This is a genomic window from Variovorax defluvii (assembly GCF_039541515.1).
In the GTDB taxonomy this organism is placed as follows: domain Bacteria; phylum Pseudomonadota; class Gammaproteobacteria; order Burkholderiales; family Burkholderiaceae_C; genus Variovorax; species Variovorax defluvii.
On the sequence record NZ_BAABGJ010000007.1, the window covers coordinates 1 to 55138 of the forward strand.

At 68.0% G+C, this 55138-nt stretch carries 54 protein-coding genes and 1 pseudogene (1 of these 55 cut by a window edge); 28 read left to right on the top strand and 27 right to left on the bottom strand.

Features of this window, described 5'->3' with window-relative positions:
- The 7 genes from ABEA07_RS03545 to ABEA07_RS03575 form a co-directional block, all read right to left on the bottom strand.
- Positions 1-181 (bottom strand): tripartite tricarboxylate transporter permease (locus tag ABEA07_RS03545; protein WP_345535921.1); only part of this gene is annotated, 181 nt, incomplete at its 3' end.
- A gap of 13 nt (positions 182-194) precedes the next feature.
- Positions 195-683 (bottom strand): tripartite tricarboxylate transporter TctB family protein, encoded by a 489-nt coding sequence (locus ABEA07_RS03550; protein ID WP_345535923.1) that lies wholly within the window; start codon positions 681-683, stop codon positions 195-197.
- A gap of 196 nt (positions 684-879) precedes the next feature.
- On the bottom strand, positions 880-2670 hold the full coding sequence (gene tfpB, locus ABEA07_RS03555; protein WP_345535925.1) for a type IV pilus assembly ATPase TfpB: 1791 nt from the start codon (positions 2668-2670) through the stop codon (positions 880-882).
- Positions 2667-3422 carry a class I SAM-dependent methyltransferase gene (locus ABEA07_RS03560; RefSeq protein ID WP_345535926.1) on the bottom strand — a complete coding sequence of 252 codons (756 nt, stop codon included), beginning with the start codon at positions 3420-3422 and terminating at the stop codon, positions 2667-2669. Before ABEA07_RS03560 ends, tfpB begins: the two co-directional genes overlap by 4 nt.
- Positions 3419-3979, bottom strand: a complete 561-nt coding sequence (locus ABEA07_RS03565) for a DNA-deoxyinosine glycosylase (protein WP_345535928.1) — start codon at positions 3977-3979, stop codon at positions 3419-3421. The genes ABEA07_RS03560 and ABEA07_RS03565 overlap by 4 nt, the downstream gene beginning before the upstream one ends.
- A gap of 85 nt (positions 3980-4064) precedes the next feature.
- Positions 4065-4448 carry a hypothetical protein gene (locus ABEA07_RS03570; protein WP_345535929.1) on the bottom strand — a complete coding sequence of 128 codons (384 nt, stop codon included), beginning with the start codon at positions 4446-4448 and terminating at the stop codon, positions 4065-4067.
- Positions 4449-4594: 146 nt separating this feature from the next.
- Positions 4595-5431: a TatD family hydrolase gene (locus ABEA07_RS03575; protein WP_345535930.1), complete on the bottom strand. Its 837-nt coding sequence runs from the start codon at positions 5429-5431 to the stop codon at positions 4595-4597.
- Positions 5432-5520: 89 nt separating this feature from the next.
- Here ABEA07_RS03575 and ABEA07_RS03580 point away from each other — a divergent pair, with 89 nt between their 5' ends.
- Genes ABEA07_RS03580 through ABEA07_RS03595 form a run of 4 tightly spaced genes read left to right on the top strand, consistent with a single transcriptional unit; the run spans position 5521 to position 9620 of the window.
- A complete protein-coding gene (locus ABEA07_RS03580; protein ID WP_345535932.1) occupies positions 5521-6522 on the top strand; it encodes a S1C family serine protease in 1002 nt (333 codons plus the stop codon).
- Between the two features lie 50 nt (positions 6523-6572).
- Positions 6573-7595 carry an AAA family ATPase gene (locus ABEA07_RS03585; protein ID WP_345535934.1) on the top strand — a complete coding sequence of 341 codons (1023 nt, stop codon included), beginning with the start codon at positions 6573-6575 and terminating at the stop codon, positions 7593-7595.
- Positions 7576-8574, top strand: a complete 999-nt coding sequence (locus tag ABEA07_RS03590) for a DUF58 domain-containing protein (RefSeq protein ID WP_345535935.1) — start codon at positions 7576-7578, stop codon at positions 8572-8574. The genes ABEA07_RS03585 and ABEA07_RS03590 overlap by 20 nt, the downstream gene beginning before the upstream one ends.
- Positions 8571-9620, top strand: coding sequence for a VWA domain-containing protein (locus ABEA07_RS03595; protein WP_345535936.1), 1050 nt, complete (start codon positions 8571-8573; stop codon positions 9618-9620). Before ABEA07_RS03590 ends, ABEA07_RS03595 begins: the two co-directional genes overlap by 4 nt.
- Before the next feature lie 423 nt (positions 9621-10043).
- Here ABEA07_RS03595 and ABEA07_RS03600 read toward each other — a convergent pair whose 3' ends face one another.
- Both ABEA07_RS03600 and ABEA07_RS03605 read right to left on the bottom strand, forming a co-directional pair.
- Positions 10044-11480 carry a sensor histidine kinase gene (locus tag ABEA07_RS03600; RefSeq protein ID WP_345535937.1) on the bottom strand — a complete coding sequence of 479 codons (1437 nt, stop codon included), beginning with the start codon at positions 11478-11480 and terminating at the stop codon, positions 10044-10046.
- 23 nt (positions 11481-11503) lie between these two features.
- Positions 11504-12124 (bottom strand): LuxR C-terminal-related transcriptional regulator, encoded by a 621-nt coding sequence (locus tag ABEA07_RS03605; protein ID WP_345535939.1) that lies wholly within the window; start codon positions 12122-12124, stop codon positions 11504-11506.
- 166 nt (positions 12125-12290) lie between these two features.
- Here ABEA07_RS03605 and ABEA07_RS03610 point away from each other — a divergent pair, with 166 nt between their 5' ends.
- Positions 12291-12728, top strand: coding sequence for a DUF6573 family protein (locus tag ABEA07_RS03610; RefSeq protein ID WP_345535940.1), 438 nt, complete (start codon positions 12291-12293; stop codon positions 12726-12728).
- Between the two features lie 60 nt (positions 12729-12788).
- Here ABEA07_RS03610 and ABEA07_RS03615 read toward each other — a convergent pair whose 3' ends face one another.
- From ABEA07_RS03615 to ABEA07_RS03630, 4 genes and pseudogenes are all read right to left on the bottom strand, one after another.
- Positions 12789-13811 (bottom strand): DUF2272 domain-containing protein, encoded by a 1023-nt coding sequence (locus tag ABEA07_RS03615; RefSeq protein ID WP_345535941.1) that lies wholly within the window; start codon positions 13809-13811, stop codon positions 12789-12791.
- A 73-nt stretch (positions 13812-13884) separates the two neighbouring features.
- Entirely contained in the window at positions 13885-14628 is a 744-nt protein-coding gene (locus tag ABEA07_RS03620) for an autotransporter domain-containing protein (RefSeq protein ID WP_345535995.1), read from the bottom strand.
- Between the two features lie 116 nt (positions 14629-14744).
- A pseudogene (locus ABEA07_RS03625) lies at positions 14745-16436 on the bottom strand (ESPR-type extended signal peptide-containing protein); the annotation flags it as partial.
- A 377-nt stretch (positions 16437-16813) separates the two neighbouring features.
- The gene (locus ABEA07_RS03630; protein WP_345535942.1) at positions 16814-18109 is read right to left on the bottom strand and encodes an amino acid deaminase; all 1296 of its coding nucleotides are present in this window, start codon (positions 18107-18109) and stop codon (positions 16814-16816) included.
- 138 nt (positions 18110-18247) lie between these two features.
- Between ABEA07_RS03630 and ABEA07_RS03635 the strand changes: the two genes are divergently transcribed.
- On the top strand, positions 18248-19141 hold the full coding sequence (locus ABEA07_RS03635) for a peptidoglycan DD-metalloendopeptidase family protein (RefSeq protein ID WP_345535944.1): 894 nt from the start codon (positions 18248-18250) through the stop codon (positions 19139-19141).
- A 27-nt stretch (positions 19142-19168) separates the two neighbouring features.
- Here the strand turns inward: ABEA07_RS03635 and ABEA07_RS03640 are convergent, their stop codons facing one another.
- Entirely contained in the window at positions 19169-20080 is a 912-nt protein-coding gene (locus ABEA07_RS03640; RefSeq protein WP_345535946.1) for a LysR family transcriptional regulator, read from the bottom strand.
- Between the two features lie 120 nt (positions 20081-20200).
- On the opposite strand from ABEA07_RS03640, the gene ABEA07_RS03645 reads away from it, so the two are divergent.
- The 6 genes from ABEA07_RS03645 to ABEA07_RS03670 all read left to right on the top strand — a co-directional run bounded on the left by ABEA07_RS03645 (position 20201) and on the right by ABEA07_RS03670 (position 27381).
- The gene (locus ABEA07_RS03645; protein ID WP_345535947.1) at positions 20201-21394 is read left to right on the top strand and encodes a PQQ-dependent sugar dehydrogenase; all 1194 of its coding nucleotides are present in this window, start codon (positions 20201-20203) and stop codon (positions 21392-21394) included.
- Positions 21394-22077: a c-type cytochrome gene (locus ABEA07_RS03650; protein WP_345535948.1), complete on the top strand. Its 684-nt coding sequence runs from the start codon at positions 21394-21396 to the stop codon at positions 22075-22077. The genes ABEA07_RS03645 and ABEA07_RS03650 overlap by 1 nt, the downstream gene beginning before the upstream one ends.
- A 25-nt stretch (positions 22078-22102) precedes the next feature.
- Positions 22103-24256 carry a thiamine pyrophosphate-dependent enzyme gene (locus ABEA07_RS03655; protein ID WP_345535950.1) on the top strand — a complete coding sequence of 718 codons (2154 nt, stop codon included), beginning with the start codon at positions 22103-22105 and terminating at the stop codon, positions 24254-24256.
- A gap of 14 nt (positions 24257-24270) precedes the next feature.
- Positions 24271-25866 (top strand): indolepyruvate oxidoreductase subunit beta family protein, encoded by a 1596-nt coding sequence (locus tag ABEA07_RS03660; RefSeq protein ID WP_345535952.1) that lies wholly within the window; start codon positions 24271-24273, stop codon positions 25864-25866.
- 22 nt (positions 25867-25888) lie between these two features.
- Positions 25889-26890 (top strand): Bug family tripartite tricarboxylate transporter substrate binding protein, encoded by a 1002-nt coding sequence (locus ABEA07_RS03665; RefSeq protein ID WP_425584071.1) that lies wholly within the window; start codon positions 25889-25891, stop codon positions 26888-26890.
- A gap of 77 nt (positions 26891-26967) precedes the next feature.
- The gene (locus tag ABEA07_RS03670; protein ID WP_345535953.1) at positions 26968-27381 is read left to right on the top strand and encodes an acyl-CoA thioesterase; all 414 of its coding nucleotides are present in this window, start codon (positions 26968-26970) and stop codon (positions 27379-27381) included.
- A gap of 7 nt (positions 27382-27388) precedes the next feature.
- Here ABEA07_RS03670 and wrbA read toward each other — a convergent pair whose 3' ends face one another.
- A complete protein-coding gene (gene wrbA, locus ABEA07_RS03675; protein WP_345535954.1) occupies positions 27389-27988 on the bottom strand; it encodes an NAD(P)H:quinone oxidoreductase in 600 nt (199 codons plus the stop codon).
- A gap of 105 nt (positions 27989-28093) precedes the next feature.
- On the opposite strand from wrbA, the gene ABEA07_RS03680 reads away from it, so the two are divergent.
- Positions 28094-28984, top strand: a complete 891-nt coding sequence (locus ABEA07_RS03680) for a LysR family transcriptional regulator (protein ID WP_345535955.1) — start codon at positions 28094-28096, stop codon at positions 28982-28984.
- Between the two features lie 115 nt (positions 28985-29099).
- On the opposite strand, the gene ABEA07_RS03685 is transcribed toward ABEA07_RS03680, so the two are convergent.
- Both ABEA07_RS03685 and ABEA07_RS03690 read right to left on the bottom strand, forming a co-directional pair.
- Complete coding sequence (locus ABEA07_RS03685; RefSeq protein ID WP_345535956.1) at positions 29100-30071, bottom strand: Bug family tripartite tricarboxylate transporter substrate binding protein; 972 nt, start codon at positions 30069-30071, stop codon at positions 29100-29102.
- 115 nt (positions 30072-30186) lie between these two features.
- Positions 30187-31272: a tartrate dehydrogenase gene (locus tag ABEA07_RS03690; RefSeq protein WP_345535957.1), complete on the bottom strand. Its 1086-nt coding sequence runs from the start codon at positions 31270-31272 to the stop codon at positions 30187-30189.
- Positions 31273-31415: 143 nt separating this feature from the next.
- Here ABEA07_RS03690 and ABEA07_RS03695 point away from each other — a divergent pair, with 143 nt between their 5' ends.
- The gene (locus tag ABEA07_RS03695; protein WP_345535997.1) at positions 31416-32342 is read left to right on the top strand and encodes a LysR family transcriptional regulator; all 927 of its coding nucleotides are present in this window, start codon (positions 31416-31418) and stop codon (positions 32340-32342) included.
- A gap of 15 nt (positions 32343-32357) precedes the next feature.
- Here the strand turns inward: ABEA07_RS03695 and ABEA07_RS03700 are convergent, their stop codons facing one another.
- From ABEA07_RS03700 to ppa, 3 genes are all read right to left on the bottom strand, one after another.
- Entirely contained in the window at positions 32358-32642 is a 285-nt protein-coding gene (locus ABEA07_RS03700) for a hypothetical protein (protein ID WP_345535959.1), read from the bottom strand.
- A gap of 158 nt (positions 32643-32800) precedes the next feature.
- Positions 32801-33220 carry a surface-adhesin E family protein gene (locus ABEA07_RS03705; protein WP_345535960.1) on the bottom strand — a complete coding sequence of 140 codons (420 nt, stop codon included), beginning with the start codon at positions 33218-33220 and terminating at the stop codon, positions 32801-32803.
- A gap of 102 nt (positions 33221-33322) precedes the next feature.
- On the bottom strand, positions 33323-33856 hold the full coding sequence (ppa, locus tag ABEA07_RS03710) for an inorganic diphosphatase (RefSeq protein WP_345535961.1): 534 nt from the start codon (positions 33854-33856) through the stop codon (positions 33323-33325).
- Positions 33857-34084: 228 nt separating this feature from the next.
- Here ppa and ABEA07_RS03715 point away from each other — a divergent pair, with 228 nt between their 5' ends.
- Positions 34085-36589 carry a sodium-translocating pyrophosphatase gene (locus ABEA07_RS03715; protein ID WP_345535963.1) on the top strand — a complete coding sequence of 835 codons (2505 nt, stop codon included), beginning with the start codon at positions 34085-34087 and terminating at the stop codon, positions 36587-36589.
- 38 nt (positions 36590-36627) lie between these two features.
- Here the strand turns inward: ABEA07_RS03715 and ABEA07_RS03720 are convergent, their stop codons facing one another.
- The 4 genes from ABEA07_RS03720 to ABEA07_RS03735 all read right to left on the bottom strand — a co-directional run bounded on the left by ABEA07_RS03720 (position 36628) and on the right by ABEA07_RS03735 (position 39881).
- A complete protein-coding gene (locus ABEA07_RS03720) occupies positions 36628-37197 on the bottom strand; it encodes a hypothetical protein (RefSeq protein ID WP_345535964.1) in 570 nt (189 codons plus the stop codon).
- Between the two features lie 207 nt (positions 37198-37404).
- A complete protein-coding gene (locus ABEA07_RS03725; RefSeq protein WP_345535965.1) occupies positions 37405-37647 on the bottom strand; it encodes a hypothetical protein in 243 nt (80 codons plus the stop codon).
- Entirely contained in the window at positions 37634-37987 is a 354-nt protein-coding gene (locus tag ABEA07_RS03730; RefSeq protein ID WP_345535966.1) for a hypothetical protein, read from the bottom strand. Before ABEA07_RS03730 ends, ABEA07_RS03725 begins: the two co-directional genes overlap by 14 nt.
- A 319-nt stretch (positions 37988-38306) precedes the next feature.
- A complete protein-coding gene (locus ABEA07_RS03735) occupies positions 38307-39881 on the bottom strand; it encodes a phospholipase D family protein (protein ID WP_345535967.1) in 1575 nt (524 codons plus the stop codon).
- 118 nt (positions 39882-39999) lie between these two features.
- Here ABEA07_RS03735 and ABEA07_RS03740 point away from each other — a divergent pair, with 118 nt between their 5' ends.
- Both ABEA07_RS03740 and ABEA07_RS03745 read left to right on the top strand, forming a co-directional pair.
- A complete protein-coding gene (locus tag ABEA07_RS03740) occupies positions 40000-40563 on the top strand; it encodes a peroxiredoxin (RefSeq protein ID WP_345535969.1) in 564 nt (187 codons plus the stop codon).
- 46 nt (positions 40564-40609) lie between these two features.
- Positions 40610-42043, top strand: a complete 1434-nt coding sequence (locus tag ABEA07_RS03745; RefSeq protein ID WP_345535970.1) for an aldehyde dehydrogenase family protein — start codon at positions 40610-40612, stop codon at positions 42041-42043.
- Between the two features lie 13 nt (positions 42044-42056).
- Here the strand turns inward: ABEA07_RS03745 and ABEA07_RS03750 are convergent, their stop codons facing one another.
- Positions 42057-42962 (bottom strand): ZIP family metal transporter, encoded by a 906-nt coding sequence (locus ABEA07_RS03750; protein WP_345535971.1) that lies wholly within the window; start codon positions 42960-42962, stop codon positions 42057-42059.
- A gap of 118 nt (positions 42963-43080) precedes the next feature.
- Here ABEA07_RS03750 and moaA point away from each other — a divergent pair, with 118 nt between their 5' ends.
- The 8 genes from moaA to ABEA07_RS03790 all read left to right on the top strand — a co-directional run bounded on the left by moaA (position 43081) and on the right by ABEA07_RS03790 (position 51216).
- A complete protein-coding gene (moaA, locus tag ABEA07_RS03755) occupies positions 43081-44205 on the top strand; it encodes a GTP 3',8-cyclase MoaA (protein ID WP_345535973.1) in 1125 nt (374 codons plus the stop codon).
- Entirely contained in the window at positions 44202-44864 is a 663-nt protein-coding gene (gene mobA / locus ABEA07_RS03760; protein WP_345535974.1) for a molybdenum cofactor guanylyltransferase MobA, read from the top strand. Before moaA ends, mobA begins: the two co-directional genes overlap by 4 nt.
- A gap of 14 nt (positions 44865-44878) precedes the next feature.
- On the top strand, positions 44879-46192 hold the full coding sequence (gene moeA, locus ABEA07_RS03765; RefSeq protein ID WP_345535975.1) for a molybdopterin molybdotransferase MoeA: 1314 nt from the start codon (positions 44879-44881) through the stop codon (positions 46190-46192).
- A gap of 36 nt (positions 46193-46228) precedes the next feature.
- Complete coding sequence (locus ABEA07_RS03770; RefSeq protein WP_345535976.1) at positions 46229-46732, top strand: Crp/Fnr family transcriptional regulator; 504 nt, start codon at positions 46229-46231, stop codon at positions 46730-46732.
- A gap of 74 nt (positions 46733-46806) precedes the next feature.
- The gene (locus ABEA07_RS03775; RefSeq protein ID WP_345535978.1) at positions 46807-48354 is read left to right on the top strand and encodes an ABC transporter permease/substrate-binding protein; all 1548 of its coding nucleotides are present in this window, start codon (positions 46807-46809) and stop codon (positions 48352-48354) included.
- Positions 48355-48511: 157 nt separating this feature from the next.
- Complete coding sequence (gene tauA / locus ABEA07_RS03780; RefSeq protein ID WP_345535979.1) at positions 48512-49522, top strand: taurine ABC transporter substrate-binding protein; 1011 nt, start codon at positions 48512-48514, stop codon at positions 49520-49522.
- Positions 49523-49544: 22 nt separating this feature from the next.
- Positions 49545-50333, top strand: a complete 789-nt coding sequence (locus ABEA07_RS03785; protein WP_345535980.1) for a taurine ABC transporter ATP-binding protein — start codon at positions 49545-49547, stop codon at positions 50331-50333.
- Complete coding sequence (locus ABEA07_RS03790; RefSeq protein ID WP_345535981.1) at positions 50326-51216, top strand: ABC transporter permease subunit; 891 nt, start codon at positions 50326-50328, stop codon at positions 51214-51216. The genes ABEA07_RS03785 and ABEA07_RS03790 overlap by 8 nt, the downstream gene beginning before the upstream one ends.
- Before the next feature lie 64 nt (positions 51217-51280).
- On the opposite strand, the gene ABEA07_RS03795 is transcribed toward ABEA07_RS03790, so the two are convergent.
- Positions 51281-51556, bottom strand: coding sequence for a hypothetical protein (locus ABEA07_RS03795; RefSeq protein ID WP_345535982.1), 276 nt, complete (start codon positions 51554-51556; stop codon positions 51281-51283).
- A 138-nt stretch (positions 51557-51694) separates the two neighbouring features.
- Between ABEA07_RS03795 and ABEA07_RS03800 the strand changes: the two genes are divergently transcribed.
- The gene (locus ABEA07_RS03800; protein WP_345535984.1) at positions 51695-52006 is read left to right on the top strand and encodes a hypothetical protein; all 312 of its coding nucleotides are present in this window, start codon (positions 51695-51697) and stop codon (positions 52004-52006) included.
- A 124-nt stretch (positions 52007-52130) separates the two neighbouring features.
- Here the strand turns inward: ABEA07_RS03800 and ABEA07_RS03805 are convergent, their stop codons facing one another.
- Positions 52131-52370, bottom strand: coding sequence for a hypothetical protein (locus ABEA07_RS03805; RefSeq protein ID WP_345535986.1), 240 nt, complete (start codon positions 52368-52370; stop codon positions 52131-52133).
- A 112-nt stretch (positions 52371-52482) separates the two neighbouring features.
- Here ABEA07_RS03805 and ABEA07_RS03810 point away from each other — a divergent pair, with 112 nt between their 5' ends.
- A complete protein-coding gene (locus ABEA07_RS03810) occupies positions 52483-53070 on the top strand; it encodes a hypothetical protein (RefSeq protein ID WP_345535988.1) in 588 nt (195 codons plus the stop codon).
- A gap of 3 nt (positions 53071-53073) precedes the next feature.
- Positions 53074-55138 carry the 5' portion of a calcium-binding protein gene (locus tag ABEA07_RS03815; protein ID WP_345535989.1) on the top strand. It continues 50 nt past the right edge of the window, so 2065 of the gene's 2115 nt are visible here — the first part of the coding sequence; its start codon is at positions 53074-53076; its stop codon lies off the right edge, out of view.

Here is a 55138-nt window from a genome sequence, read left to right on the forward strand (position 1 = left end):
GCGCGGCCACGGGGGGCAGCGCGTAGGTGGCGGGCAGCAGCATCGCGATGGTGGCGACCGGGCCGATGCCGGGCAGCACGCCGATCAGCGTGCCCAGCAGACAGCCGACGAAGGCGTAGATGAGGTTCTGCAGCGTGAAAGCCGCCGTGAAACCGATGGAGAGGTTATTGATGAGATCCATGGTGAGCTCGCTCTCAGCCGGTGATGAAGGTGGGCCAGACCTGGAACTGCAGCTTCAGCGCGACCACGAAGGCCAGGTAACTGCCGACGGCCAGGATGGTGGCGAGGATCAGGCTGGCCTTGAAGCTGTAGTGCTCCCCTGCCAGGCCGGCGATCAGCACCAGCGCATAGATGGCGGCGATCAGGCCCATGGCCGGCAGGCCGACGCTCGGCAGGCCCCCGAGCAGGATCCCGAAGATGAGGTTGGCGCCGATGATGAAGGCCAGCGGGCGCCATGCGATGTTTCCGACCGGCTCGCCGTCCACCGTCTCGATGGTCAGCGACGTGAAGATCACGATCGCGCCCAGAACGGCGAGCAGGATGCCCAGCATCAGCGGAAAGTAGCCCGGCCCCATGCGCGCGCCGGTGCCCACGTTGTAGGCCGTCGCTCCCCAGCCGAAGGCGATGCCGACGGCGGTGAACATGAGGCCCGCGAAAAAGTCCTTCTGACTCTTGATCTTCACGAACAGTCCCCTTGGATTTAGAACAGCGGGATTGTGGGGTCAGCTTCTGGTCAGCTTCGATGTGGATACCACCTAGCGAAGAGCTAGGGTTATCCCGGCTGTGCCGGACGACCGCGGCGGCCCACTGGCGCGGTCGGACGCGATGAAAAACGCAGGGAGCGGGGTCTCTATGCCCTGCCCTGCACTGCCCCAGCCCCTATTCGAGCGGCGGCGTTGCGCTCAGAACTTCATCGACCGTGGTCAGCCCTTCGGCCACCCGCAGGGCACCGGCCAGGCGCAGCGGGCGCATGCCATCGGCCACGCCCTGGCGGCGCAGGGCCGCCACGTTGGGCTCCTTGTTGACCAGGGTCTTGAAGGGCTCGCTGATGGTCAGCAGTTCGTACAGGCCCATGCGGCCGCGGTAGCCCGTCATGCGGCAATCGACGCAGCCCACCGGCTTGTAGGCACGCACCGAACCGGTGATCTGCCAGGGCTTGACCAGTTCGCCGAGCTGCTCGCGCGTGACGCGCTCGTCCGGCGCCTTGCAGTGCGGGCAGAGGGTGCGCACCAGGCGCTGGGCCAGCACGCCGAGCATGGTGGCGTTGATCAGGTAGTTGGGCACGCCCAGTTCCATCAGGCGCGTGATGGCGCTGGGCGCATCGTTGGTGTGCAGGGTGCTGAACACCAGGTGGCCGGTGAGCGCGGCCTGCACCGCCATCTCGGCGGTGGCGAGGTCGCGGACCTCGCCCACCATGATGATGTCCGGGTCCTGCCGCATCAGCGCGCGCAAGCCTTCGGTGAAGCCGAAGTCCAGTTGGGGCTGCACCTGCGTCTGGTTGAAGGAGGGCTCGATCATCTCGATCGGGTCTTCCACCGTGCTGACGTTGACTTCTTCCGTCGCCACCCGCTTGAGGGTGGAATAGAGCGTGGTGGTCTTGCCGGAGCCGGTCGGCCCGGTCACGAGGATGATGCCGTGCGGCCGCGTCACCAGCTGCTCCCAGCGCTGCGCGTCGTGCTGCGCGAAGCCCAGCGCATCGAGGTCCTTGACCGCGGTGTCGGGGTCGAAGATGCGCATCACCATCTTCTCGCCGAAGGCGGTGGGCAGGGTCGACAGGCGCATTTCGACCTCGTCGCCTCGGATGTTGCGGGTCTTGATGCGGCCGTCCAGCGGGCGGCGCTTTTCCACCACATCCATGCGGCCCAGCAACTTGATGCGCGAGACCATCGCGTTCATCACGCCCATGGGCATCTGGTAGGCCGGGTGCAGCACACCGTCGATGCGGAAGCGGATCACGCCCTGGTCGCGCCGCGGCTCCAGGTGGATGTCGCTGGCGCGCTGGTCGAAGGCGTACTGCCAGAGCCAGTCGACCACCTGCACCACGCTCTGGTCGTTGGCGTCGAGCTGCTTGTTGCTCTTGCCCAGCTCGACCAGTTGCTCGAAGCTGGCGCCGCCCGCGCTGCCGCCGGCCTTCTGCGCCGCGCGCACCGACTTGGCCAGCGAGAAGAACTCGGCCGTGTAGCGCTGGATGTCCACCGGGTTGGCGACCACGCGCCGCACGGTGCGGCGGGCCTGGCGCTCGACCTCCGCGATCCAGTCGGTGAGGAAGGGCTCGGCCGTGGCCACCACCACTTCGCTCGGCGTGACCTGCACCGGCAGCACCTTGTGACGCTCGGCATAGGCGGCGCTCATGGTGTCGGCCACCTTGCCCACGTCGACGCGCAGCGGGTCGATGCGCAGGTAGGCCAGGCCGGCGCGGCCGGCCAGCCATTCGGTGAGCATTTCCAGGTCCAGCGGCTTGCCGTCGGCCCGGCGCGTCATCGCGACGTTCGCCAGGCGCACCAGCGGCGGCTGGCGGCTCTCGGCCTGGGCGCAGCGCGCCAGGGTGCGCCGGGCCTCCTCGGTCGTGATGACCTGGTCCTTGGCGAGCCATTCGATCAGTTGGCGCAGTTGCAGCGGACCCTCGTAGCGGGACGGCGGTGGCGATGCGGGCGAGGACACGGCGCTCATGGTTCTGCAAGGTACTTGAAGACCCGCAGCCACTTGGGGGCCGGCAGGCCCCATCGAGTCTGGATGCTTTGGGCGCGCTCGGCAAGCAGGTTGCGCCTCGGCCGTGACGGGGTGCGCTGGGCCAGCACGATGGTGTTGCCCTCGCGCGTCGGCCGGAAGGCCCACAGCGCCTCCTCGCCGAAGGCCGCACCGATCTGATGGAGGCTGCGATCGAAGCTGGAGGAGCGGCCGAACAGGTTGACCGTCATGCAGCCGTCCTCGGTCAGCAGGCGGCGGCAGCCGGCGTAGAAGTCCTCGCTGTCGAGCACCGGCGCCGCGGCCTCGTGGTCATAGAGGTCGACCTGCAGCGCATCCACCGTGCCCTGCCATTCGGGCTTGCGGATCTCGTCCTGCGCATCGGCGATCACCACGCGCAGCCTGGCATCGTCGGCGGGCAGCTTGAACCAACCTCGGCACGCGGCCAGCACCTGGGGATTGAGTTCGATCGCGGTGGTACGCATGCGCAGGGTCTTGCGGCAGAACTTGGTCAGGCTGCCCGCGCCCAGGCCGAGCTGCATGGCGTGGCGCTTCGGCACCTCGGCGGGCTCGACGAACAGCAGCCAGGCCATCATGCGCTGCACGTATTCGAGCTCGATTTCGAAGGGCGCATCCAGCTTCATCGAGCCCTGGACCCATTCGGTGCCCAGGTGCAGATAGCGCACGTCCCCGTAGTCGGAGAAGTTGACTTCGGGCAGGGTGGTGCGGCGCTTCATTGCCCGGACGGCATCACAGGTGCTTGCACGGGGAGGTATTGCCCGATCACTTCGCGCCAGGCCGCCACCTTGCGCTCGAGATCCCAGGACGCATGGGCCGGGCTGGTCGAAGGCAGACGATGCACCGGCACGCCCAGGCCGCGGGTGTGCCGCGCATGCTTGAAGCTCTCGCCGCCGTTGTGCGCGACCGCGGCCAGGGCCGGCAGGCGCAGCGCGGCGATGTCATTGGGCACGGCGTCGCGGATGGCGGCATCGAGGCTGCCACTGCGCGTGCACTGCCCATACACGTCCCACAGGCCCAGGCCATGCGCGAGCAGCCACCCGCTACGCTTTTCATAGCTGTCAGGCTCCATGGGGAGCGCGTCGTGAGGCCAGAGGGCTTGCAAGATTCTCCAGAACTGATTTTGCGGGTGCGCATAATACTGCCGCTGCGCGAGCGACCTGACGCTCGGGAAGCTGCCGAGAATCAGCACCACCGTCGCTTCCGAGACGACCGGCGCCAGCCCGGTGAGGATGCGCGGCTGCTGGGGCTGCGCAATCGGCCGGCGCGCCGTCATGCTGCCGCCGCCCGAGGCCGCGTCGCAGAAAGAAAAAACCCGCCGAAGCGCTGGCGGGTTTTCTCGTTGGCCAATGGAAACTGTCTCAAGGCTTCTTCGCGGCTTCGTTCTGCGGCGTGCCCGGGATCTTCTCGCCGATCTTGTCGCCCACCTGACGCGTCTTGTCGGCCGCGGCCGTCGCCGTGCTGCTGACTGCGGTGCCGGCTTTCCCGGCCGCGTTCCCTGTGGCATTCACCGCCTTGCCGGTGCCGCGCTTGGTCGCATTCCAGGCCTTCTTGGCGCCGCGCTCCGTCGCGTTGACGGCCTTCTCGGTTCCGCTCTTGGTGGCGTCCCAGGTCTTTTCGCCGGCGTTTTCCACCTTCGCGGCCGTGCTCGGCTGCGCCGGCTGGGTCTGGGCGGCCGCCGGCAGTGCCACGGCGGCGAAAGCCAGGGCCAGGGCGGCAGGAAGGATGCGAATGGATTTGTTCATTGGAAGGTCCTTTGCAATGTTGTAGTGACGAACTTGCCACGAGGCCAGAACGGTCACCGTGCACGCAAGGATGACAGCAAAATGGGCCGCCGGAGTCCGCGCATCCAAGTGGCGAACTCCACCTACGCCCTGGCAGGCATGCGCGACTACAGGCGCATCAGCGAAGACAGACGTGGCAAGGCTTCGATCGCGTTCCGGGTGGTGGCCTCGGCCAGTTCCTGCGTCGTGATGCCGCGCAGGCCGGCCACCACCTCGGCGATGCGCGGCAGTTCCCCGGGATCGTTGCGCCCCTGCGGCTCACCCGCCGCGCGCTGCGCCTGCGTGCGGTAGAGCCACTGCGGGGGGATGTCGGGCGAGTCCGTCTCCAGCACGATCGCATCGAGCGGCAACTCCGCTGCCAGCCGCCGCAGCTGCAGCGCACGCTCGAAAGTGACGGCCCCGCCAAAGCCCAGCTTCAGCCCGAGTTCGATGCAGGCCTGCGCCTGCTGCAGGCTGCCGTTGAACGCGTGGGCGATGCCGTGCCAGCCGCCGGGCGGCACCATCAGGCGCAGGTGCCGCAGCACCTGGTCCACCGAGCGGCGCACGTGGATGATCACCGGCAACGCATAGCGGCGGGCCAGTTGCAACTGGTTGTGAAACACATGCGCCTGCTTCTCGAGATCGAGTTCCGGCACGAAATAGTCGAGTCCGATTTCGCCCACTGCCACCAGCCGCGGATCGTCCATTCCCGCTTCGAGTTCGGCGTCGAGGCGGGCCAGGTCATCGTCGTCGGACTCGGGCGTGCACAAGGGGTGGATGCCCAGCGCGTAGGCGTCGTCCTGCTCATGCGCGAGTTGCCGGACCCTTGCGAAGTTGGAGGACGCCACGGCCGGAATCACGCACATGCGCACATTGCGCCGGGCCGCTCGCGCGCGGATGTCCGGCATCTCGCGGCCGAATTCGGGCGCATCGAGGTGGCAGTGGGTATCGACAAGGGCGTACATCCAAAGATGATGCCCGAAGGTGAGCAGGAGCGCGGAAAGCGTGCTACCGTGCCAATCACACGCATGGACTTTTTGTCGGAGGTGTCCCGATGCGCAGGCCAGCTTTCTACAGCCGCTCGCCCCACACGCCGCTGGAGGCAGCGGCCGATGACGGGACTCCTCGGGCGCCCGATGCGCCGGCGGAGGCCACTTCCGCAGCGCCCGCCGCCACGGCGCCCGAGCCACGCAGGTCGCGCTGGCGGCCGGGCGGCCGAAGCCTCGCGCTGCTGCTGGCAGCCGTCGTGGGCGCATCGGCCACCGCCATCGCCACATGGCCGCGCCAGAACATCCGCCAGTACACGCAGAAGGACATCGACGCCGCCGTCCTGCGCACCCTCCAGACCGCCACCCTTCCCTCCCCGTACGCCAAGGCCGCCGAGATCATCCGCCCCTCCGTGGTGCGCGTGGTGGGCTACGGCCCCGAGAAAAAGACACCCGAAGCCCAGACCCAGAAGCAGGGCCGCAACCTGGCCAAGGGCAAGGCCCCCGATGCCGACGAGCCGCCCGGCGAAGTCGAGCGCGGCGTCGGCAGCGGCGTGGTGATCGTCGACAAGGGCATCATCCTGACCAACCTGCACGTGGTCGCGGGCGCCGAGAAGATCAAGGTCACCTTCGCCGATGGCCTCGAGGCGCCGGCCGTCATCACCGGCGTTCAGCCCGAGAACGACCTCGCGGTGCTGCAGGCGCAGAAGCTGCCCGACGACCTGATCCCCGCCACCATGCGCTCCACCGCCGACCTGCAGTCCGGCGACATGGTCGCCGCGGTCGGCTTCCCCTTCGGCATCGGGCCCTCGGTGTCGGGCGGCGTGGTCTCCGGTCTCAAGCGCTCGTTCCGCTCGCCCGAGGGCAAGCAGGAACTGGGCAACCTGATCCAGTTCGACGCCGCCGCCAACCCGGGCAATTCCGGGGGGCCGCTGGTCAACATGAACGGCGAGGTGCTGGGCATCGTCACCGCCATCCTCAACCCGACCCAGCAGCGCACCTTCATTGGCATCGGATTTGCTGTGCCGATCGAGAACGCCGCGTCCGCCGCCGGCTCGCCGCCCTTCTGAACGAAGCGGTGCACGAGCCTGTTTTCCAGTTCCAACGACGAAAGCACCGCATGAGCACGGAAACCGAAGCGACACCGCCCACCACGGCCAACTCCACTGCCGAGCTGATGGAGCAGATCCTCTACCAGGTCAAGCGCGTCGTCGTGGGCCAGGATCGCTTCCTCGAACGGGTGATGGTGGCGGTGCTCGCGGGCGGCCACCTGCTGGTGGAAGGCGTGCCCGGGCTGGCCAAGACGCTCACCGTCAAGACGCTGGCCGATGCGATCCGCGGGCGCTTCAAGCGCATCCAGTTCACCCCCGACCTGGTGCCGGCCGACCTGGTCGGCACGCGCATCTACAACCAGAAGACCGGCGAATTCAGCACCTCGCTGGGCCCGGTGTTCGCCAACCTCCTGCTGGCCGACGAGATCAACCGCGCGCCGGCCAAGGTGCAGAGCGCCCTGCTCGAAGTGATGCAGGAGCGCCAGGTCACCATCGCCGGCGAGACGCACCGGGTGCCGCGCCCCTTCCTCGTGATGGCGACGCAGAACCCGATCGAGACCGAAGGCACCTATCCGCTGCCGGAGGCGCAGGTCGACCGCTTCATGATGAAGGTGCTGGTCGACTACCCCACCGACGAGGAAGAGTTCGTGATCGTCGAGCGCGTGATCGGCCCCGCGGTCGAAGCCGCGCCGGTCGCCACCACCGAGCAGCTGGCGGCCCTGCAGGCGGAGGCACGGCAGGTCTACGTCGACCCCTCGCTCATCCAGTACGCGGTGCGGCTGGTGTCCGCCACTCGCACGCCCGAGCGGCACGGTCTGAAGGACATGCGCCGCTTCATCACCTACGGCGCCAGCCCGCGCGCCAGCATCAACCTGACCGAGGGCGCACGGGCGCTCGCCTTGCTGCGGGGCCGCAGCTACGCGTTGCCCGAGGACATGACGGCCCTGGTGCCCGACGTGCTGCGGCACCGCGTGACGCTGTCCTACGAGGGCCTCTCCGAAGGCCTCACGCCCGACAGCCTGATCGACCGCATCATGCGCGCCGTGCCGCCGCCGGCCAAGCCGCTCGAACATGAAAAGCTGGTGGCCTAGCCGCCGTCCGGCGGCCAACGATGCCCAGCTCGCGGCCGAGGCCGCGGCCGGCGGTGCGGAGCGCGCGCTGCGCAGGCTCGAGTGGACGGTGATACGCCGCCTGGACGGCCTGCTGCAGGGCGACTACCGCACGTTGATGCGCGGCACCGGCCTGGACCTGGCCGACCTGCGCGAATACCAGCATCACGACGACGTGCGCCACATCGACTGGAACGTGACGGCCCGCCTGCAGACGCCGCACGTGCGCGTGTTCACGGAAGACCGCGAGATGGCCGCCTGGTTCGTGCTCGACCTGAGCCGCTCGGTGGACTTCGGCTCCGGCGTGAAGGCCAAGCGCGAGATCTCGGCCGGTTTCGTCGGCGTGCTTGCCCGCCTGCTCACGCGGCACGGCAACCGGGTCGGAGCGCTGGTCTACGGCACCGACGTGGAGGCCGTGATCTTGCCGCGCACGGGCCGCCGCCACGTGCTGCACCTGCTCGACGCCATGGAGCGCCGCACGCACCGGAAGGAACGGCAACCCGACCAGAAAGGCATGACCCGCCTGGCCGACCTGCTGAAGTCGGCGGCCATCCTGATGCCGCGCCGCTCCACCGTCTTCGTGGTTTCCGACTTCCTGTCCGAGCCGGGCTGGGACCGTCCGCTGGCGCAGCTCGTGCAACGGCACGAGGTGGTGGCAGTGCGCCTGTTCGATCCGCTCGAGCTGGAGATTCCCGACCTCGGCCTGGTGCCGCTCACCGATGCCGAAACCGGCGAGCAGTTGTGGGTCGATACCCACGACGCCGCTTTTCGCAAGCGCTTCGCACGCCTCGCTGCCGAGCGCGAAAACCAGTTGCGCGAGACGCTGGCCAAGGCAGGCGTCGACACGCTCGAACTCTCGACCCGGGACGACCTGGTGCAGGCCATCGTGCGCTTCGCCGACATGCGCAAGCGCCGCGTGCGCGCGACCGGCGCGTCCCTTTCCAAGGCGGTGGCAGCATGACCTTCCTCTGGCCTCAATTCCTCTGGTTCCTGGCGGCGGTGCCGCTGCTGGTGCTGCTCTACATCTGGCTGCTGCGGCGCAAGAAGAAGCTGGCGCTGCGCTATGCCAGCCTGTCGATCGTCCGCGAGGCGATGGGCGTGCGCCAGAGCATGCGGCGCCACATCCCGCCGCTGCTGTTCCTGCTCGCGATGATCGCCATGCTGATCGCCGCCGCGCGGCCCATGGCGGTGGTGGTGCTGCCCTCGAACCAGCAGACCATCATCCTGGCGATGGACGTCTCGGGCAGCATGCGCGCGGCCGACGTGCAGCCCAACCGTCTGGTGGCCGCCCAGGAAGCGGCGAAGGCCTTCCTCAAGGACCTGCCACGGCACGTGAAGGTGGGCATCGTCGCCTTCGCCGGCAGCGCCAACGTGGCGCAGTTGCCCACGACCAACCGCGAAGACCTGGTCCAGGCGATCGACTCCTTCCAGTTGCAGCGCGCCACGGCCACCGGCAACGCGATCGTCGTGTCGCTGGCCACGCTGTTTCCGGACCAGGGCATCGACGTCTCCAACTTCGGCCCGCAGGCCACGAGCAACCGCCAGCGCGGCGTGCCGCTCGAGCAGGCCGGCAAGCCGCCGCCCAAGGAGTTCACGCCGGTGGCGCCGGGCTCCTACACCTCCGCCGCCATCATCATGCTGACCGATGGCCAGCGCACCACCGGGGTCGACCCGCTGGATGCAGCCAAGGCGGCCGCGGAGCGCGGCGTGCGCGTCTACACGGTGGGCATCGGCACGGTGGACGGCGAGACCATCGGCTTCGAAGGCTGGTCGATGCGCGTGCGCCTCGACGAGGAAACACTCAAGGCCATCGCCAACAAGACGCAGGCCGAGTACTACTACGCCGGCACCGCGGCCGACCTGACCAAGGTCTACAACACCCTGAGCTCCAGGCTCACGGTCGAGAAGAAGGAGACCGAGATCTCGGCCCTGTTCGCGCTGGGCGCTGCGGCGCTCGCGCTGCTGTCGGCCGGGCTGTCGCTGCTGTGGTTCAACCGGATCCTCTGAGCGGGTTCGTGGCGGGGCTCACCCATCTGCAGCAGGATGTCCCGCACCCGATCCATCGAAGGATCGATGTCCTCGGTCTCGATCGCGCCGTAGCTACACCGCATGGCAGCGCCGGATGTGCCGGTGCAAATCGCCGTCGTCGATGAACTTCGCCAAGGCCCGCTGGGCCGGCACGGCCGTGTGCCAGTCGCTCAGGTGCTTGGCGACGCTCACGGCCTCCAGGATCACCCGTGGCGCTCTTTGAGAAGGTCCCGACAAAGGCGACCAGGCTGGCCTCGTCCATGCCTGCTGGCCATTGGCTTGATCAACACATGGAACCGGTTGTCGGTCGGGTCTCGGAAGCAGATCGCGGGCTGACGAACTCTGCCAGCGCCTCTCGGCGGCGACGCTCCTCGGGGAGCCGTTGCCCTCCCGAGCCGCTCCTTATCCCAGGGCCTGCGATGGAATTCGCCCACAGGGGATGGCTGCGGCACACAGCCGCACATCATCCATCGGAATGGACACGCTGAAGCACGTTCCTCTGCCGAGTACCGACTGAACCTGTACGGTGTACCCAAGGCAATCGGCGAACCGCTTGACGATCGCCAGGCCCAGCCCGGAGCCTTTAAGAGACGTCCTATCGTCAGACTCGTGTTCTCGATGGAATGCTTCAAAAATCCGCTGGTGCGCGTCTGCCTTGATGCCGGGCCCCTGGTCCCAAACCTGGAGCGTCAAGTGTGTGCTTCGTCGTCGCGCGCCGATCAGAACGCCTCCGCGCGAGTACTTGAGAGCGTTCGAAATCAGGTTCTCGAGGATGCGCAGGAGCATCGGGGCGTCGGTGTGAACGAAGAGTGACGTTCGGCGGAAGCGCAGCGCGGCGCGTCCAGGCACCATCGAGCCCTCGAAGCTCAGATCCAACTTCTGGAACAGCGACTGAATGCTTGTCCATTCGAGCCGCACACCGACATCCAGCGCTTCGATTCGAGCAAAGTCGAGAACTCGATCGATGTAGATCTGCAGTGCGTCGAGCTCGCGCCCCAGCCTTTCGAGCGGTCGTTTCGCATCACTGCCATCCTTGCCTGCGGACATGGCGGACGAGACCCACAACTTTGCCGCATGCAACTGCTGCCGAAAATCGTGGCTGGCCTCGGAGAAAAATGCCGAGCGCGTTTGGAGCGCCCGCCACGCGGCATTCTTGAGCGCCTCGAGCTGCGCGTTGGAGGCCTGAAGCTCGTCCAGGGCCCGATTCAACTCGACACCACGAAGCTGCACATTCAACTGGCGGATCGAGACAAATACGTTGAGCCAGATGATGGCGGCCACGCAGCAATTCACCGCGATGAGTGCCGGCAGCGTCGTGGTCCGATTGATCCAGAACGCGTAAGTGAAACCCACCCACAGGAGAAGGTAGTAGGTCATCGAAGTGATCGGCGTCACCGGCCACATCCCGGATATCGAGATCGAGATCCCGATGAAGCCGACGAGCAGCATCACCTCCCGCATCGACAACTCTGGCCCAACGAACAACTGCGTCGTCCAGACCCAGAAGGCACAGCCGATCAGGCCACTGGCCAGAGGCAGGCATTTCAAAAGCCCCGATTTTTCGACGGCCGATGGGGGCAGGCGCTGGAGCGGCGCGATCATCAACATGCGCATCGTCCAACTGGCCAGAAAAACGCCGGCCCAGAACCAGACCCGGGCAGCATCGATGATCGGATAGAAGTGATGGACAGCGATGAGTCCGATGACCGTGGTCCAGTTCACCACCTGCTGCATGGCGAATGCCCGCATCGCGAGATGCTTGTGCGCCGGGCTCACCGTCAGCAGCAGGCGCGTACGCAGCGGCTGGCCCGGCTCGCTGCCCGACTCCTCGCCCTTCATGGCGGCGGAAGATGCAAGCCCACTCACGGCTGCACCCCGTCCAGCATCAGGAGCCCGAACTGCAATGCGCGCTGGACGGCATGCGCACGCGAGTTCACCACCAGTGCATCCATCGCGGAATCGATGTGGTAATTGACCGTGCCCGCGTGCAGTTGGAGGATCTGCGCGATCTGCTTGGTGGATTTGCCTTCGCTGACCAACTGCAAGCATTGGGTCTGGCGCACGGTCAGCCGCGGTATGTTCGTGGTCTGCGCATTCGCCGCGGGGAACACCTTCTCTCCGATCAGCACGCTGTCGAGCGCTCGAACCAGCGCCTGCACCTCCATCGCCTTCAGGATGTAGCCCAGGAAACCGGTGGCCTGGATCTGCGCGATGTAGTCGGGACGCTGCGAGCCCGTGAGGATGCATGTGATGGAAGCCAGGCCGAGGCGCTCGATTTCCATGGCGAGCGACAGACCCGCGGCACCAGGCACGTCGAGATCCAGGAAGATCAGTCCCCAACGATCCGACTGTGACTCCAGCGCTTGCCGCGCCAGCTGAGCTGTGGCGCAAACGTGGATCGACGCCACGCGCGGATTGCGGGCGATCTTGTCGGCGGTCGCTTCCGAAACGACCGGCTGGTCTTCGACCAATAGAACGTTCATGTTGTGTTTTCCCCCTGACCGGCGTTCCGCAAAAACCTGCCGTTGCCGGTGCCGCGCGCATCATCCGTCAACACGGGCCATCCCGTCCCTGGTAATCCTCACTAGTTGTCACGAATCCTGCAATAACTAGATTCGGCCCACCACAACTCACGAACAGGAAGCGCAGATGCCCCAGACCTCCGAACCGAACGGCGACCCATTCGAGGAGCCTGAGGTCATCCACTCTTACGAACGCGCACCGATGCTCCCCCATGGCGAACTGCTGGATCTCAGTGGCTTGGCGGAGTTGGTGGGATTCATCGTGCCGGTGACAATGACGTACGAAGCGTGGGTCGAATGCATTGGATGGACCGGTACGCCGCCGGAACCCGAGTTCCCTGGCACGTGTGAAATCGCACGGCTGTGGCAAGTGCTGTGGCTCGCGCGAGCAGAGGCCCTGCGGCACGACGGCACGCAGTTCAGCTTCTCGATGCCTCGCGCGCTGCGGTACGACGACGGCAATGCCGACGACAACCTTGTCCGGCGTGTAGACCTTGTCTTGCTCACGCACGCTGGCGATCAGGGTGAGCTGGTCGCGACGATCATGCTGCCGTGGCAGGACTGATGCCGCCGGCTCGGCGCGCACGGGCTTGCAAAGCCAGGTGAGGAAGAGGAGGTCCAGCATTCAGCGCCACTGGAGCAACAGCGACCAGGGCGCGCGGCTCATGTGGCGATCGATGCAGTGCGGCGTGCGGGCGTCGCAGCCCAGGTAGTCGGGATCGAGCAGCCCGCTGCCGCGCGCAAACGAGAGCCGGCGCAAGGTGACTGACTGCAGCACGTTGCCGCCGATGGCATCGAAGCCCTTCGCATCCACCGCGACCACCACGTCGCAATGCATCGGCACCGGCGCGCCGCCGGTGCCCCGCTTGGCCAGGATGCGGCCGAGGGCCTCGAAGCTGGCACGTTCTGCGTCGTCGCTGCGCGCATGGCAGACCAGGTCGCCGACGCGCGGCCGCGTCTGCATGAGCGCACAGGCCCGCAGCGCGAAGGGGTTGGCGCGTCCTTGCGCCTCGTCGATGCCGGCCTGCCACGCGGCGCCCGCGTAATCGGCATGCGCTTCCGAGTAGACGAACTCGCCGGGCCCCAGTCCGGCCTCGCGGGCCAGCCAGCTGACGAAGGCCGCGGACCACGGCGTGTCGATCACGGCCACGCGGGCTAGCGCGGCCTGGACGGCCTGCAGTTCATGGGATTGGAGGCCTTGCGGCGCATCCACGCCGAGGCCACGCAGGTGCGCGGCCGACGCAAGCTCCAGCGCCTGCGTCAGCAGCTCCCGGCGCGCCGGGCGGAGCGCGCCGAAGCGCACCGCGGAGGGCAGTCGGCGGGCCGGCGAATCCACCGCCTGCCAATAGCCGAGCACGCGTTGCCACGGTGCCATGGTGCCGGGCGCGCCGCGCGCGTCGTCCCCCTCCGAGAAGCCCGCCTCGATGAGCCGGCCTTCGGCATCCAGCGTCTGGCTGCCGAAAGCGAGATGCTCGCGTTGCGCAGCAGCCGCCATGGCCAGCGCCCGCGCGCTGGGTGGAATATGCAGGCTCGTGGCCTGGCAGGCGGCCGCGGCGGGCCTGGCGGCTGCCACGAGCAGCGTGGCAGCAAGTACCGCCATGGCGAGCAGGCGCCGTGGCATGTCGGACAAAGCGTCGAGGAAGCCCATGCGGCTCGAGCATAAGCGGCGCCCGCCGCCCTCGAGCATCAGCGTTCGACGCGGAGCTTGGGCCAGGGAGCTCCTACCAGCGCACCCGCAGCCCCGCCGAAGCATTGAGCCGCGACTTCACCCGCGTCCCTCCACCCGTCGCCCACAGCTTGCCGACTTCGCCGTAGAGGCTGGTCGTCTCGTTGATGGCCAGCGTGAAGCCTCCGGCCAGCTCGGTCGAGGTGCTGCCGTTGCGGCTGACGATGGTCGTGGTGGCCGCCGGGGTGACAAAGCGCGCGACATCGTTGCCACCCCCGGTGCGGTACAGGTTCACGCGCGCAGAGGGTTGCAGCCGGCCTGCACTCGTGCCGATGTCGCCCTTGAGCCGAACGCCCACGCGGGCGAGCCAGTTGCGGTCGCTCTCCTGCTGCACGCGCGTACCCCGGAGGTCGACGTCGTCGAACTCGATGTCCTGGTGCACCAGTTGGGCCTGCGGTTCGATCTGCCAGCCACCGCCAAGCGCGAAGGACTGGCCGACCTCCAGCGACGCGCTGAGGCTGTCGGCCTTGCCCCTGGTGCGCAGCGCGGCCTGCGGCTTGACTTCGTAGCGATGGCGGCCGAGTTGCAGGACGGCGTCGAGATAGAAGCCGCTGCCGGTGCCATAGGTCGCGTAGCCGCCGAGGTACTGGCTGCGCAGGTCGTTGCTGCCCACCGCCAGGTCGGCGATGCCGCGGGCGAAGCCCTGGACCTGGAGCTCGCCGTCGAGCTGGCCGGTGTAAACGCCTGCGCGCCAGGAGGCATCGCGCCACAGATCGGTGCCCGCTTGCAGGCCGCCCAGGCGGCCATCGCTTTGGGGGCTGACGGTGCCCGCCTGAAGCTCACGGTGGCGCCGCTGTTGACCGAGACATCGCCGATGCCGAGCGTGCCGCTGGTGCCGCCATCCCCGGCTTGCAGAACGCCGCTGACGATGGTGGTTCTGCCGACGTAGGTGTTGGGGCCCGCAAGGGTGAGGGGGCCGGTGCCGGTCTTGACGAGATTGCCAGGGCCGCTGATGGTGCCGCCGAGGAAGCTGGGGAAGTTGCCGGTGTCGATGAAGGCGTCCGCAGTGTCGGCGAAGCTGATGGCGTTGCCCAGGGTGAGTCTGTCGGCGATGAAGCCGAGGGTGGTCCCTCCGTGCATGGTGAGGACACCCAGCCCGAGGGCGCTGTCATTGCCCACCTCCACGCGACTTTGCTGGAGGTCGGTGCCGCCGCTGTAGGTGTTGGCACCCGTGAGTTGCAGTGTCCCGGCGCCGGTCTTGATGATGCCGATGCTGCCGGCATTGCTGCCCGTGCCGCCGGAGCCTGTCTGGTCCGCAATGGTGTTGGCGACCGTTTGTGTCGTGCCGCTGCCGGGTGCGAACGTGAGCGCTGAAGTGCTGCCCTGAAGGAAGATGCCCGAGCCGAAAGCCGAGGCGCGGAGGGCTGCGGCGAGTGGAAAAGGGTCGTAGGCCCCGACTCCAGCGGTGACCGAATTGCCATTGACGCTGAACGAACCGGTCAGCGTGACACGCGCGCCATTCTGGATGAAGACCGCGCCGCCCATGCCTGCGCCGCCGCCACCACCGTTGTACTGACTGCCCGCCCCCCCGCCAAACCCTCCCTGGCCGCCACCGCCGTTGACGCCTTCACCGCCGCCACCCCCGAAACCGCCTGCCCCGCCGGTGGCGAAGGATCCGCCTCCGCCACCACCAAAGCCGCCTGATGCGCCAGCACCGCCTCCTCCTCCGAATCTGGAATTGTCTACGTCGAGCGCCCCGCCGCCGCCGCTGTAGTCACCGCCGGGGCCCGGAGGCGTTCCCGTGGACGGACCAAAGGGAACGACAAAGAACGTCTCTCCAGCCCCTCCATAGGGACCGCCTCCATTCCCGGCATGAGTTTGGTCTGAACCGATGCTGCCGTCGGCATACAGACCTCCGCCACCTTGCCCGACATTGGCGGCCAATCCTTCGCGACTGCCTCCACCCGCCCCTCCCAGACCACCACCACCGCCGCTGGCCATGTAGATCGCATTCGGGTTCGCCGGGGTGAAATTGGCATTCGAATTGCCGCCGACCGCGCTGTTGCTGACCAGCGAGACGTTGTTCAGCGTCAAGTCCACGCCGCTGCGCGCAAACACCGCGCCGCCGGCGCCCATGCCGCCGCCGCCCATCGCAAAGTCCTGGCCCCCATCCCCTCCCTTGGCTCTCAGGTTCTGCAGTGTCAGGTCATTGATAGTCACCGTGCCGGCGCCAAGAAAGAACCCGCGGTAGGTACCGGCGCCATCGAGGGTGTGGCGGTTGCCGTTGATCGTGATCGGCTTCAGCGGGTCGCCGGCGAGCACACCGATGTTGCCGTTGAGGATGATGTCGGCCGTGAGGTTGATCGTCTGGGCCGGGTCGGCCGCGATGTTCTTGACGCAGTTGGCCAGCGAGGCGGTGTCGCCCGCATCGCAGGCCCAGGCCGACGGTGCCACCCAGGCCAGCAGGCAGGCCATCGCCAGTGGGCGAAGGCGCAGGCCCAGGGCCCGCTTGCTGCCGCTTTGCTTGCCGCGGACCCGCGCGCTCTCGGGGACGGCCACCCAGGCACCCAGCGCGGAGTTCCAAAGGCTGAGATGCGTTCTGTTCATGAGAGGAGGTCTCGGGTCGTCCAGGAACCCACGCGCGCGGCGCACGTGGCGGGCAGTGCCGCCTGAACTTGACCATCACTCGCCTGCACGTGCTGAACACGCAGGGCGCAGCGAAAGCCCTCAAGGGCCGGCGGCGCCCGAATGCTAGAAATGCTTCCGGACGCAGCCGGGCGAATGCGACAAAAAGCGAGAATTCATCCGTGCCCGGCAGCGCCGGGCACGGAACTCACCCTGCGCGGCTTCCGGCGCGATCTCCTGGCGACCGGCCGGTTCGTCGACCCGGGGCGGGGTCTACGCCGTTGCGCGGGATGGTGGGCACGGCGCTGCGCGAGCACGGCCATCGCCTCGACACGCCTCGAACACGCCCATGGACGGCATCAGAAGTGCATGGACACCGCGTCGCTCACGCGATAGTCCTCTTCCACCACCGGCATCCAGTGCCACTTGTCGAAGGTGGTGCAGGGGTGCGAAATGCCCAGGCCGACGCGCTCGCCCACCACCGGCGGCTGCGGCGAGGCGGCATCGTCCCAGCGCAGGTAGGCATGCTGGTCGTTCAGGCCGGTGATCTTCCACCCGGGGGGCACCGCCTGCGGCACCCGGCTGCCGGCCGCCGCGCGAGCGATCGGCACCGGCATCGCGAGGTCGAAGGAGATGTCGCGTTTGCCCACGGCCAGGATGGCGAGGCCGGGCTCGGGGCAGGACTGCACCGTGGCCCAGACCTCCAGCGCGGGGCGCAGGCTTTCGCCGCACTCGCAACCCAGCCGCTGATCGACCGCGCCGAGCATGCGCTGGTAGAAGCCGTGGTCGTGCGTGACGTAGCAGCCTGAGCGCAGGATGCCGCGCACGCCGCCGCGCAGCCGGGGCTTCAGGCGGCCCGCCACCAGGTCGAAGATGGCCGAGCCGCCGGCGGAGACAATCGCCTCCTCGCCCTCGAAAAGGCCGTTCTCGTCGCAATGGCGCGCCACCGCCTCGACGCGGTCCATCAGCGCGTTGGCGTAGGCGGTGTCGGCCTCGGTCTGGCCGCTGGCGGCCAGGCCTTCGTAGCACTCGATGCCGACCAGGCGCACCGCCTCGCTGGCATGCAGCGCCTCGGCCAGCCCGATCGCCTCCGCCTGCGTGCGGCAGCCGGTGCGCCCACCCGGCACGCCGATCTCCAGCATCACCTCGAAGGGCAGGCTGTCGGCATGCCGTCGCGCCCAGTTCTCGATGAGCGCAAGTTGCGCCCGGGAGTCGACCAGGAAGACCACACGCAGATCCGCGTGCTCGCGCAGCAACAGCTGGATGCCGGCGAGGTCTTCCGCGTTCATCACCTGGTTGGCAATGAGCGTGCGGCGTGCGCCGGCGGCCACGCCCACCGCGAGCTGGTTCACGGTGGCGAAGGTGAGGCCCCAGGCGCCGGCATCGAGCTGGCGGCGGAAGAGCTGTGGCGACATGGTGGTCTTGCCGTGCGGCGCGAGGTCGATGCCCCACTGGCGCACGCGCGCCTGCATCCAGCCGAGGTTGTGCTCCAACGCCTCGCGCTTGAGCACGGCCAGCGGCAGCGGCAGGTCGTCGGCCAGCACGTGCCAGCCCGCGCGGCCGATTTCGCTGCGGCGTCTGGGCGGCTGGGTGCGCGGGTAACCCTTGAAGCGGGCGTCGAGCAACGGGTCCAAGAGGTCTTGTTCGGTGGTCATGAATGATCAGCGCCATGCGGATGGAGGCCGAATGATGGCTTGGAGACAGGTCGCTCCCTAGCGAAAAATCGTTACCGCCTGCGGAAACACCGACTGGCGTGCCCGGCCCGACGGAGTGGCGTATAAGCCCAAGCCGTGATGCCCACTTCCCTACCCCCTTTCCACCTCCGACGCCGGGAGACACTGCTCGGCACCCTCGCCTTCGTGGCTCTGCCCGCCGTGCAGGCCATGCCAACCGCACAGGCGGCCCCGTCGGCGCCCGAGGCCCGGCCCTGGCCCCATCCGTCCCAGGTACCCGGCGGCGTCGCACGGCTTTCGCTGGGGCCGGCCGCGACGCGGCCGCAGGCCCGCACCACCGATGACCTGCCCCTGCTCGTGCTGGGCGATCCCATCGAGTGGACCGCGCTGGTCGGCATCCCCCTCGCGGCCGAGCCGGGCGAGGCCCGCGTCCGCGTGCTGCGCCAAGGCGGCGAAACCCGCGAGCTGCCCTACACCATCACGCCCAAGCGCTATCAGGAACAGCACCTGAAGGTGAAGCCCGGCCACGTCGATCTCTCCGCCGAGGATCTGGCGCGCTACGAACGCGAACGCGCTCATCAGCAGCAGGTGACCGCCACCTTCAGCGAGCCCTTCCCCCGCGGCGAACTGCGCATGCAAGTGCCGGTGCCGGGCCGGCGTTCCAGTTCTTTCGGGCTGCGTCGCGTGTTCAACGGCGAGAAGCGCAATCCCCACAGCGGCATGGACATTGCGGCTGCGACCGGCACACCGGTGAAGGCGCCGCTCGCAGCCCGCGTGATCGACACCGGCGACTACTTCTTCAACGGCGGCACCGTCTGGCTCGACCATGGCGGCGGATTGCTGAGCATGTACTGCCACCTGAGCCGCATCGACGTGAAAGCGGGCGATGTGGTCGAGCCCGGCGAGCGCTTCTGCGCCGTCGGCGCCACCGGCCGCGTGACCGGGCCGCACCTGCACTGGTCGGTGATGCTGAACCGGGCGATGGTCGACCCCGCGCTCTTCATTCCGGGCTAGCCAGGGCACACCTCACCAGGGCCACCGTCACTTCTCCGCGAACAAGTCCAGGATCACGCCGCGCAGCCACCGGTTCGCCGGGTCCGCCTCGAAGCGCTTGCTCCAATGCAGCGCCACGGCGAAGTCGCGCAGCGGGAAGGCCGGCTCGACGATCGTGTAGCCGCCCTCCTCGGCAAAGCCGCGCGCGATGTTGCGCGGCATCACCACCGCCAGGTCGGTGGCGCGCACGATCGCCGGCAGCACCATGAAGTGCTCGGTGGTCAGGCGCACCCGGTCCTCCAGGTTGAGCAGTTGCAGGATGCGCAGCGTCTCGGCATGGGTGCGCACCGCCACGTACTCCAGGCGCTGCAGCGAGGCCAGCAAGGCCTGCCCGCTGCGGCGCGCGCGCGTGAAGGGATGGCCCTTGCGCAACAGCACGATGTAGCGGTCCTTCAGCAACTGCAGGCGCTGGGTGTCGCGCACCTTGGGCAGGAAGCCGAAGGCGAAGTCGACGCGACCGCTGTCGAGCGCAGGCACGATCTCATCCGGTGACAGCGGCAGCGTCTCCAGCCGCACGCCCGGCGCCAGCTCGCCCAGGCGCGCCATCAGCATTGGCAGGAATCGGCCTTCGCCGATGTCGCTCATGTGGATGCGGAAGGTCTTGCGCGAATCCGAGGGCTCGAAGCGGTCCGGCTCGCTCAGCGCCTCCTCCAGTTGCCCCAGGGCCGACTGCACCGCCGTCGCCAGCCGCTCGGCCCGCGGCGTGGGTGCCACCCCGCCCGGCGTGCGGGTGAACAGCGCGTCCTTCAGCAGCAGCCGCAGCCGCCCCAGGCCATGGCTGGCGGCCGGCTGCGTGAGCCCCAGCGCCTCGGCCGCGCGGCTGACGCTGCGGGCGCGGTAGACGGCATCGAAGAGGCGCAGCAGATTCAGGTCCAGGGCATCGATATGCATGGCATTCATGTCGGATAGCCGGATTATTTTATTGATGACCCGGACTTCGCCTCGCACACTGCGAGGCGGCCGTGCGCCGGCCCCCGCGTGCGCACGGGCCATCCACAGAAAGCACAAGGAGACAAAGCAATGCGAAAGATCCGACTGCATGTTCTTTTGGCCACCGCCCTGCTCGGCGCAACCGCGGCGTCCGCGCAGCAGGCCCCCGCCGAGGAACCCGGCTGGGCCAAGGGCCGGCCCAAGACCGAGGCTGCCCAGCGCATGGCGCCGGTGCCGGCCTTCCCGATCCCGACCGCCGCCGACAAGCTGCCCACGGCGAAGTTCAAGCTGCCGCCGGGCTTCAAGGTGGAAACCTGGGCCTCCGGCGTGCTCGATGCACGCGCACTGCGCCAAGGGGCCAACGACGTGGTGTTCGTCAGCACCCTCTTCGTCGGCAACAAGGTCTATGCGATCGTGCCCAAGGGCAACACGCGGGAGACCAAGACCATCATCGACAAGATGGAAAAGGCGGCCGGCATCGAGTACTACAAAGGCTCGCTCTACCTGGCCACGCACAAGCAGATCATGCGGTACGACGGCATCGACTCGAAGCTCGACAACCCCGGCACGCCGACCGTCCTCTACGACAAGCTGCCAGGCGGCGAGGACCACAGCTGGAAGTTCCTGCGCGTGCACCAGGACAAGCTCTATTTCCCGATCGGCGCGCCCTGCAACATCTGCGACCCCGGCGAGTACGCCAAGATCTACCGCATGAACCTCGACGGCAGCGGCATGGAGACCGTGGCCAGCGGCGTGCGCAACACCGTGGGCTTCGACTTCGATCCGAAGACGGGCAGGCTCTGGTTCACCGACAACGGCCGCGATTGGCTCAGCGAGGAGATCCCCAACGACGAACTCAACGTCGTCACCGGGCCGAACCAGCACTTCGGCTACCCCTACTGCCACCAGGGCAACATTCCCGATCCGGAATTCGGCTGGGGGAAGAACTGCAGCGAGTTCGTCAAGCCCGCCGCCTTCCTCGGTCCGCACGCCGGCTCGCTGGGCCTGAAGTTCTACACCGGCAAGATGTTCCCGGCGAAGTACCAGGGCGCGATGTTCATCGCACGCCACGGCCCATGGAATCGGACCATCAAGTACGCCGACGTGTCGGTGGCCTGGCCCGACGGCAAGGGCGGCGCGAAGGTCGAGCCCTTCATGACCGGCTTCGTCGAGAACAACAGCTACCTCGGCCGGCCGGTGGACTTCCTGGTGATGAAGGACGGCTCGCTGCTGGTGAGCGACGACCACGCGGGTGCGATCTACCGCATCAGTTACGGCAAGTGATGCGGGGCAGCCGGACACTCGCGTTCACGGCGGCGGCGGCAGCGTTCCTCTGGGTCTGCGCGCCGGCCGGCGCGCAGCAGGGCAGCAAGAGCACCCAGGGCAGCAAGGCGGCGGAAGCGCCCGCGGCAGCCCCGGGGAGCGCCTACGCCCAGCGCTTCGCGCAGCTGTGCGCGGCCTGCCATGGCGCCAACGGACGCAGCGAAATGCCCAACACCCCCGCGCTTTCGGGGCAGCATTCCTTCTATGCCATCACGCAGCTGTTCCTCTTCCGCGAGGGCCGGCGCGCGAACGAGGCGATGAGCGCAGTCGCCAAGGGCATGAAGGACGACGACATGCGCGGCTTCTCGGACTTCATCGCCACACTGCCGCCGGTGCCCCCGCCGCCACCGGCCACGCCGCCGGACTCGGCGCGCATGGCCCGCGGCAAAGCCCTCGCACAGGAGCACAAGTGCGTGTTTTGCCACGGCGCCGACTTCAGCGGCGGCCAGCAGGTGCCGCGCATCGGCGGCCAGCGCGAGGACTACCTGAAGTTGACGCTGCACGAATTCAAGTCGGCCAAGCGCGTGGGCTACACCATGGCCATGGCCGAGGCGGTCGGCCGCATCCCCGGCGAGGACCTGGACACCCTCGCCTACTACCTCGCCCGCTTCCCCGTGGCATCGGGCACCACCCCCACGAAGTAATCAGAGAGCAAAGAGAGAAAGCGTTTTGGAAGTTTCATTCAGCAAGGAGATCGAGGCTCTGCGCCTCGGCGCGGGCGAGGTCTTTCACGGCGAGGGCATCCTCGCCATCACCAAGGGTCTGCTGCAGTCGGGCGTGGCCTACGTGGGCGGCTACCAGGGCGCGCCGGTCTCGCACCTGCTCGACGTGATGGTGCAGGCCAAGCCCTACATGGACGAACTGGGTGTGCACGTGGAGGCCTGCTCCAACGAGGCCTCGGCCGCGGCCATGCTCGGGGCTTCCATCCACTACCCCATGCGCGGCGCCGTGACCTGGAAATCCATCGTCGGCACCAACGTGGCGGCGGACGCGCTGTCCAACCTGGCCTCGCCGGGCGTGAAGGGAGGCGTGCTCATCGTGGTGGGCGAGGACTACGGCGAAGGCGCCAGCGTGATCCAGGAGCGCACACACGCCTATGCGCTGAAGTCGGGCATGTGCCTGCTGGACCCGCGCCCCGAGCTCGGCCGCATGGTGGACATGGTGGAGCATGGCTTCCGGTTGTCCGAGACTTCCAGCATGCCCTGCATCATGGAGCTGCGCATCCGCACCTGCCACGTGCGCGGCAGCTTCGAGTGCCGCGACAACCTGGCGCCGCCGGTCTCCACCCGCGCGCTGATGGAGGAGCCGGCCGGCTTCGACTACATGCGGCTCGCGCATCCGCCGGTGACCTTCCGCCACGAGAAACTCAAGGGCGAAGAGCGCCTGCCCGCCGCACGGCGCTACATCGCCGAACAGGGCCTCAACGAGCTGATGCCGGGCACGCACCAGGATCTGGGCATCGTGGTGCAGGGCGGTCTCTACAACGCGCTCGTGCGCAGCCTTCAGCAGCTGGGCCTGGCCGATGCCTTCGGCGCCACCGACATCCCGATGCTGGTGCTCAACGTCACCTACCCGCTGGTGCCCGAGCAGGTGGCCGACTTCTGCGTCGGCAAGCGCGCGGTGCTGGTGGTGGAGGAAGGCCAGCCCGAGTACATCGAGCAGGAGATCGCGACGCTGCTGCGGCGGCGCGACATCCAGACCCCGCTGCATGGCTGCGACATGCTGCCGCCGGCGGGCGAGCTGGGCGTCGAGGTGCTGGCCGGCGGGCTCGCGAAGTTCGCGGCGCGCTACCTGCCGCAGCACGCTCAGGAATCAGCGCAGGGCTGGCTCGCCGGCAACCGGGATCGCCGCGCCGCCGTCGCCGCGAAGCTCGACGCACCGTTGCCCGCGCGCCCCCCGAGCTTCTGCATCGGCTGCCCCGAGCGCCCGGTGTTCGCGGCTCTCAAGCTGGCGCAGCAGGACAGCGGCCCGGTGCACATCGCCGCCGACATCGGCTGCCATGCCTTCGGCACCTTCGAGCCCTTCTCGATGGGCCACTCCATCCTGGGCTACGGCATGAGCCTGGCGAGCCGGGCCGGCGTGTCGCCGATGATGCAGCGGCGCGCGCTCTCGATCATGGGCGACGGCGGCTTCTGGCACAACGGCCTGCTCACCGGCGTGCAAAGCGCCCTCTTCAACGGCGACGACGCGGTGCTGCTGATCTTCAAGAACGGCTACACATCGGCCACCGGCACGCAGGACATCATCTCCACGCCCGACGACGAGGTGAAGGCCCGCGCCCCCGACAAGCAGCAGAGCCTGGTCGACAAGAACGGCACCGTCGAATCGACGCTCAAGGGCCTGGGCGTGCAGTGGCTGCGCACCGTCCACACTTACCACGTCGACACCATGCGCGCCACGCTCAACGAAGCCTTCACGACCGAGTTCAATGGCCTGAAGGTGATCATCGCCGAGGGCGAATGCCAGCTCGAGCGCCAGCGCCGCACCAAGCCCTGGATCGCCGGCCTGCTGCAGAAGGGCGAGCGCGTGGTGCGCGTGAAGTACGGCGTGGACGAGGACGTGTGCAACGGCGACCATGCCTGCATCCGCCTGTCCGGTTGCCCCACGCTCACGCTCAAGGACAACCCGGACCCGCTCAAGATCGACCCGGTCGCGGTGGTGATCGACGGCTGCGTGGGCTGCGGCCTGTGCGGCGCCAATGCCCACGCAGCGACGCTGTGCCCGAGCTTCTACCGGGCCGAGGTGGTGCAGAACCCCAAGTGGCACGAACGCTTGCTGCATTCGCTGCGCGGCGCCGTCGTGCGAGCCCTGCAACCCGCTTGACCCTTTTTTTCTCGATGAATCACACCCAACCCATCACCCTGCTCGTCTGCGCCCTGGGCGGCGAAGGCGGCGGCGTGCTGACCGAATGGCTGGTCGACGTCGCGCGACACGCCGGCTACGCCGCGCAGAGCACCTCCATCCCCGGTGTCGCGCAGCGAACCGGCGCCACCACCTACTATCTCGAGGTCTTTCCCGTCCCGCTGGCCGAGCTCGGCGGGCGCCGCCCCGTGTTCAGCCTGAGCCCGGTGCCGGGCGCGCTGGACGCCATCGTCTCCTCCGAACTGCTGGAAACGGTGCGCCAGATCGGCAACGCCATGGGCACGCCGCAGCGCACGCTGGTCATCAGCTCCTCGGCACGGACGCTGACCACCGCGGAACGCATGCAGCTGGGCGACGGCCGCGCCGACAGCGGCCGACTGATGGAGATCGTCAAGTCCTTCAGCCGCGAGCACCACGTGTTCGACATGGGCGCGCTGGCGCACGAGGCTGGCACCGTGGTCAGCGCCGTGATGCTGGGCGCGATCGCCGGCAGCGGGCTTTTGCCCTTCGCGCACGAGGCCTACGAGCACGTGGTGGGCGGCGGCAAGGCGCCCGAGCAACGGGGCCGCACGGCGGCGGCCAGCCTGCGCGGCTTTGCCCAGGCCTTCGAAGCGGTACGCGCGCCGCGCGAGCAGGCGGCGATGGTGAGCCGGCTGCTGGCCACGACGGCGCACGATGCCCCGGCCGGCCCGGCCCTGCCGGCGGCGGTCGCGCAGCAGTTCCCGGCGCCAGTGCAAGGCGTGCTGGGCCTGGGCCATGCACGCGTGCGCGACTACCAGGACGACAGCTATGCGCGCCTGTACGTCGAACGCCTGCTTCAGGTGCTGGCAGCCGAGCGCGCCGCCGATCCGGCAGGCACGGGCGGCTTCGCCGCGACCGCCGAGACGGCGCGCTGGCTCGCGCTGTGGATGGCCTTCGACGACATCGTGCGCGTGGCCGAGCTCAAGAGCCGGCACAGCCGCGCGCAGCGCGTGCGCCGCGAGGTGCGTGCGGGCGAGCAGGACATCGTCAAGGTCTATGACCACTTCAAGCCCGGCGCCCCCGAGTTCGCGGCCTTGCTGCCCGTCTCGCTGGCCAGGCGCATCACGGCCTGGGACCGCCGCCGCGCCACGCCCTGGGCGCTGCCTTTGAAGGTGGGAAGCCATTCGGTCTTCGGCATGGGGTCGCTACGCCTGCTGGCCTCCTTGCGCTGGCTGCGGCGCCGGGGCAGCCGCTTCGCCGAGGAGCAGGCGCTCATCGAGCGCTGGCTGGGAGCGATCGTCGCCGGCACGCGCGAGCACTGGCGCCTGGGGCACGAGATCGCGCTGTGCGGCCGGCTGATCAAGGGCTATGGCAGCACCAACGAGCGCGGCAAGAAGAACCTGCTGCACGTCGTCGACCACCTGGCCGCGCTGCCCGGTGCCACGCCCTTGGCGCGTGCCGAGGCGATTGCCTCCGCCCGCGAAGCCGCGCTGGCCGACGATGCCGGCCAGGCCTTCGATGCCGCGCTGCTGCGGCACGGCGCGCCGGCCCGGCCGGTGCAGGCCCAACCCATCCGCTGGATGAAGCGCCGGCCCGCGGCCACCCCATGAGCAACGACGAAGGAGACACACGGTGACGACAACATTCAAGCGCCGCCACGCGCTGTTCACCCTCGCAGGCGCACTCGCACTGGGCGCCGTCGCCGCGCTGCCCGCCGCGCATGCGCAGCAGCAGGCCGCGTGGCCCACCAAGCCCATCAAGGTGGTGGTGAACTTTCCGCCCGGCGGCGCGGCCGACACCATCGCCCGCGCCATCTCGCAGCCGCTGCAGGATGCACTGGGCCAGCCGGTGCTGATCGAGAATCGCGGCGGCGCCAACGGCAACATCGGCGGCGAGAACGTGGCCCGCGCCGCGCCCGACGGCTACACCCTGCTGATGAGCTCGGGCGGCATGGTGTCGGTGAACCCGCACCTCTATCCGAAGATGAGCTTCGACCCGGTCAAGGACCTGGTGCCGGTCGCCGCCGCGGCGCGCGTGCTGGTGTACCTGGTGACCAGGCCTTCGCTGCCACCGCAGGACGTCAAGGCGTTCATCGCCTACGCGAAGGAGCGGCCGGGCAAGCTCTCCTACGGCTCGCCGGGCACCGGCAGCTCGCCGCACCTGGCCGGCGAGATGTTCAAGAGCCAGGCCGGCCTTTATGCAGTGCACGTGCCCTACCGCGGCGCCGCGCCGGCGCTGCAGGACCTGCTGGCCGGGCAGATCGACTTCTGCTTCGACCCGGGCATCGGCCTCAACCAGGTGAAGGCGGGCAAGCTGCGGCTGCTGGCCGTGGGCAGCCCCAGGCGCTCGCCGCAGTTCCCGGACGTGCCCACACTGGACGAAGTCGGGCTCAAGGGCTTCGACGCCGACACCGTGTTCGGCTTCTACGCGCCGGCCGGCACGCCCGCGCCGATCGTGGCGCGCCTCAACACGGAGATCAACAAGATCCTGGCGACGCCGGTGGTGAAGGAGCGCATCGCCAACCTGGGCGGCGAGGCGCTGCCCGGCACACCCGGTGCCTTCCACGATCGCGCGATGGCAGACTCGGCGCGCTTCGGCGCCATCATCCAGGAACGCAAGATCCTCGCTGAATAAGCTCTCCCCCCAGGCTGCCCCACTTCGTGGCCGGTTCCGCGGTGTTCCCCACGAAGAGCCCTCACTGTCAGGCTTGCATGAGTGAACGAGTCATCTACACGGTCAAGGTCGAGTTCGGCGACTGCGACCCTGCCGGCATCGTCTGGTTTCCCAACTTCTTCCGCTGGATCGATGCGGCCTCGCGCCATTTTTTCGCCGAGCGCGGCGTGCCGCGCTGGGAGGAGACCGCCCAGACGCTGGGCGTGATCGGCACGCCGCTGGTCGACACCCACACCCGCTTCGTCAAGAGCGCGAGCTACGGCGACACGCTGCAGATCGCGGTGGCGATTCCCGAATGGCGCGACAAGAGCTTTCTGCAGACCTACCGCATGAAGCGTGGCGAGGACCTCATCCTCGAGTGCGAGGAGGTGCGGATCTTCGCCGCCAAACGCGAAGGCGGCGGCATCCGCGCGGTGCCGATACCGCCGGAGATCCGCCGCCTGTGCGAATAGCGCGGGCTCAGCCGAACAGCTTGGCCGCGGTCTTCGCGATCAGCTCGCCCTGGTGGCGCGCGCCGGCCAGGTCGATCGCGGTGGGCTGGCGCGAGCCGTCGCCGGCTGCGACGGTGGTGGCGCCGTAGGGCGCGCCACCGACGATCTCGTCCACGCTCATCTGGCCCTGGTGGCTGTACGGCAGGCCGACGATGGTCATGCCGAAGTGCAGCAGGTTGGTGATGATCGAGAACAGCGTGGTCTCCTGCCCGCCGTGCTGCGTGGCGGAGGAGCTGAACGCACCGCCGACCTTGCCGTTGAGCGCGCCGCGCATCCACAGGCCGCCGGCCTGGTCGAGGAAGGCCGCCATCTGCGAGGACATGCGGCCGAAGCGGGTGCCGGTGCCCACCACGATCGCGTCGTAGTTGGCCAGTTCCTCGATGGTCGCGACCGGCGCGGCCTGGTCGAGCTTGAAGTGCGAAGCTTTGGCGACCTCCAGCGGCACCGTTTCCGGCACACGCTTGATGTCGACCTGCGCGCCGGCGCTGCGCGCGCCTTCGGCAACGGCTTGCGCCATCGTCTCGATGTGGCCGTAGGAGGAATAGTAGAGAACGAGAACCTTGGGCATGGGAAAGTCTTCCGGGTTGATGCAACAGATGGTCCGAGGGTAGGCGCTGGACTCCCATCGTGGAAGCCTATATCTTTCGATGGAACCCATCCAAAGGAACGATAGATGCTCGACGCCGTCTCCATGGACCAGCTGCGCACTTTCATCGCCGCGGCGGAGGAAGGCAGCTTTTCGGCGGCAGGCCGTCGGCTGCGGCGCGCGCAGTCGGTGGTCAGCCAGACCCTGGCCAACCTCGAGGCGCAGATCCAGGTGCAGCTCTTCGACCGCAGCGGCCGCTACCCGCGCCTGACCGAGCCCGGCCGGGTGCTGCTGGCCGAGGCGCGCACCGTGGCCGGTGGCATGGACAGCTTCAAGGCCAAGGCCCGCACCATCGCGGAGGGGCTGGAGCCCGAACTCTCGGTCGTGGTGGACGTGATGTACCCGATGGCCTCGCTCACCGTCGGCGTCGGCCTCTTCCGCGCGGCCTTTCCGCACACGCCCTTGCGGCTCTACGTGGAGGCGCTGGGGGCGGTGGTGCAGCTGGTGCAGAACGACAGCTGCCGCATCGGCATCATCGGCACCCTGCCCCTGGTGCCCGAAAGCTTCATGTCCGAAAAGCTGCTCGACGTGCCGATGGTCACGGTCGCCGCGCCCGTCCACCAGCTCGCGGCCGGCCGCCGCGTCGTTCCGCAGCGCGAGCTCGAGCAGCATGTGCAGCTGGTGTTGACCGACCGCAGCACGCTCAGCGAGGGCCGCAACTTCGGCGTGCTGTCGCCTCTCACCTGGCGCCTGGCGGACCTGGGCGCCAAGCATGCCTTCCTGCGCGCCGGCTTCGGGTGGGGCCACATGCCCCTGGCGATGGTGCGGGAGGACCTGGCCTCGGGCCAGTTGGTGCAGCTGGAGGTCGAGTCCTTCCAGCCGCACATGCCGCCGATCTCGATGTTCGCCGTGTACCGACGCGAGGCGCCGCCCGGGCCGGCGGGGCGGTGGTTCCTGGATCAGCTCAAGGGGGAGTGAAGTAGCGCTCGATCGAGGCGATGGCCTCCTGGCGGCTTTCCTTCTTCAGTTCGATCGTCATCGCGGCTCCTGGGATGCGGTGCGCGAGCGTGGCACCGCCCACAGGCCAAGCCGCTCACTCGATCGACACCTTGGCGTCCTTGATCAGCCTGGCGTACTTCGCGGTGTCCTCCTTGATCTGGGCCGCCATCCGCTCCGGCGTGTCGCCCACCGGCTCGGCGCCGATCTCCTCCATGCGCTTCCTGAACTCCGGCGATTGGATGATCTTCACGATCTCTGCGTTGAGCCTGGCGATCACCTCCGGGGGCGTCGCCGCCGGCGCGAGGATGCCGAACCAGGTCCCCTGGTTGAAGTCCTTGAAGCCGGCTTCCGCCAAGGTCGGCACGTCGGGCAATGTAGTCGAGCGCTTCGCGGTGGTAACGGCCAGCGCACGCAGCTTGCCGGCCTTGATGTGCTGCAGCAGCGGCGTCAGGGTATCGAAGGACATGTCGACCTGCCCGCCGAGCAGATCGGTCGTCAGCGGCGCGCTGCCCTTGTACGGCACGTGAAGCAACTCGGCGCCGGCGATGCCGGAGAACTGCGTACCGATCAGGTGCTGCACAGTGCCGTTGCCGTTCGAGCCATACGACAGCTTGTCGTGGGAGGACTTCGCCAGCGCGACCAGGCTCTTCACGTCGGTGGCCGGCGACTTCGCATTCACCACCAGCACGTTCGGCACGAGTGCCACCGTGCTGATGGGCGCGAAGCTCTTCTCGAAGTCGTAGGGCAGCTTGCGGTAGACGCTGGTGGCAATGGTGTGGTGCACCGCGCCCATCAGCAGCGTGTAGCCGTCCGGCTTCGCCTTGGCGACGTAGTCGGCACCGACGGTCGCGCCCGCGCCGGGCTTGCTCTCGACGATCACCGGCTGGCCAAGGCTCTGCGACAGCGGCGTGGTGATGGCACGCGCCAGCGCGTCCGAGCTGCCGCCCGGTGGAAAGGGCACGACCAGCGTGATCGGCTTGGCGGGCCAGGCCTGCGCCGCGGCCAGCGAGGCGGCGAAGCCGAATGCGATGGCCGCGAGGGCGCGGGGAAAGTCAGATGTCTTCATGGTTTGTCTCCGTGTTCGTGCGCATGAATGAATGCAGGCAGGTGCGCGTGGCCCCGATCGCGCCCGCGCCACGGTGGCGCAAGGGGTCGGTGCGAACACCAGCTCCGCGCCGGGATCAGGCCGCCTTGCGCTGGACGCCGCCGCTCACCAGCGCGCACACGGCACGAGTGACATCAGCGGTCGTCGCCGTGCCACCCAGGTCGCGGGTGTGCAGCGATGTGTCGGCCGTGACCTTCTCGATCGCCTGCATCACGCGCCCGGCCGCCTCGTTCTCGCCCAGGTGCTCCAGCAGCATCACGACCGACCAGAAAGTGCCCACGGGATTGGCCAGGCCCTGGCCCATGATGTCGAAGGCCGAGCCGTGGATCGGTTCGAACATCGACGGATAGCGGCGCTCCGGATCGATGTTGCCGGTGGGCGCAATGCCCAGGCTGCCGGCCAGCGCCGCGGCCAGATCGCTCAGGATGTCGGCATGCAGGTTGGTGGCGACGATGGTGTCGAGCGAGGCCGGGCGGTTGATCATGCGGGCCGTCGATGCGTCGACGAGTTCCTTGTCCCAGGTGACGTCGGGGAACTCCCTGGAGATCTGCACTGCGATCTCGTCCCACATCACCATCGCGTGGCGCTGGGCGTTGCTCTTGGTGATGACGGTCAGCAGCTTGCGGGGCCGCGACTGCGCCAGCCTGAAGGCGAAGCGCATGATGCGCTCGACACCGGCGCGGGTCATCATGCTCACATCGGTGGCCGCTTCGATCGGGTGGCCCTGGTGCACGCGGCCGCCGACCCCCGAGTACTCGCCCTCCGAGTTCTCGCGCACGATGACCCAGTTCAGGTCGTCCGGGCCGCAGCGCTTGAGGGGCGCGTCGATGCCAGGCAGGATGCGCGTGGGCCGCACGTTGGCGTACTGGTCGAAGCCCTGGCAGATCTTCAGGCGCAGGCCCCAGAGCGTGACGTGGTCGGGGATGTGCGGGTCGCCCGCCGAGCCGAACAGGATCGCGTCGTGCTCGCGCAGCGCATCGAGGCCGTCGTCCGGCATCATCACGCCGTGCTCGCGGAAGTAGTCGCCGCCCCAGTCGAAGTTCTGGAACTCGAATCGCAAGCCGCTGCCGGCGCCGACGGCTTCCAGCACCTGCTGGCCGGCGGGAACAACCTCCTTGCCGATGCCGTCGCCGGGAATGGTTGCGATCTTGTACGTCTTCATGGGTGGGTCTCGATGGATGTGAAGGGTGGTCGAAGGGGCTGCCGTGTGGGTGACTGTAGGAAGTCGACGCTTCTGCTGCACGGCGCTAAAGTGAAGCCATCGTTAACCTGAATTCAACAGTGACCCCGCCCATGGCCACTCCCATGGCACCGGCCATCGCGCCGGCCGACCTCGGCTTCTTCTCCACCCTCGCCAGCGCCGGCAGCCTGAGCGCCGCCGCGCGGGAGCTCGGCATCACCACGCCAGCGGTGAGCAAGCACCTCGCGCTGATGGAGTCGCGCATCGGCGTGCCGCTGGTCAACCGGACGACGCGCCGCATGAGCCTCACGCCCGAGGGCGAGCTGTATCTGGAACGCGCGCGCCTCATCCTCGGCGAGATCGAAGGCATGGCGCAGATGCTGGGCGCGTCCAAGGCCACACCGCAGGGCCTGCTGCGAGTGAACGCCACGCTGGGCTTCGGCCGAAGCCACGTGGCGCCGCTGATCTCGCGCTTCGCGCGCAAGTACCCGCAGGTGGAGGTGCAGTTGCAGCTCTCGGTCAACCCGCCCGCGCCGACCGAGGATCTGTTCGACGTCTGCGTGCGCTTCGGCGCCCCGCCGGACAGCCGGCTGATCGCCCGGCACATCGCGCCGAACCGGCGCCTGCTGTGCGCGGCGCCGGCCTACCTGGCGCGGCGCGGCACGCCGAAGGTGCCGAGCGACCTGGCCCGGCACAACTGCATCGGCATTCGCCAGGGGGAAGAGGCCTACGGGGTCTGGCGCCTCGCCAGCGGCCGCGGCCGCAGCGCGCGCACCGAGGCGGTCAAGACCCGGGGCAGCCTGTCCACCAACGACGGCGAGATCGCGGTGAACTGGGCCCTGGACGGGCACGGCATCCTGATGCGTGCCGAGTGGGACATCGAGCGCTACCTGCGCACCGGCCGCCTGGTGCAGGTGCTGCCGCAGTACTTCACGCCGGATGCGGACATCTACGCGGTGTACCCGCAGCAGCACCAGATGGCGGCCCGGGTGCGGGCCTTCGTGGACTTCCTGGTGCTGTCCTTCACGCAGCAGGCGGCGGCGAAGGGATAGCCGCGCAGCGCATCGTCAAGGCGAATAAGGCGGCGCCTCGATCGAGGTGGGATCGGACTGCAACTGCCTGACGAGGTCGCGCAGCTCTCCGATGCGGTCGGCACTGGGCTCGGGATAGGTCATGCGCCACTCCGCCACCAGGCGCGCGACCGAGGGGCGATCCAATGCCTCGAGGCGCTGAAGCAGTTCGACCTGCTCCGCCGTGCGACGTGCCTGCAGTTCCTCACTGCGGTACTTTTCGAGGGCGACCAAGGCGCATGCCGCCACGACGAAGGCGAAGACGAAGGTAAATCTCAGCACACGACGGTTCCCTGGGACAGGTTCTTTTGGCTCTTTGGCTAGGATTGGGCCCGATTGTGCACGGCCCGAGCGGCCGAGCCGCCGGCGTATGTCTCGGAAGCCGGCAGGACCCGGCCCCGGAAAATGGAGATCACGTTTCGCGGCGCCCGGGCGCTGGCTCAGCCTGTCGCCACCCGGCAGGCCGCGCGGACGATGCGCTCGCTGGGATTGGGCCGCGCATCCAGGAACAGCATGGGCCGCGGGTTGCCGGTGTAATCGGTTCGCTGGTGCGGCTCGCCCTGCCACAGCGGCGCCCTGTAGAAGTCGGCTTGCAGATAGTGGGCCTTGCGGACGCGGCAATTGAAGCGCACGCGAGACTCATAGGAACGGTAGGGCACGCCTTCCCAGTTGGTACGGTCCTGGGCGCGGCTCACGCGCACCGACATGGTCTTCAGCGGCCCGGTGGCGTCGATGGCCACGGGGTCGACCTGCACGGTGTCGACGGATGGATCGGTCGGGCTGCCGGTCACCGTGAACCAGGCCGCCTGGGCGTTCGCGGTCACGCAGGCCAGGGCCAGGCACACCAATCGCCATCTCACGCCGAATGTCCTTTCTGCCAAAGACCGCAATTCCAGTGACCTGCGCGGGGTGCGCAGGAGGCTTGTACAGAGCGCGGCCGAGACACCTTCTCGGCCCGCTTCTCAGTCTTTCTTCTTGTAGTTCGCGATGCCGTCCATGATCTCCTTCTTGGCGGCATCGATGCCTTCCCAGCCGAGCACCTTCACCCACTTGCCCTGCTCCAGGTCCTTGTAGTGCTCGAAGAAGTGCGTGACGGCCTTCAGGCGCATGGGGTTCACGTCCTCCACCTTCTTCCAGTGGCTGTAGATGGGCAGCACCTTGTCGGTGGGCACGGCCAGCACCTTGCCGTCGACACCGGCTTCGTCCTCCATCATCAGGATGCCCAGCGGCCGGCAGGGCACCACCACGCCAGGCACCAGCGCGTAGGGCGTGATGACCAGCACGTCGACCGGGTCGCCGTCGCCCGACAGCGTCTGCGGCACGTAACCGTAGTTCGTCGGATAGTGCATCGCCGTCGTCATGAAGCGATCGACGAAGATCGCGCCGGACTCCTTGTCGACCTCGTACTTGATGGGATCGGCATTCATCGGGATCTCGATGACGACGTTGAAGGCATCGGGAGCGTTCTTACCGGGGGAAACGAGGCCGAGTGACATAGGACGGTCTTCTGTAGTGGATAAGTGTTAGCGGGATGGGGACAAACCCGAAGTTTACTTTCCGTGTCACGGCCCGGTCGCACAGATCGTGAGATTTGCCTGTAAATTGCCCCCGTTGGCCAATCGGTCCCCCCGAGGAAGCAACGCGGCGAAGGCATCGACCCGTACGCGTTGCGCACGAGCCTGCCTTCGTCTCCACAAGTCAATGATCGAATGGAGAAGCAAGGCATGATGGGCAACACCCCTCTGGTCCTCGCCATCGTCTGCGGCCTGCTGGCCGTGGTGTATGGCTTCTGGGCGCGCAGTTGGATTCTTTCGAAAGACGCGGGCAACGCCCGAATGCAGGAGATCGCGGCGGCCATCCAGACCGGCGCGGCCGCCTACCTGGCCAAGCAGTACCGCACCATTGCCATCGTGGGCCTCGTGCTGGCCATCCTCATCGGCATCTTCCTGGATGTCACCACCGCCATCGGCTTCGTGGTCGGCGCCGTCCTCTCGGGCGCGTGCGGCTTCATCGGCATGAATGTTTCCGTGCGCGCCAATGTGCGCACCGCGCAGGCGGCCACGCAGGGCATCGGGCCGGCATTGGACGTCGCGTTTCGCGGCGGCGCCATCACCGGCATGCTGGTGGTGGGACTGGGGCTGCTGGGGGTCACCGTCTTCTACTGGGTCCTGGTCGGCAACGGGCAACTCATGCCCAACGTCAAGTTGTCCACCCTGCTGAACCCGCTGATCGGCTTCGCCTTCGGCTCTTCGCTCATTTCGATCTTCGCCCGACTCGGCGGCGGCATCTTCACCAAGGGCGCCGACGTCGGTGCCGACCTGGTTGGCAAGGTGGAAGCCGGCATCCCGGAAGACGACCCGCGCAACCCGGCGGTGATCGCCGACAACGTGGGCGACAACGTCGGCGATTGCGCAGGCATGGCGGCCGACCTTTTCGAGACCTATGCCGTCACACTCATCGCGACGATGGTGCTGGGCGCGCTGATGGTCGCCGCGGCGCCCGTCAACGCGGTGCTGTACCCGCTGGCGCTGGGCGGCGTGTCGATCATCGCCTCCATCATCGGCTGCTTCTTCGTGCGGGCCTCGCCGGGCATGGTCAACGTGATGCCGGCACTCTACAAGGGGCTGGCGGTGGCAGGCATCCTGTCGCTGATCGCCTTCTGGTTCGTCACGCAGTGGATCATTCCCGACAACGCGATCGCGGCCTCGGGCAGCCAGCTGAAGCTCTTCGGCGCCTGCTTCGTCGGGCTGGCGCTGACGGCCGCGCTGGTGTGGATCACGGAGTTCTACACGGGCACGCAGTACTCGCCGGTGCGACACATCGCGCAGGCCTCGACCACCGGGCACGGCACCAACATCATCGCAGGGCTGGGCGTGTCGATGCGCTCCACCGCCTGGCCGGTGATCTTCGTGTGCATCGCGATCCTGGCTTCCTACATGCTGGCCGGCCTCTACGGCATCGCGGTCGCGGCGATGGCGATGCTGAGCATGGCCGGCATCGTGGTGGCCCTGGACGCCTATGGGCCCATCACCGACAACGCCGGCGGCATCGCCGAAATGTCGGAACTGCCCGCCGCGGTGCGCGACATCACCGACCCCCTGGACGCGGTGGGCAACACCACCAAGGCCGTGACCAAGGGCTACGCCATCGGCTCGGCCGGCCTGGCCTCGCTGGTGCTGTTCGCCGACTACACCCACAAGCTCGAGACCTACGGCCAGGCGATCAGCTTCAACCTGAGCGAGCCGATGGTGATCGTGGGGCTCTTCATCGGCGGCCTCATCCCGTACCTCTTCGGCGCGATGGCGATGGAGGCGGTGGGCCGCGCGGCCGGCTCGGTGGTGGAGGAAGTGCGCCGCCAGTTCCGCGAGATCCCCGGCATTATGGAAGGCACCGGCAAGCCCGAATACGGCCGTGCCGTCAGCATGCTGACCGGCGCCGCGATCAAGGAGATGATGATTCCCAGCCTGCTGCCGGTGGTGGTGCCGATCCTGGTCGGCCTGCTGCTGGGCCCGAAGGCGCTGGGCGGGCTGCTGATGGGCACCATCGTCACCGGCCTGTTCGTCGCGATCTCCATGTGCACCGGCGGCGGCGCGTGGGACAACGCCAAGAAATACATCGAAGACGGCCACCACGGCGGCAAGGGCTCCGAGGCGCACAAGGCCGCGGTCACCGGCGACACGGTGGGCGACCCCTACAAGGACACGGCCGGCCCGGCGGTGAACCCGCTGATCAAGATCATCAACATCGTGGCGCTGCTCATCGTGCCGCTGGTGGTGAAGTTCCATGCCGGCGACGCGGGCGCGGCCACTGCGCCGCCCGCGACGCCGGCGCCCGCGGTCGCGCCGGCGGCCGCACCCGCAGTTGCACCCGCGGCCTCGCCGGCCGCGGCTGCCGGCGAAGCAGGTGCCTCGATCAAGACCGAGAACGGCGTCGTCAAGTTCTACTTCGCGAGCGCCAGCGCGGAAGTCCCGCCCGGCGCGAGCGCGGCGCTGGCCGACATCGCCAAGGCGGCGCAGGGCGGCGGCCGGGTGCTGGTCAGCGGCTTCCACGATGCCACCGGCGATCCGGAGAAAAACGCCGATCTCGCCAGGCAGCGGGCCATGACAGTGAGCGCCGCGCTCAGGATGGCGGGCGTGCCGGAAGACAAGGTGGAACTGGCCAAGCCCGCGCAAACCCAGGCCGACGGGCCGCCGGCCGAGGCGCGGCGGGTCGAGGTCAGGCTTCAGTAGAAAGGGACGAGGGGCGCCGGCGGGGGCCCGCCGGCGTCTCAGTTGAGGCGGGCGCGGTGCTCCGGGAGCACGCCCTGCTCGGTGCGAAGCGGAACGCCCTGCAGCGTGTCGAAGTCGGAAGGGGCGTCCGGCACGCGCGCCTCCACCTTCTCATGCAGCGAGGCCACCCAGCGTCCGGCCGAAGAATCGGCGGGCTCGTCGTTGGTGAAGACGCCGTCGCGGATGAAAAAGGTCTCGCCCGCGGGGCGTTCGGCGTGCAATTCAAGGAGCCGTGCGATGGGGAAGGTATAGGTGACCAGCTTTTCCTTGGTGCTGCGGTCCTTGCCACCGCAATTGAAGAAGCCCTCGGCGGCAATGACCATGCAGGAGCCGTCGACTTGTGCCGCCTCTTCACCACCCAGGCGCCACACCGCGGAGGGCAGGCGCACGCGCACCTTGTCGATCACCAGGTCACGCTGACGATTCAAGGCATTGAGGGGCGGCACCAGCGAACGCAGTTGCCGCAGGCGTTCGGCGAAGTTGTCGTCCATGGTGAATTCAACATGGTGCGTGGCGCCGCCCGAGCGCTTGACGACCTGCATGACCACGCGGCGCGGTAGCCGGCTCATGAAACACCACCCCTTCGGCCGCGAAGGACGTGCCCCAGCCAATATCGGTGAATGGTTTTAAGTGAACGCATTTAACGACCACAAGTGAAAACTTTGGTATTGATGTAATGAATTACATCAGTTGTTTCCAACTGTAGATCGATTCGCGCTCTTTTGGTAGTTGATTTGCCCAGGCAAATCAAATTGGCCGGTTGGGTCGCCAAATCGTCACGAAGCAGCTTCTTTTTCCAGCGCTTCCAGGGCCTTGCACGACGGCGCGCAGACAGTCTGCGACTTGCCCAGAAACTGGCGCGTCCGCATCTGGGAGCGCACGCGGTGCTTGCCGCAGAGGAAGCAGGACATGGTCGCCCCGCTGAAGGAGGCCGAGGCCCGGAACGGCGAGCCCGAGGCCTTGGCCTTGTAGCGCAGGCCATCGGCGACGATGGCGGTCTTGACTTCAGCCTTGGCCATGGGCGGTGTCCGGTTCGGCACGGCGCCTGGCACGCTCGATGGCGGATTTGGCTGCCAGCTCGGCGGCGAGCGCGGCGTCCAGGCCCGAGCGGCACAGGCCGGCATGCTGGTAGTTGAGGTTTTCATAGACCTCGGCGGCCGCCGGATAGGCATCCAGCAGCTTGCCCAGGCCGTCGCCCGGGGCGACGTCGCGGAACTCGTCGACGAGGTGCATCACGACCGATCGATACTGCTCGGCCCCCACTGGCACGGCACTGTGCTCGAGCCGCTCCAGGAGCTGGGCGAGCACGTGCGTCACCGCCAGGTCGGTCTTGGGCGCCGGGGATTGGGTAGCGTTCATGACGTCCATCTGGGGAAGGGAGGCCAGATTACAAGAGTTCGGCCGCGGCTGCAGCCGCAGCCTCCCGCGCGGCGCGGAATTTCGCCAGCAGCGCATGCCGCACCTCGGGTGACGACAGCCCTTGGAACACCGGTGGGGGCCTGCGTGGCGGGCCCGAACTGCATGCCGTACCGCGCTGCCGTGTGGCGCGACGGTGCCGCCGAACTTGCGGTAGTCGTCGAAGAGGATCATGAAGTCGTTCTGCTCCTCGCCTGCGCGCATGCCGGTCAGCGCGGCCAGGGGCGCCGCACAACGGCCAGTCCAGGCCATGCACGCCTGGCTACAGCAGCATCTCCGGCACGATCGGCGCGATCAGCCTGTTGTAGAAACGCTGGAAGAAGGTCGCCTCCGGCTCGGAGGTCAGCACCATTTCCTTCTCGCCGTCGTTGGTCAGCCATTCGAGCCGGCCGCTGTCCTTGGCCAGGCGCACGCGATAGGAGTTCTGCACCCGGCTCACGTTGATCACGCGCAGCAACTCGCGCGCCAATTGCGGGCTGTCGACCAGCAGGCCCATCTCGGTGTTCTGGGTGGCCGAGCGCGGGTCCAGGTTGGCCGAACCGAGCAGGATGCGCGAGCGGTCGATGACCGCGGTCTTCGCATGCAGGCGGCCCAGCGAACTGCCGAAGGAGCCGAAGCGCTTGTTCGCCATGGTGCGCTCCGGGCTCAGCTCGTAGAGGTCGGCGCCGGATTTCAGCAGACGTTCCCGATAGCGCATGTAGCCCGTGTGGACCAGCGGCTCGTCGTTGGCGGCCAGCGAATTGGTCAGCAGCACCAGCTTGACCTTTCGCCGACCCAGCGCCTCGAAGGCGGCCATGCCCTGTTCGCCCGGCACCAGGTAGGGCGAGGTCATCTGCACCTCCTGCCTGGCCTCGAGCAGGCGCTCCCAGATCCGCATCGTGACGCTGGTCGACAGGGCCTGGGCCGCCGTCATCGTCGTGGGCTTGCTCGGCGGGTCGGCGACCGCGCTGGCCGTGCCCCACAGCAGGCCCATGCGCCCTGCGTCCAGTTCCTCGCTGATCGGGCCATAGCCCAGGATGTCGACCGGCGGCAACACGATCCGGGGCGGCGGCGCAGCCATGCCGATCCAGGCGTCGAACTCGGCGGTGCCGGGCGTCCTGCCGCCCTCCCCGCGCACGATGTCCTCGATGGGCCAGACCTGCTCGCTGTTCCAGTAGGCGTCGAAGATGGACGCCAGCTGCGGCACCACGCGGCCCACCACCACCGCGTCCATGTCGATGAAGTTCTGCGCCTCGCTCAGCACGAAATACTCGTCGGCGATGTTGCGGCCGCCCACCACGGCCATCACGCCATCGGCGATGAACAGCTTGTTGTGCATGCGATGGTTGAGGCGGTAGATCTCGTGCGGGGACGCGACGAAGCGCTGGAGAAACCCGTCGCGGCCGCAGCAGAAGGGATTGAACAGGCGCACCTCGACGTTGGGCGTCTGCGACAGCGCGAGCAGCAGGTACTGGCTTTTCGCCGTGTAGAGGTCATCGACGATGACGCGCACCTTGACGCCCCGCGCCGCGGCTTCGCGAAGCGAGCGCATCAACAGGCGGCCGACGGCATCGTTCTCGAGCTGGTAGTACTGCACCACCAGCGAGCGCTCCGCGCGCTGGGCCAGCTGGATGCGCGCGTCGAGCGAGTAGACGCCCAGCGGCATCAGGCGGAAGCCGGAGTGCTCGCCCGGCGGCGTGGAAGCCGCCACCACCTTGGCCAGCGTGGTCGACGGATCAACCGGTGCCGCGTTCTGGACCGGCCGCTCCCTGGCCGGCGGCAGCGAGCCGCAGGCCCCGAGCCCGGCGGCCAGCAGGCACAGCAGCGCCGTGCGCAGCAGACGTCCCCATGCGTTCATGATCTTTCCTGTCCTTGCTGTTGTTCCGTGTACGCGGCCCGGCGCTCGCCGGTTTCGATTCTGCCGGCCTGCCGTGGCGGCTCTAGAATTTCGCGATGCCTCTTCCCGGAGTTACATCATGACCTGCCGGATTCTCGCCCGTCTCGCCAGTCTTTCCCTGGCAACCCTGGCCTCCCTGGCCCTTTCTCCGGCCATGGCGGCCCTGGACATCGGCGACGCGGTGCCCAAGTTCACCGCCACCGCGGCACTGGGTGGCAAGACCTTCCGCTATTCCCTGTCGGAAGCGCTGGCCAAGGGGCCCGTGGTGGTCTACTTCTTTCCGGCGGCCGGCACCACCGACTGCAACATCGAGGCCCATGCCTTCGCCGAGGCGATGGGCGAGTTCGAGGCCATCGGTGCCTCGGTGATCGGCGTCTCGGCCGACGACATCGACACGCTGAAGGACTTCTCGGTCAAGCAGTGCCAGAGCAAGTTTCCTGTCGCGTCCGACCAGGCCAAGGCCGTCATCGAGGGCTTCGACGCGGTGATGCAGACCCGGCCCGACTTCGCCAACCGCCTGTCCTACGTGATCGCGCCGAACGGCACCGTGGCCTACTACTACCAGAACCTCAACCCGGACAAGCACGTGGAGCGCATGCTCAATGCGCTGAAGGCGCTGCCGAAGGGGGCCGCGAACCGCTGAGGGACCGCGCGCGCGCCGGCCCGGCGCTTCGCGCACAATTTCGGCCATGCAGCTCCACTACATCGCCAACGAAAGCGTCCCCTCCTCCTCCGGCCGCACCCTCCCCGTCCTCGACCCCTCCGACGGCCAGCCCTTCGACGAACTCCAGCGCGGCACGGCCGCCGACATCGATGCCGCGGTGCGCGCCGCACGCCACTGCTTCGAGACGGCGTGGCAGAAGCAGAGCGCCGCCGAACGCGGCCGGCTTCTCTACAGGCTCTCGCAGAAGATCGCCGAGCACGCCGACGAACTCGCCCTGCTGGAACAGCGCGACTGCGGCAAACCGGTCAAGCAGGCCCGCGCCGACGCGCTGGCCCTGGTGCGCTACTTCGAGTTCTATGCCGGCGCCTGCGACAAGTTGCACGGCGAGACCCTCCCCTACCAGGACGGCTACAGCGTCTTCACCTGGCGCGAGCCGCACGGCGTCACCGGGCACATCATTCCCTGGAACTACCCGATGCAGATCTTCGGCCGCAGCGTTGGCGGCGCGCTGGCCGCCGGCAACGCCTGCGTGGTCAAGCCCTCGGAAGACGCCTGCCTGTCGCTGATCCGCGTGGCCCAGTTGGCCGCCGAGGCGGGCTTCCCGCCCGGCGCGATCAACATCGTGACGGGCTACGGCCACGAGGTGGGCGACGCGCTGGCGCGGCACCCGGGCATCGACCACATCAGCTTCACCGGCAGCCCCAAGGTGGGCACGCTCATCCAGCAGGTGGCGGCCGAGCGGCACTGCCCGGTCACGCTGGAGCTGGGTGGCAAGAGCCCGCAGATCATCTTCGCCGATGCCGACCTGGGCGCGGCCATCCCGGTGCTGATCAACGCGATCGTCCAGAACGCGGGCCAGACCTGTTCGGCCGGCTCGCGCGTGCTGGTCGAGCGCGAGATTTACGAACTGCTGCTGGAGCGCCTGGGCCAGGCCTTCGAGGCGCTGCGCGTCGGCCCGGCCGCGATGGACCTGGACGTGGGCCCGCTGATCCGCCAAAGCCAGCAGCAGCGCGTGTGGGACTTCCTGTCCGATGCCCAGCACGCCGGCATCCCGATGGTGGCGCAGGGCGTGGTGGTGGACGAGGCACCGCAGACCGGCTTCTACCAGGCGCCCACGCTGCTGCGCGACGTCCCGGTCGCGCACCGCCTGGCGCAGGAGGAAGTCTTCGGCCCGGTGCTCGCCGCCATGTCCTTCCGCGACGAGGACGAGGCGGTGGAACTGGCCAATGCCACGCAGTTCGGCCTCGTCGCCGGCATCTGGACGAAGGACGGCGCCCGCCAGTTCCGCATGGCCAGGCGGGTCCGGAGCGGCCAGGTCTTCGTCAACAACTACGGTGCGGGCGGCGGCGTCGAACTGCCCTTCGGCGGCGTGAAGTCCTCGGGCTATGGCCGCGAGAAGGGCTTCGAGGCGCTCTACGGCTTCACCACGCTCAAGACCGTGGCCGTGCGCCACGGCTGAACGCCTTCGGTCGTCACCCCAGGGCGGTGTCCAGCAGCATCATCAGCACGAAGCCCCCCATCAGCCCGCCCGTCGCAAAGGCCTCGTGGCCCTTGCGATGGGATTCGGGAATGATCTCGTGGCTGATCACGAAAAGCATCGCGCCGGCCGCGAACCCCAGGCCCCAGGGCAGCAGCGCGGCCGACTGGCCGACGATCGCCGCGCCCAGCACCGCCCCCACCGGCTCGACCAGGCCCGAGGCCATGCCCAGGGCCACCGCGAAGGACCTGCGGTAGCCCGCGGCCAACAGGGCCGCCGCGACGACCAGACCTTCGGGCACATCCTGGATCGCGATGCCGGTGGCCAGGGCGCTGCCGCGCAGCGCGTCCCCGCCGCCGTAGCCGACGCCGATGGCCAAACCCTCGGGCAGGTTGTGCAGCGCGATCGCGAAGATGAACAGCCAGGTGCGGCGCAGCACCCGCGCGTCCTGCCCCTCCACACCCTTGGCGAAATGCTCGTGCGGCAGCACGCGGTCGAGCATCAGCAGCGCCAGCCCGCCCAGCAGGATCGAGGCACCGACGATCCCACCCGCACCCCAGGCATCCGCCCCGCCCGCCCGGGCCGCGGCGATGGCGGGGATGATCAGCGAGAAGGCGCTGGCCGCCAGCATCACGCCGGCGCCGAAGCCGAACAGCGTGTCCTGCGTGCGGTCCGACAGGCGCTGCGAGAACACGATCGGCAAGGTGCCCAGCGCCGTCGCCAGTGCCGCCACCGAGCCGCCCAGCAGGGCCTGCCACACCAGGGGACGCCCGGCCGCGAAGTGCCAGAACTGCGCCGCCGCGACCAGAACACCGGCCAGCACGATCGCAAAGCCGATCCACTGCCGCAGAGACGGCCCGGGCCGCCGGGCGATACGGGGAAGGGTGGCGCTGTTGTTCATGCCCAAATGATAACGATTCTCATCTTCAGCGTGCTTCAGGAATTTCAATCCTTCCGATAGGGCAGCGCCCCGCGGGTGCCTACACTGGCGCACCCGATGGGTTAAATTGGCCGTCCCCATGAGCAGCAAGCACGTCGTTCCCCTCTCGCAGATCGGCCGCGCCCGCCGCGCGGCACCGCTGCCGGCGCAGGCCGTGCCCGCCACCGGCGTGCTGCTGGACCAGCTCGCGCGCCCGCTCACCGACCTGCGCATCAGCGTCACCGACCGCTGCAACTTCCGCTGCAGCTACTGCATGCCCAAGGAAGTTTTCGACAAGGACTACCAATACCTGCCGCACAGCGCCCTGCTGAGCTTCGAGGAAATCACCCGCCTGGCCCGCATCTTCGCCTCGCACGGCGTGCACAAGATCCGTCTCACCGGCGGCGAGCCGCTGCTGCGCAAGAACCTCGAAGGGCTGATCGAGCAGCTGGCCGCGGTCCGCACGCCCGAGGGCCGGCCGCTGGACCTCACGCTGACCACCAACGGCTCCCTCCTCGCCCGCAAGGCCGCCGCGCTCAAGGCCGCCGGCCTGCAGCGCGTGACGGTGAGCCTCGACGGCCTGGACGACGCGGTGTTCCGCCGCATGAACGACGTCGACTTCCCCGTCGCGGCCGTGCTGGCGGGCATCGATGCCGCGCATGCCGCCGGCCTCGGCCCCATCAAGGTCAACATGGTGGTCAAGCGCGGCAGCAACGAGGACGAAATCCTGCCCATGGCCCGCCGCTTCCGCGGCACCGGCGTGGTCCTGCGCTTCATCGAGTACATGGACGTAGGCGCCACCAACGGCTGGCGCATGGACGAGGTGCTGCCCTCGGCGGAGGTGCTGCGCCGCATCGGCGAGGAGTTTCCGCTGGTGCCGCTCGAAGCCACCGCGCCGGGCGAGACCGCGCAGCGCTGGGCGTACCGCGACGGCGGCGGCGAGATCGGCGTGATCAGCAGCGTCACCCAGGCCTTCTGCCACGACTGCACCCGGGCGCGCCTGTCCACCGAGGGCAAGCTCTACCTGTGCCTGTTCGCCAGCAGCGGGCACGACCTGCGGCCGCTCTTGCGCGGCGGCGCCGACGATGCACAGATCGCCTCCGCCATCGGCCACATCTGGCAGGGCCGCGCCGACCGCTATTCCGAGCTGCGCGCCCTGCGCGGCCCCGACACCGAGGCGGCCGGCGGCGCGCGTCGCGTCGAGATGAGCTACATCGGCGGATGAACAGCGCCACCCCCACCGCCATCGCCGTGGAAGAGATCACCGGCCTCATCCTCGCCGGCGGCCGCGGCTCGCGCATGGGCGGCATCGACAAGGGCCTGCAGAACTTCAGCGGCACCCCGCTCGCGCTGCACGCCTTGTTGCGCCTGCAACCTCAGGTCGGCGAGCTAATGATCAATGCCAATCGCAACCTCGCCGCCTACGAATCCTTCGGCGTGCCGGTCTGGCCCGACGGTCTGGCCGACTATGCCGGGCCACTGGCCGGCTTCCTCGTCGGGCTGGAGCGCTGCGAGACGCCCTACCTGCTCACGGTGCCCTGCGACACACCCCTGTTCCCACCGGACCTGGCCGCGCGCCTGGGCGAAGCCCTGCTGGCACACGATGCCGAGATCGCCATGGTGAACGCCCCCGAGGCCGCGGCCGAGGCCGACGGCGCCGCCGCACTGCGCCCGCAGCCCGTGTTCTGCCTGCTGCGTGCCGGCCTGCTCGAAAGCCTGGTGCGCTTCACGCAGGACGGCGGCCGCAAGATCGACCGCTGGACCGCCCAGCACCGCACGGTGCTGGTGGCCTTCGACCGCCCGGGCGATGCGCCCGATGCCTTCTTCAATGCCAACACCCTGGCCGAGTTGCACGCGCTCGAAGGCCAGGGCCTGCGGCGCTGATCCCTCTTTCCAGAATGAGCCGCATCGCCGAGATCGCCGCCGCATTGGCCGGCTACGACCCCCAGGCCCTCGGCGTGGGCGCCGTGCAAGCCTTCCTCGCCCGCCTCGCCGCACCGGCCGCCGTCACCGAGAACGAGCGCATCCCGCTGCGCGAGGCGCTGGGCCGCGTGCTGGCCGAGGACATCGTCTCGCCCGTGAGCGTGCCGCCGCACGACAACTCGGCCATGGACGGCTTCGCCTTCGATGGCGCCCTCCTGCCTGCGGACGCTGCCAGCGACGCTTCGGTGACGCTGCGCGTGGCCGGCACCGCGCTGGCCGGTGCGGCCTGGCGCGGCACGCTCGGCCCGTGCGACGCGGTCAAGATCATGACCGGCGCCGTCATGCCCGCCGGCCTGGACACGGTGGTCCCGCAGGAGTTCTGCTTCGTCGAAGGCGACCAGGTGCGCTTCCCGGCCAAGGCCCTTCGGCGCGGCGACAACCGGCGCCTCTGCGGCGAGGACCTGATGCAGGGCCAGCCGGCCCTGCTGCGCGGCGAGCGCCTCAGCCCGGCCGCACTCGGCATGGTGGCCAGCCTGGGCCTGCCGGCGGTGCCGGTGCTGCGGCGTCTGCGCGTGGCCTACTTCTCCACCGGCGACGAGATCCTGAGCCTCGGCGATGCGCCGCGCGAAGGCGCGGTCTACGACAGCAACCGCTACACCGTGTTCGGCCTGGTGAATCGCCTGGGCTGCGAGCTGATCGACCTGGGCCTGGTGCGCGACGACCCCGATACCCTCGCCGAGACCCTGCGCCGTGCCGCCGGCGAGGCCGATGCCATCATCACCAGCGGCGGCGTCAGCGTCGGCGAGGCCGACCACACGCGCGCCGTCATGCAGCAGTTGGGCGACATGGCCTTCTGGCGGGTCGCGATGCGGCCCGGCAGGCCGATGGCGGTGGGCCTGATTCCCAAGCCGGAGCAGGCGCAACGCCCGGCGGTGCTCTTCGGCCTGCCCGGCAATCCGGTGGCGGTGATGGTGACCTTCCTGGCCTTCGTGCGCCCGGCGCTTCTGCGCATGATGGGCTGCCACGAGCGCGGCTGTGCCCCGCCGCCCCTGCTGCGCGCCCGCAGTGTGTCGGCCATCCGCAAGAAGCCCGGCCGCACCGAATACCAGCGCGGCCGCGTCGAGCCGGTGCCCGGGGCGGAGCCCGCGGTGCGCATCGCCGGCAACCAGGGCTCCGGCGTGCTCAGCTCGATGGTCGAGGCCAACGGCCTGGTCGTGCTGCACCACGAGCAGGGCCATGTCGCGGCGGGCGACATGGTGGACGTGATGATGTTCGAGGGTGTGATCTAGTCTAGGATCGCAGCCCCACCGGCGCAGGAGACGCGCATGCTCGCCGCCCGAATCGAATTGATGCAGCAGATGCCGATCTTCGGCGCCATCGACGCCGCGGCCATCGAGTTCCTGCTCGAGCCCGCGCCGGTGGTCGAGGTCGCCGCCGGCGACTTTTTCTGCCGCGAAGGCGACATGGCCGACTGCATGTACGTGCTCGAGCGCGGCAGCGTGACCATCATGAAGAGCTGGGAAGACCGGCAACTGCTGCTGCGCCGGCTGGGCAAGGGCGATTGCTTCGGCGAGATGGCGCTGCTGGACCTGTTCCCGCGCAGCGCTTCGATCCGCGCCGACGAGGATTGCAGCGCGATCCGCATCACGCCCGACAACCTGCTGCGCCTCTTCGAGCACGACCCCGCCCAGTTCGCGCTGATCCAGATGAACATCGGCCGGGAGATCAGCCGGCGCCTGCGCGTCACCGACGACAAGCTGTTCCGCGCCCGCATGGGCGAGGCGCTGGAGGCGCCGGAAGCGCTCATGTCGCGGCCCGCCCCGCTATAGGCATCAGCCCTTGTCGCGCGGCCGCTCCTCGTCGTCCAACTTCCCGCGCCACGCTCACCTATACACTGCGCCGGATGCACCGCCAGCGCCGCCTGTGCACCCTGTGCTTTCTGACCCTCCCCTGCCTGGCCCTGCTCCTGGCCGCACTGCCCTTGCCCTCGCTCGCACAGGACGCCGGCCTGCGCGTCGGCTCCAAGCGCTTCACCGAGTCCTACATCCTGGCCGAGGTGCTCGCCCAGACCGCCGCGCCCCACCTGCCCTCCCCGCCTCAATTGCGGCAGGGCCTGGGCAACACCGCGATCGTCTACGAGGCCCTGCGCTCGGGCGGCATCGACCTCTACGCCGAGTACACCGGCACGGTGGCGCTGGAGATCCTCAAGAGCCCGCAGCCCATGACGCGGCAAGCCATGGCCGCCGCGCTCGCGCCGCTGGGCCTGGGCATCGCCATCCCGCTGGGCTTCAACGACGGCTACGCCCTCGCCATGCGCGCGGCCGATGCCGACCGGCTCGGCGTGCGCAGCCTGAGCGACCTGGCGCGGCACCCCGATCTGCGCCTGGGCCTGTCCAACGAGTTCATCGGCCGCGCCGACGGCTGGCAGGGCCTGGCCGCGCGATACGGTTTCGCGCAGAAGCCCACCGGCCTCGACCACGGCCTGGCCTACGACGCCATCGCCGCGAAGCAGGTCGACGTGATCGACATCTACACCACCGATGCCAAGATCGAGCACCTGGGTTTGCGCGTGCTGGAAGACGACCGCGCCTACTTCCCGCGCTACGACGCCGTGGTGCTGCACCGCCTGGACCTGCCCACGCGCGCGCCGCAGGCCTGGGCCGCGCTGCAGAAGCTCGAGGGCCGCATCGACGAGCGGGCCATGATCGCCATGAACGCGCGTGCCGAACTGCAGGGCGTGGCCTTCGACGTGATCGCGCGCGACTTCCTGGCCAGGCACCCCGGCGCCGGCGCGCAGGCTGCCGGCAGCGGCGATGGCGCGCGCGGCTTCGCCGCCAAGCTCTTCGGGCCCGACCTCGGACGCCTCACGCGGCAACATCTGATGCTGGTGGCGATCTCGGTCGGGCTGGCGATCGTGATCGCCGTGCCGCTCGGCATTCTGGTGTTTCCGCACCTGCGGCTGCGCGCCGTGGTGCTCGGCTTCGCCGGCCTGCTGCAGACCATCCCCTCGCTGGCGCTGCTGGCCGTGCTGATCTCGCTGATCGGGGCCATCGGCACCCTGCCCGCGCTGATCGCGCTCACGCTTTATGCGCTGCTGCCCATCATGCGCAACACCGTGACCGGCCTGGCCGAGGTGCCTGCCGGGCTGCGGCAGGCCGGCACGGCACTGGGCATGACCAGCGGGCAAAGCCTGCGCCTCGTGCTGCTGCCGCTGGCGCTGCCGACGCTGCTGGCGGGCGTGCGCACGGCCGCCACCATCGCGGTCGGGACAGCGACCATCGCGGCCTTCATCGGGGCGGGCGGGTACGGGGAACGCATCGTGACCGGCCTGGCCTTGAACGATCGCGAGCTGCTCGTGGCGGGCGCTTTGCCGGCGGCGGTGCTGGCCTTGCTGAGCGAGGCATTGTTCGAGGCGATCGAGTACTGGATGCGGCGAACCCGCTCGGCCTGATCCCTGCGCTGCCGCCTTCGCACCGCCATCGTGCGCCTCGCACCAGAACAAGGGTAAGTCCCCATCTCCTGGCTCCATGCCCCGGGCCCGGCTGGCACTTGGGACGGCCGGACGAAGGGTGCACAGTCCGATTCGATTCACCTACAGGAGAACCGACATGTGCTTGCCCCGGCGTTTCAATCTCTCGTGCGCGGCCCTGGCCGCCACCCTGGCTTTCGGTGGCGCCGCCCAGGCCCAGACCAAGGAGCTGACCTTCGCCCACCAGGACATGCTGGTGCCCCTGCGCCTCGTGATGGAGTCGGGCGAGGTCGAGAAGGCCACCGGCTACAAAATCAACTGGCGCATGTTCTCGGGCGGCGGCGACGTGATCCGCGCCATGGCCTCGGGCGACGTGCAGATGGGCGAGACCGGCTCCAGCCCGCTGACCGCCGCGGCCAGCCAGGGCCAGGACATCAAGCTCTTCTGGATCTCGGCCGACATCGCCGACGCCGAGGCGCTGATCGCGCGCAACGCCTCCGGCATCACCGGCATCAAGGACCTGAAGGGCAAGAAAGTCGCCACGCCCTTTGTCTCCACCGCCCACTACCAGCTCATGGCCGGGCTCAAGATGGAGGGGGTCGACGCGAAGTCGGTCAACGTGATGAACATGCGCCCGCCCGAGATCGCGGCCGCCTGGGAGCGCGGCGACATCGACGCCACCTTCATCTGGGACCCGGTGCTCTCGAAGATCAAGTCCACCGGAAAGACCATCGCCACCTCCGGCAGCATCGGCAAGCGCGGCGCCCCCACCTTCGAGGGCATCGTGGTGAATGCCAAGTGGGCCGCCGCCAACGAGCCCTTCATGATCGCCTTCGTGAAGGCGCTCAACCGCGCCAACGAGGAGTACAAGGCCACGGGCAAGAGCTGGACGCCCGACTCGCCCCAGACCAAGGCCATGGCCAAGTGGACCAAGGCCGACCCGAAGGACGTGGGTCCCGCGATGTCGCTGTACAGCTTCCCCTCCTACGCCGAGCAACTCTCCCCCACCTGGCTGGGCGGCGGCGCGGCCAAGGCGATGGCCAACACGGCCGCGTTCCTCAAGGAGCAGGGGCGTGTGCAGGAGGTCAAGCCCGACTACAGCGGCTTCGTGACCACGACCTACGTCGAAAAAGCGATGGCGGCCAAGTAGGCAAGAACGTCAAGGACTGGCCATGCCCACGCTCGACATTCGCGACCTCACGGTCAACTACGCCGTCAAGGGCGGCACGCTGCAGGCGCTGGCCCCCGTCAACCTGCAGATGCACGACGGCGACTTCGTGGTCGCGCTCGGCGCCTCCGGTTGCGGCAAGACCACGCTGCTGAACTGCATCGCCGGCTTCTTGCCGCCTTCGACCGGCGAGATCCTGCTGGACGGGCAGCCCGTGGCCGGCCCCGGCGCCGACCGCGGCGTGGTGTTCCAGAAGCATGCCCTCATGCCCTGGCTCAACGTGCGCGACAACGTCGCGCTGGGCCTGCGCCTCGGCGGCATGGCCAAGGCCGAGCGCGACCGCATCGCGGTCGAGAAGCTGGCCCTGGTCGGCCTGGAAAAGTACGCCGACCGCGCGGTCTACGAACTCTCCGGTGGCATGCAGCAGCGGGTGGGCATCGCCCGCGCGCTGGCCAGCGACCCGGCCGTCCTGCTCATGGACGAGCCCATGGGCGCGCTCGATGCCTTCACCCGCGAGCAGGTGCAGGAGATCCTGCTGAAGGCCTGGTCCAAGTCGAACAAGATGGTGTTCTTCATCACCCACTCGGTGGAGGAAGCGCTGTTCCTCGCGACGCGGCTGATCGTGATGAGCCCCAGCCCGGGCCGCATCTCGCACATCTACGACCACGTGCCCTTCTCGCGCCAGTACCTGTCGCACGGCGATTCGCGCAAGGTGAAGTCGGAGCCCGAGTTCATCCGCATGCGTGAAGAAGTCCTGCAGATCATTCATCATCGGGAGCCCGCCCATGCCTGAGGCCAGCATTGCCGCCCCTGTCGCCATGACGAAAGTCAGCCCACCGGCCGCCACCACCGCCGCCCACGCGGCGGCGTCCGGCGCCAAGCTCAAGACCAGCGCCTTCAAGGTGCCGGGCGCGGGCTCGAGCGCGACCATCAGCGTGGTCACCGTGATCGTCCTCGTGGCGCTGTGGTTCATCGTCACCAACATGGGCTGGGTCAAGCCGCTGTTCCTGCCCTCGCCGCAGGCGGTGATGCAACAGTTCTACGAGTACCTCACCGGCCAGGCCAACGACAAGCCGCTGTGGCAGCACTTCCTGGCCAGCATGTTCCGGGTGTTCTCGGCTTTCGCGCTGGCCTGCGTGACGGCGATCCCGATCGGCATCGCGATGGGCATGAGCCGGGTGGCACGCGGCATCTTCGACCCGCCGCTGGAGTTCTACCGCCCGCTGCCGCCGCTGGCCTACCTGCCGCTGATCATCATCTGGTTCGGCATCGACGAGCTGCCCAAGGTGCTGCTGATCTTCTTGTCCTGCTTCGCGCCGCTGGCCCTGGCCGCGCGCTCGGGCATGCGCAGTGCGTCGCAGGAGCAGATCAACGCGGCCTACTCGATGGGCGCGAGCTACATGCAGGTCATCCGCCACGTGATCCTGCCTTCGGCGCTGCCCGACATCCTGGTGGGCATGCGCATCGCCATCGGCTTCGGCTGGACCACGCTGGTCGCGGCGGAGATGGTCGCGGCCAACATGGGCCTGGGGCAGATGGTGCTCAATGCGTCGAACTTTCTGCGCACGGACATCGTGATCATGGGGATCGTGGTGATCGGGGTGGTGGCCTATCTGTTCGATCTGCTGATGCGGTGGATGGAGCGAAGGCTGGTGCCTTGGAAGGGGCGCATGTAGACGCGACGTGGACAGACAGCAAAGGGGCCGATGGCCCCTTTTTGTTTGGGGCCGGGTGGTCAAGTCACTCAGACACGCAGCGCCAATTCTGATGAATTGTCGCGAGGGGTGAATCGGAGCGCGCTTGATATTGATGTTCAAGCTTCGCATTGCTATCGTCGCGGGCCTGAAGGACGGTGCGGTCGACTCTCCGCGCGATCGTCCGCAAAGCAATCAACCAGAGAAAAAGATCAGGGAGATCTTGATGAGTCTTTCCTTGCGCGCATCCGCGCGCGCCTTGCGGAGCCTGAACCAGGCTCTTCGCCGCACCGATGCTCCTCGTGTCGGCTGCTTTCTTCAAGCCATCTTTCCTCCACGCAGCTTCGCGCGCTATCGCGCAAGGCTCAGGCCAACGGCTGTCGCGCCTCACCAGCGACGGAAGGTGTCGTACCAAGCCTGTTTGCCGAAAGAGTTCTGAGTCCAACTCAGGGAGCATGAAATGACGGATGAAACTTCAACCTGGCTCAAGTACGCCAGCCTGCAGTTGGCGGCAGATTCGCTATGCCTGTTCAACGACCTGCCAGCAACGAGTGATCAAGTAGCGGAGCATGTGGGGCCGCCCGATCCCGATACCAGCCAGTCCATGATCAACAAGGCGCGGATGCACGATAGCCCGGCACTGCTCGATGCGTTGGTGAAAGGCGAGCTGCACGGCATTGGGATGTTCTACTGCACAAGCGTCGCCAACAAGATCCCGGGGCATCATCTTGCAGCGAATGACGAAGCCATTGGTTCGGGGCCTTGCATATGAGGAAGAGGATGCATGTGCATGTGCGGGGACAGTCCCCATCGACGGCCCATCTGGCCACTGCCTTCAACCTGCTGGGGCGCGACGAACTCCCCGTCAATGGCACCCCAACTCCCATCAGCCCCACTTACACCTTCAACGGTGCTGGCGTCGGTGATCTGCTGAACGGCAAGCGCTTGAGGCAGGTGTTGGACAACGAAGGCTCGGCGCCACCTGGACCACCCGTTTCCAGTTGGACCCCGCCCGCCATGGCCGCGACTTCATCGACGGCGGCGAAGGAGATGACCAGATCGTCGGGGGCGGACAAGCGGACGAAATCTTCTACGGCGATGACGACCAGGGCGCGGCCCTGGCCCGCGAGAACCACGATAACGATTTGCTTGACGGAAGCGCCGGCAACATGGATCGCAGATGCCGCTCACGGGTTGGAAGCTTGAATAGCAAACGCCGAGCGCGCGCACGTCTCGGGAGTCAAATCAATGCTTGAGCTTGGCGCCGGCGCGGACATCCTGCGCAGTCTTGGTTGGCTCTATGTCGGGCTGATTGCTTTTCTTCTCATTGCGGCCTTGTGGCTACTCACGCGTTGGTGGCAGAAGCTCATGGGAGTGATCATTGTCCTATTGGTCTTCACAGGACCGGCATATCTAAGACACCAGGAACGCAGCCAGATCGTCGATGAGCGCAAGGCCAAATACGAGGCGGCCAAAGCGCTGTTCGATGAACGTTGCAAGACGGCAGGGCCAAAAATTTACAGAACAGTGGAGAACGTTGAGGGCGTGCTGCTGCTCAGCTTGCGACCTGACGACAAAGCGGTCAATCGGGCCAATCCGAACTGGCCAGATGCTGGACTGCCCGACGAGGCGGGTGGTGACGCATACATCAGGTCTTTCCTCTCCCGGGAGCATCACCAGGATAAGAGAAATCTAAGGGGCTACCTGAGCTATGCCCCTTCTGACTTACCTGGCTATAGATATGTTGACGTGCTGAATGAGGATGGTTCGATCAACAGATACACGCTAAGTGACGCCGGCAATCCTGACATTGAAACCGAAAAAAAGGGAGATTGAAGAATGACTACCGAAGTTGCGACGTACTTGAAATACGCTAACCTGCAGATGGCGGCTGAAGCGTTCATCGTGCCGAAAACCTCGGCTCCTGGTAGCAAAGCCGGTGGCCTTCTTGAGGCGTTGATATTGATGCAGGGCAATGAACGCTCCAGCAAATTTGCCCCAGTTCAGGCCGAAGAGTTTGCTCGGGACTGGACCGTCGTAGAACACATCAGCAACACAACGACGGGCTTCTACCGCTTCGCCCGCGGCTGGGGCCGGGACGTCATCCATCACGACGACGTGAGCGCCGCTCGGTCCGACGCGGTCGAATTCGATGTGGGCGTCGCGCCCGGCGACATCGTCGTGACCCGCTCGATCAATGACCTGATCCTCAGCCTGTGGGGCAGCACCGACACGATCACCTTGAGCTCCTGTCTCGATGGAGACCGCAGCGCGAGTTACCCGATCGACCACATACGTTTCGCCGACGGCACCCGCTGGGACCTTGCCGCCGTCAAGGCCATGTTCACCCGGAGCACCGAAGGCAGCGACACGCTCCGGGGCTACAGCACGGACGATGTTCTTTGGGGCGGCGCGGGGGACGACATCCTGTACGGCTACGCGGGGAACGACACCCTGGATGGCGGCGCCGGCGATGACACGCTCTACGGCGGCGACGACAGGACCTTGTACTCGGGCAGCGACGACGACCGCTTGCAGGGGGGCGATGGCAAGGACACGCTGTACGGAAACTTCGGCAACGACAGCCTGCAGGGAGGCAAGGGCAACGACATCCTGTATGGGGGCAAGGGCAACGACGACCTGCAGGGCAACGATGGAAACGACACGCTGCGCGGTGGGGAGGGGGCGGACATTCTCGACGGTGGAAGCGGCGAGGACTGGTTGTACGGTGGCGTGGGCGATGACATCTTTGTCCTGCGGCGCGGCAGCGGCCCGGATGTCATCCAGGAGTTCGTTGCGGAAGGTACCGACACCATCAGCGTTGACAGCGACATCGCCCTTGAACAGTTGTGGTTCCGCCAGCTCAACGGCACGCTTGAAGTCGGCATCGTCGGCTCGGACGACAGATTCGTCATCAACTCGAACCTGGTCTATGAGAACCTCAACGTCGAAGAGTTTCGCACGAGCGACGGCAGGACACTGGCCTCGTCCAATGTCAACAACCTGGTGCAGGCCATGGCGCGGTTCTCGCCGCCGGCCGCCGGGCAAAGCGCCTTGCCGCCCGACACTCTCGCGGCCCTGGCGCCAATTCTTGCCATGAACTGGACGGCTGGTGATGCCGACAACGTCCTCGATGGCACGACGGGCAACGATATCTTCAACGGCGGCAAGGGCAACGACACCGTCCATGGCGGTGCCGGCGACGATCTCCTCATCGGCGGCGCAGACAACGATCTCTATACCTTCGGCGTGGGCGACGGCCGCGACAGCATCGACGAATACGGGGGACCCGGCGGCGGTGTGGACACAGTGTCCTTCGGTGCCGATGTATCGCCCGCCAGCGTGACCGTCATGGGCCGGGATCGCGATCTCGTGCTGACGTACAGCGCTCACGACACTGTCACCCTCCAAAACGCATTTGCAGCGCAAGTCATCGAGCAGGTGCGCTTTGCCGACGGGACCGTCTGGAATGCCGCGCAACTCGCTGCCCTGGCAGCGGCAAGCTCGAACCAGACCATGCGCGGCACGACGGGCAATGACACCCTGAGCGGCACCGCTGCCAAAGACATCCTGGAAGGCCTGGCCGGCAACGACACCCTCGACGGCCGCGCCGGCGCCGACGTCATGATGGGCGGCCCGGGGGACGACGCCTACTATGTCGACAACAGCGCCGACGTGGTGATGGAATCGGCAGGCGAAGGCACGGACATCGTGCGCACCAGCATCACTTACGTGCTCCCTGCCGAGGTCGAAAACCTCCTGCTCAACACGCCCGATGCGATCGACGGCACCGGCAACGCGCTGGACAACACGCTGTACGCCGGTGCGGGCAACAACGTGTTCGATGGCCGCGGCGGCGCCGACAGCCTGCCCCCGGCACCGATGTGGCCATCGATGGTGGCGT

Excerpts from the sequence above, each read along its gene's own strand:
- ABEA07_RS03635 (WP_345535944.1), top strand. The coding sequence starts at position 18,248 with ATGCCCACTTCCCTACCCCCTTTCCACCTCCGACGCCGGGAGACACTG.
- ABEA07_RS03660 (WP_345535952.1), top strand. The coding sequence starts at position 24,271 with ATGAATCACACCCAACCCATCACCCTGCTCGTCTGCGCCCTGGGCGGC.
- ABEA07_RS03775 (WP_345535978.1), top strand. The coding sequence starts at position 46,807 with ATGCACCGCCAGCGCCGCCTGTGCACCCTGTGCTTTCTGACCCTCCCC.
- ABEA07_RS03750 (WP_345535971.1), bottom strand. The coding sequence starts at position 42,962 with ATGAACAACAGCGCCACCCTTCCCCGTATCGCCCGGCGGCCCGGGCCG.
- ABEA07_RS03615 (WP_345535941.1), bottom strand. The coding sequence starts at position 13,811 with ATGGGCTTCCTCGACGCTTTGTCCGACATGCCACGGCGCCTGCTCGCC.
- ABEA07_RS03570 (WP_345535929.1), bottom strand. The coding sequence starts at position 4,448 with ATGAACAAATCCATTCGCATCCTTCCTGCCGCCCTGGCCCTGGCTTTC.
- ABEA07_RS03735 (WP_345535967.1), bottom strand. The coding sequence starts at position 39,881 with ATGAACGCATGGGGACGTCTGCTGCGCACGGCGCTGCTGTGCCTGCTG.
- ABEA07_RS03575 (WP_345535930.1), bottom strand. The coding sequence starts at position 5,431 with ATGTACGCCCTTGTCGATACCCACTGCCACCTCGATGCGCCCGAATTC.
- ABEA07_RS03690 (WP_345535957.1), bottom strand. The coding sequence starts at position 31,272 with ATGAAGACGTACAAGATCGCAACCATTCCCGGCGACGGCATCGGCAAG.
- ABEA07_RS03745 (WP_345535970.1), top strand. The coding sequence starts at position 40,610 with ATGCAGCTCCACTACATCGCCAACGAAAGCGTCCCCTCCTCCTCCGGC.
- ppa (WP_345535961.1), bottom strand. The coding sequence starts at position 33,856 with ATGTCACTCGGCCTCGTTTCCCCCGGTAAGAACGCTCCCGATGCCTTC.
- mobA (WP_345535974.1), top strand. The coding sequence starts at position 44,202 with ATGAACAGCGCCACCCCCACCGCCATCGCCGTGGAAGAGATCACCGGC.
- ABEA07_RS03650 (WP_345535948.1), top strand. The coding sequence starts at position 21,394 with ATGCGGGGCAGCCGGACACTCGCGTTCACGGCGGCGGCGGCAGCGTTC.
- ABEA07_RS03670 (WP_345535953.1), top strand. The coding sequence starts at position 26,968 with ATGAGTGAACGAGTCATCTACACGGTCAAGGTCGAGTTCGGCGACTGC.
- ABEA07_RS03770 (WP_345535976.1), top strand. The coding sequence starts at position 46,229 with ATGCTCGCCGCCCGAATCGAATTGATGCAGCAGATGCCGATCTTCGGC.
- ABEA07_RS03720 (WP_345535964.1), bottom strand. The coding sequence starts at position 37,197 with ATGAGCCGGCTACCGCGCCGCGTGGTCATGCAGGTCGTCAAGCGCTCG.
- tauA (WP_345535979.1), top strand. The coding sequence starts at position 48,512 with ATGTGCTTGCCCCGGCGTTTCAATCTCTCGTGCGCGGCCCTGGCCGCC.
- ABEA07_RS03790 (WP_345535981.1), top strand. The coding sequence starts at position 50,326 with ATGCCTGAGGCCAGCATTGCCGCCCCTGTCGCCATGACGAAAGTCAGC.
- ABEA07_RS03725 (WP_345535965.1), bottom strand. The coding sequence starts at position 37,647 with ATGGCCAAGGCTGAAGTCAAGACCGCCATCGTCGCCGATGGCCTGCGC.
- moeA (WP_345535975.1), top strand. The coding sequence starts at position 44,879 with ATGAGCCGCATCGCCGAGATCGCCGCCGCATTGGCCGGCTACGACCCC.
- tfpB (WP_345535925.1), bottom strand. The coding sequence starts at position 2,670 with ATGAGCGCCGTGTCCTCGCCCGCATCGCCACCGCCGTCCCGCTACGAG.
- ABEA07_RS03695 (WP_345535997.1), top strand. The coding sequence starts at position 31,416 with ATGGCACCGGCCATCGCGCCGGCCGACCTCGGCTTCTTCTCCACCCTC.
- ABEA07_RS03685 (WP_345535956.1), bottom strand. The coding sequence starts at position 30,071 with ATGAAGACATCTGACTTTCCCCGCGCCCTCGCGGCCATCGCATTCGGC.
- ABEA07_RS03580 (WP_345535932.1), top strand. The coding sequence starts at position 5,521 with ATGCGCAGGCCAGCTTTCTACAGCCGCTCGCCCCACACGCCGCTGGAG.
- ABEA07_RS03590 (WP_345535935.1), top strand. The coding sequence starts at position 7,576 with ATGAAAAGCTGGTGGCCTAGCCGCCGTCCGGCGGCCAACGATGCCCAG.
- ABEA07_RS03600 (WP_345535937.1), bottom strand. The coding sequence starts at position 11,480 with ATGAAGGGCGAGGAGTCGGGCAGCGAGCCGGGCCAGCCGCTGCGTACG.
- ABEA07_RS03610 (WP_345535940.1), top strand. The coding sequence starts at position 12,291 with ATGCCCCAGACCTCCGAACCGAACGGCGACCCATTCGAGGAGCCTGAG.
- moaA (WP_345535973.1), top strand. The coding sequence starts at position 43,081 with ATGAGCAGCAAGCACGTCGTTCCCCTCTCGCAGATCGGCCGCGCCCGC.
- ABEA07_RS03810 (WP_345535988.1), top strand. The coding sequence starts at position 52,483 with ATGCTTGAGCTTGGCGCCGGCGCGGACATCCTGCGCAGTCTTGGTTGG.
- ABEA07_RS03645 (WP_345535947.1), top strand. The coding sequence starts at position 20,201 with ATGCGAAAGATCCGACTGCATGTTCTTTTGGCCACCGCCCTGCTCGGC.
- ABEA07_RS03595 (WP_345535936.1), top strand. The coding sequence starts at position 8,571 with ATGACCTTCCTCTGGCCTCAATTCCTCTGGTTCCTGGCGGCGGTGCCG.
- ABEA07_RS03800 (WP_345535984.1), top strand. The coding sequence starts at position 51,695 with ATGACGGATGAAACTTCAACCTGGCTCAAGTACGCCAGCCTGCAGTTG.
- ABEA07_RS03640 (WP_345535946.1), bottom strand. The coding sequence starts at position 20,080 with ATGAATGCCATGCATATCGATGCCCTGGACCTGAATCTGCTGCGCCTC.
- ABEA07_RS03630 (WP_345535942.1), bottom strand. The coding sequence starts at position 18,109 with ATGACCACCGAACAAGACCTCTTGGACCCGTTGCTCGACGCCCGCTTC.
- ABEA07_RS03585 (WP_345535934.1), top strand. The coding sequence starts at position 6,573 with ATGAGCACGGAAACCGAAGCGACACCGCCCACCACGGCCAACTCCACT.
- ABEA07_RS03560 (WP_345535926.1), bottom strand. The coding sequence starts at position 3,422 with ATGAAGCGCCGCACCACCCTGCCCGAAGTCAACTTCTCCGACTACGGG.
- ABEA07_RS03565 (WP_345535928.1), bottom strand. The coding sequence starts at position 3,979 with ATGACGGCGCGCCGGCCGATTGCGCAGCCCCAGCAGCCGCGCATCCTC.
- ABEA07_RS03740 (WP_345535969.1), top strand. The coding sequence starts at position 40,000 with ATGACCTGCCGGATTCTCGCCCGTCTCGCCAGTCTTTCCCTGGCAACC.
- ABEA07_RS03785 (WP_345535980.1), top strand. The coding sequence starts at position 49,545 with ATGCCCACGCTCGACATTCGCGACCTCACGGTCAACTACGCCGTCAAG.
- ABEA07_RS03715 (WP_345535963.1), top strand. The coding sequence starts at position 34,085 with ATGATGGGCAACACCCCTCTGGTCCTCGCCATCGTCTGCGGCCTGCTG.
- ABEA07_RS03730 (WP_345535966.1), bottom strand. The coding sequence starts at position 37,987 with ATGAACGCTACCCAATCCCCGGCGCCCAAGACCGACCTGGCGGTGACG.
- ABEA07_RS03680 (WP_345535955.1), top strand. The coding sequence starts at position 28,094 with ATGCTCGACGCCGTCTCCATGGACCAGCTGCGCACTTTCATCGCCGCG.
- ABEA07_RS03605 (WP_345535939.1), bottom strand. The coding sequence starts at position 12,124 with ATGAACGTTCTATTGGTCGAAGACCAGCCGGTCGTTTCGGAAGCGACC.
- wrbA (WP_345535954.1), bottom strand. The coding sequence starts at position 27,988 with ATGCCCAAGGTTCTCGTTCTCTACTATTCCTCCTACGGCCACATCGAG.